Source organism: Prevotella sp. P5-108 (genome assembly GCF_002251385.1).
Classification (GTDB): Bacteria; Bacteroidota; Bacteroidia; order Bacteroidales; family Bacteroidaceae; genus Prevotella.
The window spans coordinates 1-57,671 of record NZ_NPJJ01000018.1; the positions used below are offsets into that span (position 1 = coordinate 1).

Here is a 57,671-nt window from a genome sequence, read left to right on the forward strand (position 1 = left end):
CCCCCCCGCCCCCCGCCGCCCGCCCCCCCCCCCCGCCCCCGCCCCCCGCCCCCCCCCCAAACCCACACCCCCACCCCAAGCCCGCCCCCGGGGGGACCGTCAAGGCTGTGCCCACATTCACCTGGACCACCCTCCCCGCCACCACCACGCTGACCAGCGTGAAGATATCGGTGGGCATACGCTCAAAGAGCCAGATTACCGCCACACATGTCTATGTCAACGGTCAGATGTATCGTGGCATCAAGGCAGTGACCAACGATGGCTCGGATATGCGCATCGAGCAGACCGTGCCCCTCGTTGAGGGTAGCAACATCATCAAGGTGAGCGCCACCAATGCCGACGGCACCGCCACCTCCGAGCGCACCGTAGTGCGCCAGACCACCAAGCCGGTGACGGCGACCCTGGGCAAGCGCATCGCCCTCGTCATAGGCAACTCGGCATACCCCGCCCAGCGGCTCGCCAACCCGCAGAACGACGCCGCAGATATGGCTGCCAAGCTCAAGACGCTGGGCTTCGAGGTTATCCTGCTCCAGAACGGCACCAAACGGCAGATGGACGACGCCATCAACCAGCTGGGACAGCGCGCACAGGGCTACGACGCCGCCATGTTCTACTACGCCGGTCACGGCATACAGTACAAGGGCGCCAACTACCTCATCCCCATCAACGCCAATATGCACTCGGCGAGCGATGTGGAGTATGAGTGTACCGACTTGGGCCGCGTGCTCGACAAGCTCGACGAGTCGGGCTGCAAGATGAAGATTATCGCTCTCGACGCCTGCCGCAACAACCCCTTTGAGCGCAGCTGGTATCGCGGAAGCGCCGACAGGGGTCTCTCGGCTGTCAATGCGCCCGTGGGAACATTCATCTCCTACGCCACAAGCCCAGGTAGCGTGGCTGCCGACGGCCAGAACCGCAACAGTCCATACACTACAGCACTGCTGCAGACGCTCGACACGCCCGGACTGTCTATCGAGACGGTGTTCAAGCGTGTCGCCGCCAGCGTGTTCACCGCCACCAACCGTCAGCAGACGCCCTGGTACTCCAGCTCGCTGTTCCAGGGAGACTTTATCTTCAACAACAAGTAGACAGACATGAGAATTACATCACTCCTCATAACCCTGCTCTGTGCCACCGGCATGATGGCGCAGAGCGAATATGGCACCGGACTGGTCTTCGACGACGACGCCTACGCCCGCATACCGCGCCAAGCCACCCTGCTTACCCGCGACTACACCGTGCTGCCCAAGGCCTACTCTCTGAGGCGCTTCTGCCCCGTCGCCCGCAACCAGGGACAGTTTGGAACCTGCACCAGCTGGGCCACATCATACGCTGCACGCACAATAGCCGACGCCATACGCAACGGGTGGACATCGCAGATAGTGATAGACCGCGAGGCGTTCTCGCCCATATTCGTCTACAAGCAAATCAAGGGCAGCAACAAGCCCGGATGCAGCGACGGCACATCCATACAGGACGCCCTGGACCTGCTCACCGAGAAGGGCGCGCCCAAGTTCAGAGACTTCAACGTGCTCTGTGCCGACTACATCCCCGCAGCACTCTTCGACAAGGCGCGAAACCACACTATAGACGACTACAACACCCTCTTCTACCCCTTCGACACCTACGATGAGAAGGTGAGGACGGTCAAGAAGGCGCTGTCGCAAGACATGCCGGTCATCATCGGTATGTCGGTGCCCAACTCGTTCTTCAAGTGCAAGGACGTGTGGGTCAAGACCGAGCCCAACAATGACGGCGGCGGCCACGCCATGTGTGTGGTGGCTTACGACGACTACAAGTACGGCGGCGCTTTCCTCATCCTCAACAGCTGGGGCACCACATGGGGCAACAACGGTTATACCTGGGTGAAGTATCGTGACTTTGCCGACAACACCCGTTATGCCTTTGAGATGTATGTGGCCAAGAGGCCCAAGCCGCAGCCACAACCCAAACCGCAGCCTCAACCCCAGCCCAAGCCGCAGCCACAGCCCAAACCGCAGCCACGCCCCCAGCCGGTCGTACCCACCTACAAGCTGGCAGGCTCTCTGCGCTTCCAGCTCTCCACCGGCGAGACTATGGCAGCCACGCTCAACGCTGGCATCTACCGCATGAAGTCGGCATACATCTCCGGTACCCGCTACCGCCTGTATGTCACCAACAGCGCCCCCGCCTATGTCTACATCATCGGCTCGGACATCACCAACAAGGTGACGCGTGTGTTCCCGCCGACCGACAATATCAGCCCCGCCCTACTCTACAGCTCGAGCAACATAGCCATACCCGACGAGAAGTGGTATATCGAGATGGACGACACCCGAGGCACCGACCACGTGTGCGTCATCTACTCGGCCAAGCCCATAGACATCAAGGCGCTGATGGCACAGGCAGAGAGGTCGGCAGGCACCTTCAGCCAGCGCGTGCGACAGGCTCTGGGCTCGCGCGCCGTAGCAGCCTCGGCCATCACCTACACCCCCGGGCAGATAGGGTTCAAGGCTGAGAGCACCGCCACCGTAGTTCCCGTATTCATAGATATCCAACACCAATAAGCAACAACCACTTACAAGAAATGAAGAGAATAATAGCAATGGGCGCCATGCTCCTGATGGTACTCACAGCCATGGCCCAAATGGAAGACCCCGTAAAGTTTACCGCCGAAATCAAGACCGGAAAGACCGCAGAGGCAGAGATAGTGTTCAGCGGGCGCATCGAGTCCGGCTGGCATATCTACTCGACCGACCTGGGCAGCAGCGGTCCCACCGAGGCTTCGTTCCATGTCAACAAGGCCGACGGTATAGAACTCGTGGGCAAGCTCATGCCCCGCGGCAAGGAGAAGAGCCACTTCGACCAGATGTTTGGCATGAACGTGCGCTACTTTGAAGGCACCGCACAGTTTGTCCAGAAGATACGGTTTACCAGGCCGACCTACACCATCGACGCCTACCTGGAGTATGGCGTGTGCAGCGACGAGAGCTGTCTGCCGCCGGGTGAGGTAGCGCTCAAGAAGAGTGGCAAGTCGCCCGCCGTGGCTGCTGCCACCGAGCCCGCAGCTGCCGAAGTGGCCGAGGCGGCAGCCCCAGTCGTGGCCGACAGCACTGTGGCTCCTGCCGACAGCGCCGTGGCTCCCGTCACCGCCAGCACCGAGACCCTCTGGTGGCAGCCCGTGACCGAGCAGCTCGAGGCGTTAGACAGCGAGGCCAACATAGCCAACCACTCGCTGTGGTACATCTTCATCGTAGGATTTATCGGCGGACTCCTCGCCCTCGTCATGCCCTGCATCTGGCCTATCATCCCGATGACCATCAGCTTCTTCCTCAAGCGTGCCAAGGACGACCGCCGCAAGGGCATCAAGGACGCCATGACCTACGGTCTGTCTATCGTCGTCATCTATCTGGGTCTGGGCCTGCTCATCACCGCCATCTTCGGCCCGAGCAAGCTCAACGAGCTCAGCACCAGCGCCGTGTTCAACGTCATTCTGTTTCTGCTGCTGCTCGTCTTCGCCTTCTCCTTCTTCGGCTGGTTTGAAATCAAGCTGCCCGACCGTTGGGCCAACGCCGTAGACAGCAAGGCCAGCAGCACCACAGGTCTCATCTCGATATTCCTCATGGCATTCACGCTCGTGTTGGTATCATTCTCCTGCACCGCGCCCATCATAGGTCTGCTGCTGGTGCAGACTGTCACCACCGGCGACTGGCTGGCACCCACCATAGGCATGCTGGGCTTCGCCTTGGCATTGGCTCTGCCCTTCACACTCTTTGCGCTGTTCCCCTCGTGGCTCAAATCGGCACCAAGGTCGGGCTCGTGGATGACCACCATCAAGGTGGTGCTGGGATTTGTCGAACTCGCCTTCTCGCTGAAGTTCCTCTCCGTCGCCGACCTGGCCTACGGCTGGCATCTGCTCGACCGCGAGGTGTTTCTCTCGCTGTGGATTGTCATCTTCGGAGCCATGGGCCTCTACCTCATCGGCAAGCTGAAGTTCCAGGAAGACGCTGTGGGCGGCGAGATAGACAAGCCCATGCCCGTGCCCTGCATCATGGCAGGACTCTGCGCCATAGCCTTCGCCATCTATATGGTGCCCGGACTCTGGGGAGCGCCCTGCAAGGCCATCAGCGCCTTTGCGCCACCCATCAACACCCAGGACTTCAACCTCAACACCAAGACCGTAGAAGCCCATTACCACTCCTATGAAGAGGGAATGGCGGCTGCCAAGGCACAGGGCAAGCCGGTGCTCATAGACTTTACCGGCTTCGGCTGCGTAAACTGCCGCAAGATGGAGGCTGCCGTATGGACTGACCCCACCGTGGCAGATATGCTCAACAACCAGTACGTGCTCATCTCGCTCTATGTAGATGACAAGACGCCGTTGGCAGAACCCGTCGAGGTGAGCCTCAACGGACAGCAGCAAACCCTGCGCACCGTCGGCGACAAGTGGAGCTATCTGCAGGCAAGCAAGTTTGGCGCCAACGCCCAGCCCTACTACATCGCCATCGACAACGACGGCCGTCCGCTCAACCATGCCTATGGTTTCAAGGAGGATGTGGCCGCCTATATCGACTATCTGCAGCAGGGTCTGAACACCTATCGCCGATAGGTCCAACCCCCCACCACGCATAGAGGCCCACGCCGACAGCCCCGCAATGAGGAGCATCGGCGTGGGCCTTTTATTGATATTTAACATACATCATCCCCACGAGTTGGGGATTTATATCTATCTTTGTCAAAATAACTATTTCCTACCTTATTATATATATGAGCACTTCCGACTTTACCAACCCCTACAACGAGACCAATGCCGACGCCGCCAAGCGACTCTACACCAGTGCTACCCAGAAGTACGACCTCAAGGACTATGCCGAGGCCGTAAGGCTCTATGAGCAGGCGTGGCAGAAAGACCCCTATGTGGGCACTTTCCACAATCTTGCACTCTGCTACTACCACGGTTGGGGCACGGCGAAGAACGCTATGCGGTGTCACGACCTGACGTTCCACGCCGCGCGGATGAACGATGCGCAGTCCATGTACAACCTGGCTTCGTTCTACAGCTCGGGCTTCGGGTGTGAAGCCAACCCGAAGGATGCCCGCTACTGGCTGGAGCAGGCTGCCAACAAGGGCTACATCCCTGCCCGCTACACCCTCGCCGTCAAGCAGCACGCCGAGGCGCAAGCCAATCCCCCGCTGCTCCATTTCTGCTACCGCAACCTCAAGGCAGCAGCCGACAACGGCCACGAGAAGGCGCAGCGGCTGATGGCCGAATGGTTCGGACCGATGACCGAAGAAGAGTGGCAGGGCATGACGACCATAGATATGTTCAACAGAGGCTGCAACTGGACCAACGGCACCAACGGCTACAACCAGAACTATGTACTGGCGCTGCGCTGCTACTATGCCGCCGCCAGCCGCGACTACGATGGCGCCTGGTGCAACATCGGTTGGATACTGGCAGAGCAAGACCGGATGAGCGAGGCCAATGAGGCGTATCTCAAGGCTGCCAACCTGGGCAACAAGATAGCTATGGTAAACCTCGCCAACAACCTCTTCTACGGCAGAGGATGGGCAAAGGACGAAGCCGGAGCCCGACAGTTTCTGCTCATGGCAAAGAGCCATGGCTACGAGGGCATCGACGAGATAATGGCTGGCTACTTCCCCGAAGACGAGGTGGATCGACAGGCCGAGGGCATGACTCCCTACCAGATGGTAAGAAGGGGATGGACGCTCATGGAGGGACGCGACGGTGAGGCGCGCAACCTCAGGGTGGCTGCGCTGTGGTTCGACCGCGCCGCCCGCAATGGCTACGACGACGCATGGGTCTACCGAGGCAGGGCACTGACTCTGCAGGGGCTCCACGACCAGGCTTTCGCCGCCTATCGTGAAGGTGCCGACCAGGGCAATATCGACTGCATGGGCATCCTTGGACGATGCTACGCCAAAGGCCTGGGATGCGAGCAGGACAAGGAGCGTGCCATGGACTGGTGGGATAAGGCGTACCACAGATTCCACCCCAGGGCGGGCAAGATGATGACCAAACTCTGTCCCGTAGCGGCTCGCAAGAGGATGGCGCAGTACATGATAGACAACATGAAGATGTGTATCGACCTGGACTTCCGCTTCGACGATGTCAATGTCAGGAAACTGGCCGACGAGCTGATAGACAACGAGGAGTATGACACTGCGCGCACGCTGCTCAGGCGCTGCGTCTCGACCATAGCCAACAACGTGGGCGGCAGCGACCTCTACGAAGACGTGCTCGTGCAGCTGGCGTGGGTTTACTTCATGGACGGTAAAGGCGACGACAACTACAACGCGCCTTATTACAACACCCGCGCAGCCCACGACATCGCGATACTCATCGGCAATGACTACAGGGGCAGCGACAGGGGCAAGGCTGAGTTCAGGCTTGCTAATATCTTCGACGAGTGCTTCGCCAACTACGAGGACTATGAGATTGGACAGCTGGAAGAGCACTTCAGCCAAGATTGGTACAACCGACGGGCATACCACTATTTTGCCATAGCGGCAGAGCATGGGTATTACTATGCCATGTTCCGCCAGGCGGTGGCGCTCATCTATGGCTTGCCGGTGGCGGAGGATTACGACAAGGCCTACGAGCTACTCTGCCGGTGTCAGGAATATCAGCCCAGGGCGCTCGCCTTATTGGGTCTGATGCATTTTGACCCAAAATACGGCCGCCAAGACTATCAACAGGCACGCGAATACTATGAAGACATGGTCGAAGAACTCGATATAGAGGGTAACGGCTCCCTCACGGTCAGGACGTCCATGGCCTGTGTCAATCTGGCAGACATCTACATCGGGCTAAACTCGTATGCCTACGACCGCAAGGCGCAACAGCTGCTCGAGATAGTGCGCGACTACCGCGGCTATCCACACTTTGACGCCGACGCTCTCTATGGCTACATGATAGTCCAGGGCCGATGCGACAACAGGAGATACTCCTACGACGACGGCGTCGAAATGATGCGCAGAGCCTATCGCCAGCACGACGACCGCGCAGCCAAACTGCTGCGTAAGTGTGGATTATAGGCGCGTTTTAGTTAACAATTGTTATAGCAAGATAACATTTAACTAACAAAGTTGTGCTTTTGAACCTTTTGTGCAAACTATTGCAATACTTTTGCGTGTAGAAACAACACCTAAAGCATTACAATATGAAAAGAGAAATGGTTATCTCCTCGGCACAGCCAGCAGTTGAGTTCAAGAGCATCAGCAGTAGAATCGCAGCAGCGGTACGCATGCCGCTGGTGGCACTGAGTCGCTATTATTCGATGGTTCTGGAGCGCGAAATCAACATCCGCCAGACCCTCATGCTTCTCAATGCGCAGACAGCCTTTGTCTTCGCCGTTTTTCCCGTCGACGGCCCGCTCGTCCTTCGTGCCCTCTGCGCCGCATGGCTATGGCATGCCGTCAAGAAATGTCGCAACATACTTACCAACTAATCTATGATATACCTCGTAGGGCTATCCCGCCATTCTCATCTTGTCACAATAGAAGCGGGATAACCCTATACGTAGCAATTATCTTTATCTCTCCCAATCCATAATGGCATCCCAGTCAGACAGGATGCCCATAATCTAATACAATGAACACCGAGGGGGCCTCGCCAGCAGTCCACACCAAGTAGGAGGAAAGCGGCGGGTGGCCCCTCGCTTTGTGTAGTGGGACAGGAGATAGAACGCCGAAGCCCCTCTCCAACTCTCCCCAAGGGGAGAGGGCAACCGCAGCTCTGGACTATGTAAACGCAACTCCGTTAGAGTTGTCGGGGGTGCGTACCAGCCAACATAGAAGCCCCATCCCAGCCTTCCCCAAGGGGAAGGAGCCACATCAAACGCCCTTAAACACAGCAAGTAGGGACTCCCGCCCCTTGGGGAGGGTTGGGGAGAGGCTTCCCTTGGCTATCAATCTCCTTCCCCTTGGGAGGGCACTGAAAAAGTCCACCATCCCCTGCAAATAGCTGGATAATAGATGGGTAAATAGTTGCATATGTCAATATTTTTTCGTATCTTTACATAAAATAAAGGCATATGTTACAGCAGCAAAAGCAAATAAAATTCAGCAATTATTCGGAGTTGTATGACCTGTTAGTCCCGCAGGACCATCTTCTGCGTTCAATTACTGAACTCGTGGATTTCAGTTTCGTCTATGACGAGCTCAAGGACAAGTATTGTTCCTACAACGGCCGTATGGCAGAGGACCCGATACGCATGTTCAAGTATCTCCTCCTGAAGACCATCTACAGTATCTCGGATGTGGATGTGGTAAAGCGCACGTTGACCGACCTTTCATTCAAGTATTTCCTCGGCCTATGCCCCGAAGAGACGAACCTGATAGACCCGAGCCTGCTGTCGAAGTTCCGCAGGCAGCGGCTGAAGGATACGAAGATAATGGACATGCTGATCAAGAAGACCGTATGCGTCGCGCTGGAGAAGGGCATCATACAGTCGAAGCGCTTCTTCGTAGATGCCACCCATTCGCTGTCAAGGTCAAATTCCGTCAACGCCACCGACTATCTGACATACCAGATGGAACAGACCACACGGATTGTACACTCCATCAATGAAAGTTTCAAGCTGCCTGAATTGCCTGACTTGCACGGATTGTCCGAAAAGAAGAAGTTCCCGGTGGTACTGTCCACGGCGGTCGACTATGTGGCCGCCGTCGAGGCTGCCCCTCCGCTGGTCGCCATGCCGGCCGTGTCGGAGCGTCTGAACCTGCTCAAGGAGATCATCGCCGACGCCAAAATCCGGTACGTAACATCCAAGGATCCCGACGCCCGTATCGGGCACAAGACCAAGTCGCGCAGCTTCTTCGGTTACAAGACCCATCTGGTCATGAGCGAAGAGCGTATCATCGTGGCGGCAGATGTCACCTCCGGCGAGGCTGATGACGGAAAGATGCTGGAACGGCTCGTCGAGAAGACCGAGGAAAACGGAGTCGAGATAGACACCATCATCGGCGACACAGCCTACTCGTCAAAGGCAAATCTGGATATGATAAATGATAAAAACGAAAATGAAAACAAGGATATAAAACTCTGTTCACCACTCAACCCTGTCATCAGCAACGGTACAAGGAAGGGCGCTACCTTCGACTATAACAAGGATGCCGGAATGTTCGTCTGTCCGGCCGGACACATGGCCGTTTCCAGGTCAAAACCGCAGCAGAAGACCAATGTCCCAGGAAAATACCATAACCCCGTTATCGTCTTCAGTTTCGATGTGGAGAGGTGCAAGGTCTGTCCGCTAAGGGAAGGGTGCTACAAACCGGGAGCCAAGAAGAAGACCTATAGCGTCAGGGTGTTGGCAAATACGCATAAGAAGCAGATGGAATACGAGAAGACCAGCGAGTTTGTTTACCTGCAACGTAAGCGGTACATGATAGAAGCCAAAAACGCAGAGCTAAAGAATGTCTTCGGGTACGACAGAGCCATGTCGTACGGACTCGCCAGTATGGAACTGCAGGGCGCAATGGCCATATTTGCCGCAAATCTGAAGCGAATAATCAGAATAATGTAAGAAAAACGTAGGGAAACCTACATATCAGCCAAAACGTCCCCGAGAAAGCCGTTTGGAAGCGTTCCAAGCCCTTCTCGGGGACGATTTTTGCTTTTTACTCTCACCACACATCGTAGCCAGAACGCCTCGTAAACGCCCGATAATGACGCCTGACCACGCCGATAAAATGGAAATAATGGTAGTTTTTCAGTGCCCTCGGGAGGGATGGGGAGGGGCCTCCCTTGGCAACTCTGTAGGAGTTGCGATTACATAGCCCAGGGTTGCGGGCATGGCCCGCTACCCTGGGTAATGTCCCCACTAATATGGCTACTCTGTAAGAGTTGCGTTTAGCCGTAGGCGTTATACTCAATCTTGTTATTTCCACCAACCCATTCCTGCCTATTATCCTGCTGCGGGTAACGCCTTCGGCTAATCGCAACACTTACAGCGTTGCATTTCTTTTATGTATGCTTACCCAGGGTAGAGGCGCTGCGCACCTCAACCCTGGGCTGGGAAATCGCAACTCCTACAGAGTTGCCAAGGACAAACGAGCTGGGAAATCCACCGATGCCGGCACGCACTCGACGGCAACATACAGCAAATCCATCGTGGATGGCACGCCCACAACGGCAACTCTAAAAGAACATTAAACAAGCATTTTTCCGTAAAATGTGGATTAAAATTCCGTAAAATATGGATTTTAATTCCGTGGTTTGTGAATTTTATGAGAGGAAGCAACAAACACGGCAAGGCTGGTGTCATGAGGATAAGAACGATAATACCCCATGGCATGCCATGAGGTATTATTATAAGGTTCTCCGTATGAAGCTTTAACCCAAAGTACATCGTTGACGGTACGCACCCAATGGCAATATGTGGGAAATCCATCGTGGATGGTACGCACCCAACTGCAACTCTGTAAGAGTTGCGATTCCACAGCCCAGGATTGCGGGCATGGCCCGCTACCCTGGGTAAGACACCCGCTAACATAGCAACGCTGTAAGTGTTGCGTTTAGCCGTAGGCGTTACCCACAGCAGGATATAATATAGGATGATATAAACACAAAAAGCCATGACGGCTGTTGTCGGCTTCGCCTTTTTGGTGACGGTAGCGACGCCAGTCGGAAAACGAGTTTTCCTCCTTGTCATCACCACCATCCCCAACGCCATGCGCTGCATGGCGACAACAGCAGCCACGGTAAAAAAAAGCGGCCGTTGGCCGTTCAAAAAGTCCGCCGTTGGCGGTAAAAAAACAGTTGCTTGTGTTATTCCATCTGATTGACACCTGCCGATAGGAAAAAAAGCTAATCACTTTTTGTACCGGCGCAAGCCGGACTTTTTTTTACCGCCAACGGCGGACTTTTTGTATTTGCGGCTTTTCAGCCTGCCATCAGGCAGGCGCGGCTGGGGGTGGCGGGGAATATCCGAGAGCTCGCTCTCGAGATATTACACGACACACACGGACGCACAGGGCGAAGCCCTGAAAAGCCACAAATCTTTTTGTAGCTTCTTATGCGAGTATATCCAGAGAATATCGAAGCGCATGAGACACATAACGCCTACGGCTAAACGCAACACTTACAGCGTTGCATTTTGGCTATGTATTTAGAAGCGTAGAACAACCAAAAACAATCAGAAATATCCAAACATAAACATTTAATTATCAGTACATTCTAAAAATTAACACTTTTCGGCTGCTTTTTGATGCTTCCCAAATTTCCACATATTTTTGAGACGTATTTCTGACGTGGAGAATTTGCGGGGCTTGTTTTTTGTCACACCGTGCAGACAGTTGACAAGGGTTTACAACCGTTTACGACAAGCGACAATATCCGCCCCGACATTCAGTGACGGTCACATCGTGTAGAAAGGCGACAACCGTTGACTGCCGTTTACATCCGTTCACCACTTCAGGAATATAGGATTGAAGAAATGAACCAGTAAACGATAAAGCAGTATGAAAGCAACCCGAAAATGCAGTTTTTGCGGCAAGTCCTTTGTAACCTGCAGCGGAATGCAAAGGTATTGCAGCGAGGCTTGTCAGGCGGAAGCCCGGCGAGCCAGAATGACACAGAAGAACAACCTCTTCAAAGCCGTCCGGCCAATCATGGAGATACAGCATCAGGAGTATCTCACCTTTTCCAAAGTAGCCATACTCATGGGCTGTTCCCGACAGTACATCTATAAACTTGTAGCCATGGGCAAGCTGAAAGCCTCACGCATCAGCAACCGCATGGCATTCATCCGCAGAGCCGACATCGAGCGGATGCTGGAGAGCAATCCCTACCACCGCATCCTGCCCGGCAGCACTTCCACACCGAAAAAATCCGCTTCATCTTCCTTCCCGGCGAAAAAAGAAAAAAGGGAAAAGGTAACCGATGAAGTGCCGGACTTCTATTCCGGTGAAGAGGTGATGTCCCTTTATAAGGTCAAACAGTCATGGCTCTATACCACCGCCAAACGCAATCGCATTTCCATCTGCCGTATCGCTGGAAAGAACTATTACAGCAAGAAGCATGTTGACGAGTTCTTCGGTACGGCTGTTGATATGGACAGTATCACCGACTGGCTCCTGACCGAAGAAGCGGAAGAGCAGTTCGGCATGAAGCCTGCCGCACTCCGGGCATACGCCTACCGGCACAGGATACCGACCAAAAGAGAATACGGCCGCACCTATTACTCCAAGTCCCATCTGGACGAACTCCGCAGAACCGACCTTGTGAACGACGAGCGTTATTACACCGTGGAACAGGTCCGGCAGATTTACGGACTTTCCTCAGCCAACATCTGCCATATCGTCAAGGTTAGGCACATCGAAAAGATAAAGGTCGGCGTGAAGAACCTGCTTCTACGCTCCGACGTGGAGCGTGTCATGGCTGAAAGGAACAAATAACCGCAAGCAACCGCCATTACTCGAAAATTATTTTAAAATGATTGTCGTGGAGATATTCACGGCTGTTTCACGTTGTTCCTTTGCCACCGTGAACACGGAGACACCTCCGGAAATGTACAACCAGTTAAAACATCATCAATATGAGTAAATGCAAGACAGTAACCTTGCGCAAGCGCAAGATCAAGAACGGTACACAGTATTCGCTGTGTCTGGACTATTATCCCGGCTACCGTGACAACACCACCATGAAAGTGATAACACGTGAAGCTCTGGGTATTTACATTTTTGCCAAACCTGCCAACCAGCAGGAGCGTGACTTCAACGCACGCATGATGAAGAAGGCAGAGATACTCCGCAACAGGCGTTACGAAGCCATCTTCAACGAGAACAACGGCTTCTTTGACAAGGCCAGGATGAAAGGGGATTTCCTCGCCTACTTCAAGGAACTGGCAGACAGAAGGAATATCAAGTGGCAGCACGTCTACAAACACTTTGAACGGTTTGTAAATGGCAAATGCACCTTTGAAGAGGTGGACGTGGACTTGTGCCGCAAGTTCATGGAGTACCTGCTGAACGCTCCCCAGACCATACATACCAACCAAAAGCTGCATATCAATTCTGCGGCGGGCTACTGGTCGGCTTTCCGTGCCGTCCTGCACACGGCCTACCGTGACAGGAAGATAAAGGAGAATCCCAACGGCTTTCTGGACCGTATCGAGAGTATTCCCACCATGAGAGAGCATCTGAGCCAGGAGGAACTGATACGGCTTGCCGAAACGCCATGCGAGGAAGAGGTTCTGAAAAGAGCTTTCCTTTTCGCCTGCCTGACGGGATTGCGGAAGAGCGACATCAGGCAGCTTACCTGGCAGCAGATACAGCCGTATACCAACGGCAAGATGTTCGTGACCACCCGTATGCAGAAGACGAAGCAGATTGTACACAACCCCATCAGTGATGAAGCCTACGGACTGCTCGGGGAACGGCATGAAGGACTTATCTTTGAGGGCTTCAAGGACAAGATGCTGCAGGGGCCCCTGAAGCGTTGGCTGTCGGCGGCAGGCATAACCAAGAAGATAACCTTCCATTGTACCCGGCATTCATTCGGAAGCCTGCACGTGGAAATGGGCACGGACATGGCTGTCATACAAGCCTGTCTGGGACACAAGAACATTACCACCACACAAATCTATTCCAAGATGGCTGCACAACAGATGTGCGAGGTGGTGGACAAGATAACCCTGAAACACAAGGAAGCATAGGCCTTGTTTCAGGATATTCAGGGGGAGCGGTTATTGCGTGCAGGCTTTAACCGCTCCCTCAGTTTCTGATGGCACCATTCCTTAAAAAGTCATTATAGTATGATATTTTGGTATGATTCCGGACTTTTGGTGAAAAACATTGAAAAAGAAACCGCCAACCAAGGCTAATGAGCAATAATTGGAAGAATACCATTAAATTTGCAAAGACCTGACAGTTACAAGTAATAACCGAAAAAAACGATATGGAACCAACGATAAAGGACAAATACATCATTCTGGGATTCATCGGCGTTGCCATCTGCCTGATTTCCTTTTTTATCACGCTGATTGTCTCCGCAAGTTTCAATCAGGACAATTTTGTAAGGCTGATAGTCTTTGTATGCAGCAACATTCTCGGTTGGCTGCTCTATCTCTCTTTCCAGACGGTCATTTTCGACTCATACGAGATCTGGAAACTCAAGTCCAGCAAGAAAAAGGCATCTGCCGGAATCATAAGGGCTCAGGAAGAACAGCTACAGGATGCAAATGAACCTGCAGCTCCGACACCAATGCCGACAAACAGGGAAGCAACCCCGGATATAAAACCGGTAGAGATTGCCATTGCCCCGGAACTGCACGAAAAGAATCGTGCCAGCTATGAGGACAGACAGAAGCAGGAAGAGGCGGAACGGATCCGCATGGTCATGGAGTACATCCACTTCGTCATGCCCCGTATTGCCGACAAGGAGACCGTCAACCATATCTGTGCCGAGGTCAACAAGTGGATGTGCCTTCACAGCTACAAGCCCAAGCCGATAACAGGACGGCTGACCAGGGAGATTACCAACATTCCGCTCCGCCATTTCGTGTGGAACATCTCCGAGCGTTTCATGTACAAGAAATACTACAACGGGGACAACCGTGCCAATTTTATCAAGACCCTTTTTCCACGTGAGTTTGCCGACACGGATATAGCGACCATAAAGAACTTCAAGGTCGATCCGTCAAAGACGCTTATTCCCATTGACGAACCCGAAAACGGCAGTCTGGACTTCCATTATCCCGAAGATTATGCACGGAAAGTGAACAGTTGACCGTTTCCCGGGGATATAACAACAATAACGACAAGTATCAGGCAACACGTAACAGCCTGTATCTCATTGTTTCCCGAATAGCTTTGCCCGTCATTCACGGTTGGGCATCGTTATTTGGGAATTATTTTGCAATGACATCCCGTGAATATCTTCACGGCCATATCATTGCGGTCCTTTGCGCCAAGCCTTACAAAAGAGGCGAGTACGCAAATGGAAAAAACAGTGATTACATTCAACGACCTACCGGAGGTCGTAGCCCAGCTTCGGGACGAAGTGATGAGCTTGAGAAGCCTGCTTACCGAGCAGCGCAGTGTGAACAATGCAAAGGCGGTGGACACCCATGTCCCCATGTCCGTGGATGAAGCGGCGGAATATCTCGGTATTCCCAAGGGAACGCTCTACATGAAACTGTCGGACGGAAGCATTCCGGCCACCAAGCCCGGCAAACGCTATTGCCTTTACCGTGACGAACTGGACAGATGGCTGGAATCCTCCCGCAAGAATCCCGTACCCCTGTCCGATGAGGAACTCAGCGAGTCCATGTCCTCCTCCCATCGCCGCAAGCCCGGCCAACGTAACTGGTAAAAGCCATGGAAGAGGACAAGAACTATATCAGCATGATCCATGGCGACCTGACAAGGGCAGCCCAGATGCAGAACGGTATGCCGGAAAATATCGGCGTGATGAGCATAAAGACCGCCAACCGGACCATACTCGAAGCATCGCAGCTGCCCACGCCCCGTGCGTTGTGGGACAGTTTCTGGTACGAGGGGGAACTGTCCTGCCTCTTTGCGGATTCCAACGTGGGGAAATCCATCCTTGCCGTGCAGATAGCCGACCGTATCGCCCGGACTGACAACGTGCTTTATCTGGACTTTGAACTCTCTGAAAAGCAGTTCCAGCTCCGCTATACCGACGAGTACGGAAAGCCTTACACCTTTCCCGAAAGGCTGTACCGGGTATCGCTTGACAGCGACGCCCTTCTGGATGCCGACTTTGAAGGGACAATCATCGGCAGCATCGAACAGATGGCACAGCAGACCCGCTGCAGGATCTTCATCGTTGACAACCTTACTTACCTGTGCTGTGCCATGGAGAAAGGCGATGCGGCGGGACGGCTGATGATACAGCTCAACAATCTCAAAAAGAGATACGGGCTTTCCATCCTTGTCCTGGCACACACCCCAAAGCGTTCACTGGACTGTCCCATCACGTCCAACGACCTTGCCGGAAGCAAGCGGCTCTACAATTTCTTTGACAGCGTGTTTGTCATCGGGAAAAGCGCACTGGACGGGGGACTCCGCTATGTGAAGCAGCTTAAGGTCCGTTACGGGACATTCTCGTATGATGCCGACAATGTGATTGTCTATGAGATTGAGAAAACGGATGCCTTCCTGCAATTCGTGTTCAGGGGCTATTCAACCGAAAAGGAACACCTGAAGAAACCGGGTGACAACGAATCGGGACAAAGGGATTGCCTTATCCTGCAACTGTCCCAATCCGGGAAGTCAGTCCGGGAGATAGCCTCGCAGGTCAATTGCGGCAAGTCCACCGTCAGCCGGATAATCCAGCGCAGCAAGGAGGACAGGAACGCAGCTGTCCCTGCTGTCCCGCTGTCCCGTCCCAAGGAGAACGGGACAATGGGACAGGTGGGACAGCATGGGACAGATGGGACAAGCGGGACAGCAGGAGAAGCAAGGCAGGCGGAGCTGTTTGCAGGACATGAAAAGGAGGACAAACCATGAAAAAGCAGCCTGCACACGGCTGTATGCCAGCCGACCGTATCATTTGCAGAACATGGGAGCATACAAACCGGGCCCTGATTTTCCAGAGTGTCCCGGGGTGTCCCAAGTGTCCCACTGTCCCAGCCTTTAGGGGACGGGACAGCGGGACAACAGTAGAAAACCAAACATCAAAAAAAGTCATGAGCAACTATTCATTACAGAAATATAAAGGAACGTCAACACGGCATACCTGTCCGAATTGCGGGGACAGACGTTCCTTTGCCTACTATGTGGACGAAAGCGGTACGCCCCTTCACCCGTCAGTCGGCAGATGCAACCACGAAAGCGGTTGCGGGTATCATTATACGCCCAGACAGTATTTTCACGACCACCCCGAATGCCGGACCACCGGTGATTTCTCTTCCGGCAGACAATGTATGGCGCAGAAGCCCAAGCAACCGCTGCAACAGACAGCCATCGGTTACATACCGCCGCACTATGTGGAGAAATCGCAGAGCGTGCATAGCAACTTCTGCCGTTTCCTTTCAGTACTGCTTGATTCCTATTACGGCAGCAAGGCAAAGGAAGTGCTGGAACGGTTGATGGAGGATTACCGTCTGGGAGCTACCCGTGACGGTGCGGTCATCTTCTGGCAGATTGACCGGGAGAACAAGGTGCGGACTGGCAAGGTGATGCAGTACAATCCCGGGGACGGACACCGTGTAAAGGACGGACATGCATCGGCAGTGAACTGGATACACAGCATACTGAAAAGGCAGCGGGTGCTGGCGGAGGAATGGCAGCTTTCCCAATGCCTTTTCGGGGAACACCTGCTGAGTGTCTATCCTGACAAGGTGGCGGTTCTGGTGGAATCCGAGAAGAGTGCCGTTATCGGTTCCGCCCTCTTCCCCGATTATGTATGGCTGGCGGCAGGAGGCAAAAGCCAGTTGCGGGAGGAAAAGCTCCGTGTACTGAGCGGACGGACCCTACTTCTCTTTCCAGATGCCGATGCCTATGCCGAATGGAAAGAGCGTGCCGACGGCATGACCTTCTGCAAGGTGATGGTGTCTGACCTCATAGAGAAGAACGCAACGCCGGAGCAGAAGGCGGCACATATCGACATAGCCGACTGGATAATTTACCAGATACGGGACAGCAGGATAAATTGTACAGCTGACCATCTGGTGGAAGCGGAAAGAATCCTGCTAAGAATGACAGGAAAGAACCCCGCCCTTCAAAAGCTGATAGATGATCTGGGGCTTGTGCTGGTCAGTGCATCCCTAATCGGCAGCGGTGACGGAAACCCTCCTTAACGGAGGAGAGCGGAAACCGGAGGTTGTAGTGTCGGACAATGGCTTGCCATTGATATAGCCCACTATAACTACACGCTTCGCTTACGTAGTTGTGGGCTCTCCCGAGAGGATTAGGGTTTTACCCTAATAACCCACTCAGGGCGTTTCTCCCCTGAGAACCCAGAGCAAAGAGTGACCCTCTCTTTGCAATCTCCGCTTATGGGTTGCACCCCTAAGAACCCCATGCGTTTACGGACAGCGGAAAAGCTAACAATAAAGTACAAACCAAAAAACAAGTATCTATGGCAACAAAATCAAGCATACATATCAAGCCCTGCAACATCGCATCGAGCGAGGCTCACAACAGGAGGACTGCCGAATACATGCGCCACATCGGAGAGTCCAGAATCTATGTCGTTCCTGAACTATCCACCGATAACGAACAGTGGATAAATCCCGACTTCGGCAGTCCGGATTTGCGGACGCATTATGACAATATCAGACAGATGGTAAAGGAAAAGACCGGACGTGCCATGCAGGAAAAGGAGCGTGAACGCAAAAGCAAGAACGGTAAAATAGTCAAGATTGCGGGATGCTCCCCCATACGTGAAGGAGTGCTGCTTGTCAGGTCGGACACCACACTGGCAGACGTGCGTAAATTCGGTGAGGAGTGTCAAAGACGCTGGGGAATCACACCGCTGCAAATCTTCCTGCACAAGGATGAAGGGCATTGGCTGAACGGTCAGCCGGAAGCGGAAGACAGGGAAAGCTTCAAAGTCGGGGACAGATGGTTCAAGCCGAACTATCATGCCCATATCGTTTTCGACTGGATGAACCACGAAACAGGAAAGAGCCGAAAGCTCAATGACGATGACATGATGCAGATGCAGACCCTTGCATCCGACATCCTGCTGATGGAACGCGGGCAGTCAAAGGTTGTCACTGGTAAGGAGCATCTGGAACGGAACGACTTTATCATTGAGAAGCAGAAAGCTGAACTGCAACGCATGGATGCAGCCAAACGGCACAAAGAAGAACAGATAAATCTTGCCGAGCAGGAACTGAAACAGGTGAAATCAGAAATACGCACTGACAAGTTAAAGAAGACAGCCACCACGGCAGCGACAGCCATAACTAGTGGAGTTGCTTCTCTTTTCGGGAGTGGAAAACTGAAAGAACTGGAACGTGCCAACGAAAAACTGCAAGACGAGGTTTCAAAACGGAACACCAATATTGAAAAATTGCAGAGCCAAGTACAGCAGATGCAGAAACAGCATGATACGCAAATCCACAATCTCAGAGAAATGCACAGGCAGGAACTTGACATGAAAGAAAAAGAACTGTCACGGCTCGCCAGAATCATAGACAAGGCTTTTAGGTGGTTTCCGATGTTCAGGGAAATGCTGCGCATGGAAAAGTTTTGTGCCATGCTGGGATTCTCTAAAGAAATGACTGAAAGTCTTATAGTCAAAAAAGAAGCCCTGAAATGTAGCGGTAAAATCTATTCCGAGCAACACAGGCGGAACTTTGATATAAAGGATGATATTTTAAGGGTGGAAAATGACCCTGACGATGAAAGCAGGCTGAACCTGACAATAAACAGGAAGCCGATTGCCGACTGGTTCAGGGAGCAATGGCACAGGCTTAGATATGGAGCAAGAGTGCCGCAACAGGAAGAAAGAAAAAGTAGAGGATTCAAATTATAATAGAAGCAATTTGATTAGTAATCTAAAAGCACTCCGATAACGATTAGAGTGCTTTTAGATTACTAATCATTAATTATCAAAGCAAGTGCAGTTTAAGATTTTACTGAAGTTTGCATTAATAAAGAATATACTACAGCTGATATATGCGCAACATATTGTGACGCTTGTGATTCATTTCCCTTGAAATCCTTAACAAATACCGCTAAGGTATAACTGATATTATTAGGCAGACATATATAGGCAACATCATTGTGAGCTGCAAGAACACCATTTTCATTAACATAACCTGAACCTGTCTTATGCGCTATAACAACCCCTTCTTTATCAAGAAGTGGAGCTGCTATCCTATCTACACCTGTTTTGCATTCTTTTAACGTATTCTTAATGAAACTTTGTTTCTCATCATCGATAAGACCTTCAGTAAACAAACGATTCATCAACATTGCAGCACCAAGAGGAGATGTATAGTTAGAGTAAGCCTTGTTATGGTCAGCCGACATTTCCTCTTCCGTATAAGCTATCTGAAAACTTGAACGAGGAATGAGTGTGGCTATAAAACTATCTGTTTGAGCGACATTAACCATATCCTTAAACATAAGGTTGCTTGCATTGTTGTCACTCTGAGTAAGAGTATAACGCAGCAAATCTCTCACTGTCAATGATATGACTGGCCCTGAATAATCTTTCAGCATAGGACTCCAAGTCTTTGGGTCAAGTTTATCCCTATTTATATTTACTAAGGTATCAAGTGAAATTCCTTTATTGTCAAAGTCATTACAAAGAGCTAATGCCTGATGAACCTTAAACACACTCATCATAGGATAAACACTCTTATTATTGACCTTAACCGTATCTTTTTTATTAACAATAACCGCCACACCAATTTCGCCAGGACAAGCTGAGACAATTTGAGAAATGCTATCAGTCAAAACATTTGTTAAAGGAGGATTTGCGCTATCTTTTGTCGCTGATTTATGGAACAATGAAAATACCAAGATGAAAATGCAAACTAAAGCTATACACAAAACTACGATTTGTTTTTTTCTGTTTTTTCCCATGTTTATATTATTTATATTTGTTTGACGAGAATATCTTTATTTGCCGACAAAGGTACATAACTTTACGGAAAAATATGTTTCTAAAATATATAAATAGACAGCTGTGGGGAAAAATTAGATAATTAAAAAGGCTAAATGACTGAAAATAATCACTTAGCCTTTTAATCCGTACCCAGACCCGTACTTCGTAATTGCTGCGCCCATCATTCAAGACTGTCAAATCGGGTCTTTCCTGTCAAGCCAATGATGCCTATGCGTATGCCAAACACATGGATTACGGATTTCTCGTTCCGTGAACAAACACTTTATCCGCAACTCTGCTATGTGGTGTATTGGCTTAACTCCATTTCTATGGGCAACACTTTTGTTGCAGATTTCAAGCAGCTTTTATCGAAATACCCATCAGTAAGAACCCGTTTATTAGGCTTTCCTCATAATTGGGAACAAGAGCCTTTGTGGAGATAAAATAATTGCCCTGTTTCTTAAAAAGCACTGGGGCAAACCAGCTCCGTCTTTAATTGTTTCCAATAAATGGATTGTTTCAAGCCCCTATAGAAAGAGAACAAAAATTCCTGTGTGAAAATTAATCTACGACAAGGAGCAAGCAAGGAGCAATATCAAACAAAAATCAATACCTTTGCAGTACATATGAGATAGACCAAAACAAAAGTGGAATATCGGAAACGAATAGCAAGGAAAAGAGAAGAAACGACCCAAGTTGATGTCCTTTTTGAGTTAATAATCAATAAAAGCGTTAAATCTTCACCTTTTAGAATGTGCAATTAAAAATAACAACCATATTTCTGACTTATTATCTATAAAATATTGAGTAATAATCGGTTGTAAATACTGGCTATGTATACATAGGGTAGAGACGCTGCGCATCTTAACACTGGGGGAGGTACAATATCAATTGTCGGCGTGGGCCTTGAGCCACTCGAGGCGACGCTGGTCGGGCAGGTGCTTTACCTGGAAGCCTTCAAACTTGGCCTTGAATCCTTCGCCGTCGGGGCAGGCGGTGGCAAGACCCACCTGTACCGGCGTGTTGTCCTGCATCCAGCAGTTGCGCATCATGGTGTAGGTCTTGTCGTCAAAGGAATAGAATATCTCAATGGCGTCGAGACGGCGCACGGCCTTGATCCACACGTGGTCGACGGAGCGGTCGAGGGCGATGACGCTCCAGTCGCTGGTGTGATGGGTGACGACAGTGCTGAGATTGTACTTGCCGTCGACATACTCGATACCGGCCTTGAGCCAGTTTTCCTTGTCGATGCGAATCATCAGACCAGCCTGGTCAAAGCGTACCTTGTAGTCGCCGGATATCTTGACCTTGGCCTCAAACTCACCCCCATAGGTGGCATAATAGAACGGTGCGTCATCGACGGTGAATCCATAATGCGAAATGCGCCAATAGTCGCAATGACCGGGTACATCCATGACCAGGGTGTTGCCCTTGATGTCATAACTTGCTAGTTCGTTGAACCATGTCATCTTGTTCAGACTCTGTGCGCCAGCTGTCATAGCCATAACAGCAAACGCGGTGATTGCCAATAGTTTTTTCATATCATTTGTTGTTGTATCAATCCAGTAATCCCAGTTGTTTGGCCTTGTGGCAAGCCTCGACCATATTAGATGCCTGCAGCTTGTTGATGATGTTCTGGCGGTGACGGTCTACCGTGTTCTTGCTGATATCCAGACAGGCGCTGATGGCCTTGCTCGAGCGTCCCTCATTGACCAGATGCATGATGGTAATCTCTCTCTCGCTGAGCAGTTGCTTCTCGTCGATGTCTATCTGCCGTTCCTCGCCGCTGAGAGAGTTGCGCATCAGGGCAAGATGGCTGGTCTTGGGGGCAAGGTTGAAGAGACAGATGGCATAGCACACGCCACGCTGACCATGGCCCTTGAAGTAGAATATGCGGTGGCGGGTGGGGAGATATCTGCCGTGACTGTCGCACATGCGCATGGTGTTTTCGAGATACCAGTCGAAGGCCCGGTCCGAGTGAGAGGTGCTCACAAACTGATAGTAGACCAGTTCCTGCAGATGGCGGCGGCACTGGTCGTCGGGGTGAATGCGGCTCAGTATCTTCTCTTCCCAGATGGTGTCTATCTTCTCATAGCTGCCCGCCGGCTCGAAGCCCAGGATATCGCTGGTCTTGCCATAGTATATATGGCTCTTGTCGGTGCGGAGATTGCTCAATACGGCAATCGAGTTTTCGCACATCGCATACGATTTGGCGATGAAGCGGAACTGCAGTTCCTCATCTTCATCCAGACAGCCGTCCATCTGTTGGCGCAGCCGTTCGTCGAGCTTGTCATTGATAGCTATCATTGTCTCTGGCTTTTGCCTACAAAATTAGAATATAACAAGGATAACAACAAATGACAATCAGAAAAAGTGACTGCCAATGGTCATTTATCAGTAGCAGAGGGCTGCTGCCGACCACGGAAGGCAGCCAAGGCGAAAACCGACATGGGGCTTCTGTCACACCGACAGCCACCATTACATCTCTACTGCCACCTTAAAAGACAGTTTGTGCTTTGCATTACTTGTGGCCAACTCTGCATTGTCTATGGGCAACTCTGCTACATGTATATCCAACTCTGCAATATTGATGACTGCCATGGTAATGATTATGACGCGTTCGGGAAACGGCATGACCGTATTGGGGGTTGGCGTGACCGTCTTGGGGGTTGGCGTGACCGTCTTGGGGGTTGGCGTGACCACTTTGGCTGCTGTGGCGATGGTCATGGCGGGCTCGTAACGGTTGAAACGGGAGCGCGCGTCGGTCGGCACGAGAGCACGTTTCGTACGATACGTGGGCACGTGACTTACGATACGCGGCGGCAATGATGGTCGGCGCATGGGCAACGACGGTCTGCGCGGCGGCGGAGGGGACTAATGGGAGAACAGAGAGGACTCGCGGCTGCTGAGAGGACTAATGGGGACGGCGGCTGGGACTCGCGGGGCGGCAATGAGGACTCGCGGGACGGCGATGGGCAAGAAACGGCAGAGCCACGGACCCAGCAGGACGCGTAGGGTGCTGCTGGGCCCGTGGCTCTGCCATGAGGGGGCGGGGATTAGAACATGCGCGCGACGCGCTCGATGCTCTCTGCCAGACGGTCTATCTCTTCACAGGTGTTGTAGAGGCCGAAGGAGGCGCGCACGGTGCCGAGGATGCCCAGGTGGTCGATGAGAGGCTGGGCGCAGTGGTGGCCGGTGCGCACGGCGATGCCCAGGCGGTCGAGCAGGGTGCCCATGTCCATGGGGTGGATGTCGCCGACGAGGAAACTGATGACGGCGTCCTTGCGGTCGGAGGTTCCGAAGATGCGCATGCCGGGTATGGCACCGAGACGGTCCATGGCATAGCTGGTGAGTCGGTGCTCGTGGGCGCTGATGTTGTCCATGCCCAGCCGCTCGATGTAGTCGATGGCTGTGGCCAGACCGTGGGTGGCGATATAGTCGGGGGTGCCTGCCTCAAACTTGAGGGGCGGGCGCTCGAAGGTGGTATGCTCGAAGCTGACGTGCTCTATCATCTCGCCACCGCCCTGATAGGGAGGCAGGCGGTCGAGCCACTCTTCCTTGCCATAGAGCACGCCGACGCCGGTGGGGCCGTACATCTTGTGGCCGCTGAAGGCGAAGAAGTCGCAGTCTATCTGCTGCACATCGACGGGGATGTGGGGTGCGCTCTGGGCGCCGTCGACCATCACGGGCACGTTGTGGGCGTGGGCGATGCTTACCATCTGCTCTACGGGATTGACGGTGCCCAGCACATTGCTGACATGGCAGATGCTGACGATGCGTGTGCGCGGGGTGAAGAGGCGCTCATACTCATCGAGGAGCAGCTCGCCGCGCTCGTTGATGGGTATCACCTTGACCACGATGCCGCGCTTGCGTGCCTGGAGCTGCCAGGGCACGATGTTGGAGTGGTGCTCCATGACGGAGACGATGACCTCGTCGCCCTCGGTCATGCAGGCATCGGCGAAGGATGATGCCACGAGATTGAGGCCCTCGGTGGTGCCTCGGGTGAAGACTATCTCTGAGGTGGAGCGGGCGTTGATGAAGCGGCGCACGGTCTCGCGGGCTGCCTCGTGGAGCTCGGTGGCCTGCTGGGAGAGCCAGTGTACGCCTCGATGTACGTTGGAATTGACATTGAGATACTCGTCGCGCATGGCGTCGAGCACGCACAGCGGCTTCTGGGTGGTGGCGCCGTTGTCGAGATAAATCAGGGGTTTGTCGTAGATGGTGCGCGAGAGGATGGGGAAATCGGCGCGCACCTGATGGATATCATACATAGGCTTAATGACAAAGTTTACATCCCTCACACTTGTTGAGTTCGCCGCGGAAGCGCTTCTCTACGAGGTAGTGCAGCCGGTCCTTGAGGGGTTCGAGGCGGATGGTGTCGATAACCTCATTGATAAAGGCAAACTCGAGCAACAGCCGTGCCTCGTCGAGGCTGATGCCGCGCTGGCGCATATAGAAGAGGGCTGCATCGTTGAGCTGGCCGACGGTGCTGCCATGGGCGCACTTGACATCGTCGGCATAGATTTCGAGCATGGGCTGGGTGTACATGCGGGCGGTACGCGAGGCGCAGAGGTTCTGGTTGGTTTCCTGCGAGGAGGTCTTCTGGGCTCCGTGGCGCACGAGCACGCGTCCGGCGAAGGCTCCCACGGCGTTGTCGTCGAGCACATACTTGTAGAGCTCGTTGCTGGTGCAGTGGGGCACCTGGTGGTCTATGAGCGTATTGTTGTCTACGCGCTGTGTCTTGTCGGCGATAACGCATCCGTTGCAGCAGCACTCGGCTCCCTCGCCTCTGAAGGTGAGGTCGAGGCGGTTGACGGTAGTGCCGTTGTGCAGGGTGATGACATTGTGGTTGACGCGGCTGTTGGCCTGCTGCTCGATGACGACGTTGCTGGTGCGGGTATTGCGTATGTGGGTCTCTTCCATGCAGTAGAGGTCGAGGCTGGCGTTGTCGCCCACGTATGCCTCGATGACCTGGGTGGCGAGGAAGCGGCGGTCGTCGGCTGCGTGGTCGCAGAAGAGGAACCGTGCCTCGGCGCCCTGCTCTACGACGATGAGCACGCGGCGGTTGACCATGAGGTCGACATCGGAACGCAGGATGTTGATAATCTGCACGGTGCGGTCCATGCGCACATGGCGTGGCACGTAGATGAAGAGTCCGTCCTGGGCGAGCATGGTGTTGAGCGCCACGAGGGCGTCGGCTCCGGTCTGGGCGAGGCGTCCGTAGTAGGGCTCTACGAGCTGGGGCTGCGTGGCTGCCACCCGGCAGAGGCTGTCGACGATGACTCCCTCGGGCAGATGGGCCTGGGGCAGCTGGCGGGTGTAGAAGCTGTCGTTGACCACGAAGTAGAGCGAGGTGCTGAGATTGGGCACATCGCAGCGGAAGGCGTCGTAGGGGTTGACGGGGATGTCGAGGCGGTTGAGGTTGAGCCCGTAGTCGGGCTCGAAGAGCTTGGCCACGTCGGTATACTTATATCGCTCTACCTTGCGCGTGGGGAAGCCCATACGCCTGAAGTCGGCGAAGGCCTGCTCGCGCAATGCGTTCATCACCGGCGCCGAGTGGGCGTTGATGATACCCGAGCTCTGGGTATAGAGATCGATATACTGTTGTTCGCTGTTCATATCTATATATATAATAAGGTGATGGGAGAGGCTTACTCGCCGGCCTCAGCCTTGATCCAGTCGTAGCCGCGCTGCTCTATCTCCTTGGCGAGTTCGGGTCCGGCGGTCTTGACGATGCGTCCGCGGTAGAGCACATGGACCACGCTGGGCTTGATCATATCGAGCAGACGCTCGTAGTGGGTGATGACGATGGCTGAGGTCTCGGGGGTGTGCATCTTGTTGACACCGTCGGCCACGATGCGCATGGCGTCGACATCCAGACCGGAGTCGGTCTCGTCGAGGATGCTCAGCCGTGGCTCGAGCATAGCCATCTGGAAGATCTCGTTGCGCTTCTTCTCGCCGCCGGAGAAGCCCTCGTTGACGCTGCGGTGGGAGAGCTTGCTGTCGAGCTCTACTATCTGTCGCTTCTCGCGCATGAGCTTGATAAACTCGCTGGCGTTGAGTGGCTCCAGACCCTGGTACTCGCGCTTGGCATTGACGGCGGCCTTCATGAAGTTGGTCATCGACACGCCGGGTATCTCGACGGGATACTGGAAGGAGAGGAAGAGTCCCTCGCGGGCGCGGTCTTCGGGCTTCATGTCCAGGAGGTTCTTGCCGTTGAAGATGGCTTCGCCCTCGGTAACGGTGTAGAGCGGGTTGCCGGTAAGGACGGCGCTGAGCGTGGACTTGCCCGAACCGTTGGGGCCCATGATGGCATGGATCTCACCGTCGCCGATGGTGAGATTGATGCCTCTTAATATCTCTTTGCCTGCTATGGTAGCATGCAGATTTCTTACCTCTAACATATATGTAATGGTTTATGGTGAATTAATACAAATCTAACAGCCCCTGCAACAGTCCGCGCACATCGTCGCTGTCGAAACGGAAGGGGAAGTCTATCTTGAGTCCCACGGTCAACACGTGACGATGGGGCTGTCCATGACAGTAGGCTGAAACGGTGTGGGAACGGCTGTCGGAGTAATCGACATGATAATGGGAGCCAAGTCCCAGGCGGTAGCTGTACTCTGCCTGGAGAGCTATGTGGGAAAAAAGATAGATGTCGGCGCCTACGACGGGGCCCATGCTGAATCGGGGCATGCGCACCACGCCTCGGGCGCGGTAGGAATAGTTGAGAGAGCCGATCCGGGTCTCCATATCCATGCCGCCGCGCTCTGCCGACGGTGCCCAGAGCACATCGAAGCCGGCATAGGGCTGCACGTGCCACAGGGGCGAAGCCGGGCGCCAGCGGGCACCAAGGGAGAGCTGGCTGAGGTCGTAGGAGGCGTCGCCCTTGAGCATCGTAATCTCTTCGTGCTCATATCCGGCCTTGACGCTGAGGGGAAAATAGATGGGCAGAAGGTACTCGACATGAAGCCGGGTGACCAGACCCGACTGGGAAGTGGAGCCCGAACGATAGAGGGGCACATCGCCGCCCGAGGCGGAGCCACTGACAAGGGCGTTGCCACCAATGTGGGCGTCGACAGACCAACGGGGGCTGTCGTCGTCCTGGGCCTGCACCGAGGCAGCCATGACCAGCATCAATAGGGTAACAATCTGTCGCATAACGGTCTAACCTACGGTTCCTTCGAGTGATACACTGAGTAGTTTCTGAGCCTCAACGGCAAACTCCATGGGCAGCTTGTTGAGCACCTCCTTGGCATAGCCGTTGACGATGAGACCTACGGCCTGCTCGGTGGGTATGCCTCGCTGATTGCAGTAGAACAACTGGTCTTCCGAAATCTTGGAGGTGGTAGCCTCGTGCTCCACGATGGCTGTGTCGTTGTGGATATCCATATAGGGGAAGGTGTGGGCTCCGCAGTCGGAACCCAGCAGCAACGAGTCGCAGGAACTGTAGTTGCGGGCGTTGTCTGCATTGCTGGTGGCGCGCACCAGTCCGCGGTAGGAGTTCTGGCTGTGTCCGGCAGAGATACCCTTGGAGATGATGGTGCTCTTGGTGTTCTTGCCCATGTGTATCATCTTGGTACCGGTGTCGGCCTCCTGATAGTGGTTGGTGACGGCAACCGAATAGAACTCGGTCTGAGAACCGTCGCCACGGAGGACGCAGGAAGGATATTTCCATGTGATGGCCGAGCCAGTCTCGACCTGGGTCCAGCTGAGCTTGGAGTTGTTGCCCCGCAGGTCGCCTCGCTTGGTCACAAGGTTGAGCACGCCGCCCTTGCCGTGCTCGTCGCCGGGATACCAGTTCTGCACGGTGGAGTATTTGACCTCGGCGTTGTCCTTGACGATGATCTCGACGATGGCAGCATGGAGCTGGTTCTCGTCGCGCATGGGTGCGGTGCAGCCCTCGAGGTAGGACACGTAGCTGTCGTCTTCGGCTACGATGAGCGTGCGCTCAAACTGGCCCGTGTTGCGGGCGTTGATGCGGAAGTAGCTGCTCAGCTCCATCGGGCAGCGCACGCCCTTGGGGATATAGACGAACGAGCCGTCGCTGAAGACGGCACTGTTGAGTGCTGCAAAGAAATTGTCGCGGTAGGGAACGACCGAGCCCAGGTACTCGCGCACCAACTGGGGATGCTCCTTGACGGCTTCGCCGATGCTGCAGAAGATGACTCCCTTCTCGCGGAGCTGCTCCTTGAAGGTGGTCTTCACCGACACGGAGTCCATGATGGCGTCGACAGCGGTGCCGCTGAGCGCGAGCCGCTCTTCGAGGGGTATGCCGAGCTTGTCGAAGGTCTTCTCGAGCTCGGGGTCTATCTTGTTGTCCTTGGGCTTCTTGGCGAGCGGGTCGGCATAATAGGAGATGGCCTGGTAGTCTATCTCCGGCAAATGCACGTGGCCCCACGTGGGCTGGGGCTGGGTGAGCCAGTAGCGGAATGCCTTCAGGCGGAAGTCGAGCAGCCACTCGGGCTCTCCCTTCTTCTGCGAGATAAGGCGCACCACATCCTCGTTGAGTCCCTTATCGATAATATCTGTATGCACATTGGTGGTAAACCCGAACTCGTACTTCTGGTCGGCCACCTGTCTTACAAACTCATTTTTCTCTTTGTCTGCCATTGATTTAATGTGTCATGACATATGAGCGAACGGGCTGGATACACATCTCCCCGATACACTCTGTCGTATTAACCATGATAGTGACACCCTCTTCTACGAACAGGATGCCACTACCTATATTTCCGCTTATAGCCTTATTAAGTCAATAGTATGGCTATCCTGCCGGACTTAGAGCTTCTGCTCTACCTCTATCTCGGTGAAGGTCTCGAGGATGTCGCCCTCGAGGATGTCGTTGTAGTTGACCAGACTGATACCACACTCCATACCTGTGGGTACCTCCTTCACATCGTCCTTATAGCGCTTGAGCGAGTCGATAGGAGCGGTCTTGACCACGATACCGTCGCGGATGACGCGCGCCTTGTCCTTGCTGTGTACCTTGCCTTCGGTAACGAGACATCCGGCAACGGCACCCACCTTGGAAATCTTGTAGACCTGGCGCACCTCTACCTGTCCAGTGATGATTTCCTTCTTCACCTTGTCGAGCATACCCTCCATGGCAGAGGTTACGTCGTCGATGGCGTCGTAGATGACGGAGTAGGTATTGATTTCTACGCCTTCCTGGTCGGCGAGTTTGCGCGCGGCAGCCGAAGGACGTACCTGGAAGCCCACGATGATGGCGTCGGATGCGTCGGCGAGGGTAACATCGCTCTCCGAAATCTGGCCCACAGCCTTGTGGATGACGTTGACATTGATCTTCTCTGTAGAGAGCTTGATGAACGAGTCGCTGAGAGCCTCGATACTACCGTCGGTATCACCCTTGACGATGATGTTGAGCTCCTTGAACGAGCCGAGGGCGATGCGGTGGGAGATGTCATCGAGGGAGAGTCGCTTCTGGGTGCGCAGACCCTGCTCGCGCTGCAGCTGCTCGCGCTTGTTGGCTATCTCGCGCACCTCCTGCTCGGTATCGAGCACGTGGAAGGCATCGCCGGCAGTAGGAGCGCCGTTGAGACCCAGGATGATGGCGGGCTCGGCGGGCTTGGCACTGTCGATGCGCTGGTTGCGCTCATTGAACATGGCCTTGATGCGTCCCCAGCTGGTACCGGCTATCACGTAGTCGCCCACCTTGAGGGTACCGTTGCCAATCAGCACGGTGCTGACATAGCCGCGGCCCTTGTCGAGCGACGACTCGATGATGGTGCCCACAGCCTTGCGGTTGGGGTTGGCCTTGAGGTCGAGCATGTCGGCCTCGAGCAGCACCTTCTCCATCAGTTCGTCGACACCGATGCCCTTCTTGGCACTGATCTCCTGGCACTGATACTTGCCACCCCACTCTTCGACCAGCAGGTTCATGTTGGCGAGGTCCTCGCGTATCTTGTCGGGGTTGGCTCCGGGCTTGTCTATCTTGTTGATGGCAAACACCATGGGCACGCCGGCAGCCTGGGCATGGGCGATGGCCTCCTTGGTGGTGGGCATCACAGAGTCGTCGGCAGCGATGATGATGATGGCGATATCGGTAACCTGGGCACCACGGGCACGCATGGCGGTAAACGCCTCGTGGCCAGGGGTATCGAGGAAGGTCACCTTGCGGCCGTTCTTCATCGTCACGCTATAGGCGCCGATGTGCTGGGTGATACCTCCGGCCTCGCCGGCTATCACGTTGGTATTGCGGATATGGTCGAGCAGCGAGGTCTTACCGTGGTCTACGTGGCCCATCACGGTAACGATTGGCGCACGCGACACGAGGTCGGCTTCGTCGTCTTCCTCTACGCTCACGGCTTCCTGAACCTCAGCACTCACATACTCGGTCTTGAAGCCGAACTCTTCGGCCACCAGGTTGATGGTCTCGGCGTCGAGGCGCTGGTTGATAGACACCATGATGCCTACGCCCATGAGGGTAGAGATGACCTGGGTGACGCTCACGTCCATCATCGTGGCGAGCTCGCTCACGGTAACAAACTCGGTGAGCTTGAGCGTCTTGCTCTCCTTGCGCTCGGCCTTTGCCTCCTGGGAGAGCTTCTCCTGGACGGCCTCTCGCTTCTCCTTGCGGTACTTGGCGCCCTTCTTGTTCTGGTTCTTGTTGGTAAGGCGGGCAAGCGTCTCTTTCACCTGGCGTGCTACGGCTTCGTCGTCTACCTCGAGAGGCTTCTGGTTGCGCTTGCGGTTCTTGCCATTCTTGCCGTTGCCACCGTTGTTGGCACTGTTGGCGTTGTTGGCATTGGGGTTATTGTTGTTGCCGTTACCGTTTTTCTTCTTGTTGCGGCCGTTGTTGCTCTCAGCCTCGGCGTTGATGTCCACGCGCTCCTTTCCTATGCGCTGGCGCTTCTTCTTCTCGCCGTTCTTGGCCTGTGCCTTTTCCTCACGCTCCTTTCGCTTTTCCTCCTTGGTCTTCTTCTTGGGTCGGGTGCTCTGGTTGATGGCATCAAGGTCTATCTTGCCCAGCACATTGACCTTGAGGGCATTGGGGTTCTTGGCTTCGGTGGGGAGCTTGAAGACTCCGGCTGTAGCAGGAGCCTTCTCGGCGGGAGCCTTCTCCTGGGCAGGGGCCTCGGGAGCCTTCTCGGCCACGGGGGCTGCGGCGGGATTCTCTTCCTTCTTCTCTGCCACGGGTGCAGCCACAGGCTTCTCGGCCTTGGGGGTCTCCTTGGCTACGGGCTTTTCCTCCTTGGGTGCTTCCACCTTGGGTTCGGCTTTCTTCTCTTCCGGTTTCTGACTTACGGCAGCGGTCTTACTCTCGGTATTGTCGGAGGCAGGAGTAGCAGCTGGCGCGGGTGACTTTGGCTTCTTATTGAGGCTGTCAAGGTCTATCTTGCCAATCACATTAAAGGTCTGCGACTTGGTCTTCGGCTGTGCTTCGGCGGTCTGCTTCTTGTCCTCGGCAGCCTGCTTCTTCTCTTCGGCAGCCTGCTTCTTGTCCTGTTGCTTCTTGTGGGACATCAGCTCTGCCTTGTTTCTTACATCAGCATCTTGCTTGAACGCTTCGAGAAGAGCATTGTACTGCTCGTCGTTCAGCTTGAAGCTGGGCTCTGACTTCACTTCGCCCAGTTCTTTTCTCTTCTCCAAGAACTCCACTGCCGTCTGGAGTCCGATGTTCAGTTCTCTTAATGCTTTATTTAATCTGATACTCATTAATTACCTCTTCCTTTCTCTTAATTGTTTTCTATTATTGTTCAAATTCAGCACGCAGCACATCGAGCATGTGGTCGACGGTCTCTTCTTCGAGGTCGGCCTTCTCGATAAGCATCTCGCGTGGAGCCGAGATTACCTGCTTGGCTGTGTCGAGTCCGAGCGCCTTGACAGCGTCGATAACCCACTGGTCGATTTCGTCGGAGAACTCGTCCAGATAGATGTCTTCCTCGACCTCGTTGCCTGTAACGTCACGGAATACGTCGATGGTGTACTCGGTGAGCAGCGAAGCCAGCTTGATGTTCATACCGCCACGACCGATAGCCAGACTGACCTCCTCGGGCTGGAGATAGACCTCGGCCTTGTGCTCTTCCTCGTTCACGCTGATGCTGTTGATACGTGCAGGACTCAGCGCACGCTGGATATAGAGCTTGGTATTGGCGGTCCAGTTGATGACGTCGATATTCTCGTTGCCCAACTCATGCACGATGCCATGCACGCGGCTTCCCTTGACTCCCACGCAGGCTCCTACGGGGTCGATGCGGTCGTCGAAGCTCTCAACGGCAACCTTGGCGCGCTCGCCGGGCATGCGGGCAATCTTCTTGATGACAATCAGACCATCGGCTATCTCGGGCACCTCGGCCTCGAGCAATCGCTCCAGGAACTTGGGGCTGGTACGGCTCAGGATGATCTTGGGGTTGTTGTTGTCATTGGTCACGCGCTCTATCACGGCACGAATGGTCTCGCCCTTGCGGTACACATCGGAGGGTATCTGCTCTGCTTTGGGCAGGATGAGCTCGTTGTTCTCGTCATCGACAAGAAGTACCTCACGCTTCCATATCTGGTATACTTCGGCAGAGATAACCTGGCCCTCACGGTCCTTATATTTATTATAGAGCGAGTCGTGCTCCAGCTCCAGGATCTTGGACGCCAGGGTCTGGCGGAGGGTAAGGATGGCGCGGCGGCCGAACTTGGCAAAGTTCACGCTCTCCGAAACGTCCTCGCCCACCTCGTAGTCGGGCTCAATCTTACGGGCATCGGTCAGGCTGATTTCCTTATTCTCGTCCTGCACCTCACCGTCGTTAACGACCACGCGGTTGCGATAGATTTCGAAGTCGCCCTTGTCGGGGTTGACAATCACGTCGAAGTTCTCGTCGCTGCCGTAAATCTTGGCCAACACGTTGCGGAAGCTCTCTTCAAGCACGCTCACCAGTGTGGTGCGGTCTATGTTCTTAGTATCCTTAAACTCCTTGAAGGTATCAATCATACTGATTGTCACCTCGTTTGTTTTCTTTGCTGCCATAGCTTATTTGAAACTTATTAAGTATTTAGTATATTTCACCTTATCCATCTGATAGTGGTGGTCGACATCCATGAGCTGGGGGCGCTTCTTGCCCTCTACCTTTACCTTCTCGCTCACGCTGACCACAAAGTCGTTGCCGTCAACGCTCTTCAACGTGCCACGCACCTTGATACCGTCGGCATCGAGCACCTCGACCTCTTCGCCAATGAAGTTGATGTATTGCTGGGGAACCTTGAAAGGCTGGCCCAGGCCGGCTGAACCCACCTCAAGCTCGTAATCTTCTTCATCACGGCTCAGATGGTCTTCGATAAACCTGCTCAGCTCTACGCAGTCTTCAATCCACACGCCATCGGCATGGTCGATTTCAACTACGATACGGTTGTCTGTACTAATCTCTACATCCACGAGGAAATACTCCTTATCCTTAAGCCATTCCTCTACTACGCTTTTTACAACGTTTTTATCTATCATACGGTTATTATTAAAAAATGAGGAACTCCGGTTGGAGTCCCTCATTCCACTGAACGATGCAAAGTTACGCATATTTTCCCAACTCTGCAAATGTTTTCGCTTGTTTTTCACCAAGATGCCTTATATTTCACCATCTCGGGGCCGAAGGAGAGTATCTCGGCACCGGCGGCGGTAAGGGTGGATGGTGCGGGGATGACGTTGCTACTTCACCTCCCAGATGTCGTTGGTCTCAAGCAGTTCCTCAAAGTTGTGGTAAGGCTTCTGGGCCTTGACTTCTTCCACCTGCTGGTTGACGCAGCTGTCGTAGGTAGGTGCCTCGACATCGCGTATCACGCCGAGAGCCACGGGGAAACCGTGCTCATTGTCCATCATGGCGAGCTTGAGCTGCAGGGTGTTGTCCTCGCAGTGGCTGTCGTGTACGAGGATGTCGTCGAGGGTATATCCGTCGCGTCCAATCTCGACCACCTTGAGTCCGAAGCCTTCCTGCACGAGTCCATATTCATGGTTTTCGCCGAAAACCAGCGGCTTGCCGTCTTCCACGTAGATGGCATTGCGGCTACGACCTTCGCGGGTATAGATGGGAGCATAGCAACCATTGTTGAATATCATGCAGTTCTGCAGAATCTCGCACACCGAGGCTCCCTTGTGCTGGTAGGCACGCTTGAGGATTTCCACAGTGCCGGCACCGTCGTTGGCCACAGCTCGGGCGAAGAAGCGTCCGCGGGCGCCAAAGCAGAGTTCGGCGGGGCGGAAGGGGTCTTCCACCGTACCATAGGGCGAAGACTTGGAGACGAAACCGCGTGGCGATGTAGGACTATACTGACCCTTGGTGAGTCCGTAGATACGGTTGTTGAGCAGTATCATATTGAGGTCGATATTGCGGCGCATGGCGTGGATGAAGTGGTTGCCTCCGATGGCCAGTCCGTCGCCGTCGCCGCTAATCTGCCATACGGCGAGGTCGGGGTTCACTATCTTGGTACCGGTGGCAATGGCTGCCGCACGTCCGTGGATGGTCTGCATGGCATAGGTGTTGACGTAATAGGGCAGACGGCTGGAGCAGCCTATGCCGCTGATTACTGCCGTCTGATAGGGAGGAACGCCCAGTTCGGCCATGGCTTTGTGCAGACTGGACAGGAAGAAATGGTCGCCACATCCAGGGCACCATCGTGGCTGCCCTTTCTTGTAATCGTTGGCTGTATATTCGTTCATAATGACTTCTGTTAAGGGTTAAGCGATGATGTTGTCCTCATAGGTGAGGCCGGTCTTGGTGCGGTTGGGCGCAAGCAGTATCTTCTCAAACTCTTCGGTGAGCTCGCTGACCACAAAGGGCTGGCCTTTCACCTTATTATATTGGTAGGGCGAGAAGTTGTTGATGCGTATACGCAGCAGCGCAGCCAGCTGACCCAGATTCTGTTCGGCCACCACTACCTTGGGATAGCGGTTGAGCACCTCGACGGTATTGTGAGGCAGCGGGTTGACATACTTGAACTGTGCCAGTGCCACCTTGTAACCCTTGCCACGCAGTTCCTTGAGCGTGGAGAGCAGATGGCCGTAGGTCGAACCAAATCCCACGATGAGCAGTTCGGCGTCGTCCTTGTCGCCCAGCACTTCGAGGTCGGGCACTTCGATGCGAGCCACCTTGCGCGAGCGCAGATGGTCCATCAGATCGTGGTTCTCGGGCTCGGTCGATATGCTGCCGGTCTTGCCGTCCTTCTCCAGTCCGCCCAGAATGTGTGTATAGCCTTCCTGTCCGGGTATAGCCCAATAGCGCACACAGGTTTCGGGGTCGCGCTGATAGGGGGTATACCTGTAGCGCTGGTCGCTGGTGGCATAGTGGGGATGTATCTCGGGCAGGTCGTCCATCTTGGGCAGACGCCATGCCGCCGAACCGTTGGCGATGAAGGCGTCGGTGAGCAGCACCACGGGGGTGAGATGCTCCAGGGCTATCTTGGCTGCCATGTAGGCTGCCGAGAAGCAGTCGGTGGGGCTGGTGGCAGCGATTACGGGCATGGGACTCTCGCCGTTGCGGCCGTAGAGCACCTGCAGCAGGTCGGTCTGCTCGCTCTTGGTGGGCAGACCGGTCGAGGGACCGCCACGCTGAACGTCGATGATGACCAGCGGCAACTCGTCGATGACAGCCAGGTTGATGGCCTCGCTCTTCAGACAGATGCCGGGACCCGAGGTAGAGGTGGCTGCCAGTGCTCCGGCAAACGAGGCTCCTATGGCGCTGGCGCAAGCCGATATCTCGTCTTCACACTGCACCGTGATGACGCCACACGACTTGTGCTTGGACAGTTCGTGCAGTATGTCGGTGGCGGGAGTGATGGGGTATGAGCCCAGATACAGCTTCAGTCCTGCCTTCTCGGCGGCGGCTATCAGTCCGTAGGCGGTAGCCTTGTTGCCGGTGATGTCCATATAGCGTCCGGACACCTTGGAGTGGGTCTCTATGCGATAGGTGGCGGGCACGCCGGCATGGGTGTTATGGGCATAGTCGTAGCCGGCATGCACCACGCGTATGTTGGCCTCAGCCACCTGGGGCTTCTTGCCAAACTTATGGTGCAAGAACTCTTCGGCGAGTTCAAGGTTGCGGTCAAACAACCAGCACACCATTCCCAGGGCAAACATGTTGCGACACTTGAGAATGCTCTTGTTGTCCATACCCGAGTCTTCCAGACAGTGTTTCACCATCGTGGTGATGGGGCAAGCCACCACGCAGTCGGGGTCTATGCCCAGTTCGCCCAGATAGTCGTCGGTGAGGAAATCGGCCTTGCGCAGGTCGTTGGGACCGAAGCTGTCGGTGTCGATGATGATGGTGGCCTGGGGTCTCGTATACTTGTACTGGGTCTTCAGCGCAGCGGCATTCATCGCCACCAGCACGTCACAACGGTCACCGGGAGTATATACCGTGCCGTCGCCGATGTGCACCTGGAATCCGGAAACACCCGTAAGCGAGCCTTGCGGGGCACGGATGTCGGCAGGATAATCGGGGAAGGTACTGATGTCGTTGCCCACGGTGGCAGAAATGGTAGAAAAGATGTTGCCGGCCAATTGCATGCCGTCACCGGAGTCGCCAGAGAATCTTACTACAACCTGATCCAACTCTTTGATTACGATGTCTTCTTCCATAACAGGATGTCAAGGTAAAATGAATAACTGTTTTAGTTTTAGTATTTGAATGAACTACCGCCAAGGAACTCGCGCAGCAGACTGGTGGGAGCCAGTTGACGGTAAGAGATAGCATGGAAATAGCGCAGGAACTTGAGCAGGCGGTGTGCCTCGGCATATTCCTCGCAGTTTTCGGGCACCTGCTCGAGCAGCGGTTCAGCCTGCTGTTTGATGACGGCCAGTTCGTAGAGCATGGCACTGTTGAACATGGCGTCGGCATTCTCCTGGTAGGGGAATATCCACCGTTCCTCGCCGGCGCGCACGCTGGGCCAGCGGTGTATGCTCTCCTGGGCGCTTACGCCACGATACTTGTAGTCGCGTATGATGCGGCGCAGCAACCGGTTGTCGGTCGTGGGGATATAGTTGTGCTCGTCGAGCAGGATGGTGGTGAGTGCCGACACATACACGCGGAACTTCTGCTGCTCGGGAATCTGGGCGGTGAGCTCGGGGTTGAGGGCGTGTATGCCTTCGACCACCACTATGTCGTTGGGGCCCAGCTTCAGCCGCTTGCCGCTCTTCTCGCTCTTGCCCGCCTGGAAGTTGTATCTGGGCAACTCTATCTCCTCGCCCTTGAAGAGGGCATTAAACTGCTCGTTGATGAGGTCTATGTTGAGGGCGTGTATGCTCTCATAGTCATACTCGCCATTGGCGTCGAGCGGAGTCTTGTCGCGGTCTATGAAGTAGTCGTCGAGCGATATCTGGAGTGGCTTGAGCCCACAGGTGAGCAGCTGTATGCTCAGTCGCTTGCAGGTTGTGGTCTTTCCCGACGACGACGGACCGGCCAGCAGTACCAGTTTCACATCGTGGCGCGCAGCTATCTGGTCGGCGATGCGGGCTATCTTCTTCTCCTGCAGCGCCTCGTTCACATTGATGATGTCTGTGGCAAACCCCTTGTCCACGGCGTCGTTGAGGTCGCCCACGGTGCGCAGGCCGATGATGTTCTGCCACTCGTGGTGCTCCTTGAACACATCAAACATCTTCTGCTGGCGGGGCATTGGGCACAACTGGCCGGGATCTTCGCGCGAGGGGACACGCAGCAGCATACCATCGCTGTAGGCCACGAGGTCAAAGAGATAGACCTCACTGGTGCTGGTCAGCAGGGCACCATAGAAATAGTCGATGAAGTCGTCTATCTGGTAGTACACCGTATAGAGCTTGCCCTGGCCTTTGAGCAGCTTCACCTTCGACATGTCGCCCTTCTCGCTGAAGAGGCGTATGGCTTCCTCGGCAGTCACCATGCGGCGGCGTATGGGCGTGTCGGCGTCTATTATCTCCTGCATGCGGCAGCGTATACGTGCCACATCGTCGGCGGTAATGTCTCTTCCCAGCTTGACGTGTACATAGTAACCCTTCGATACCGGTATATCTATACGCACCTCCACATTGCCGTAGAGGTCGTTGATGGCCTTGCAACATATAAAAAATAAGGTACGCGTGTACGTGCGTGACCCCGAGCCCGACCGCATATCCAGAAACTCCACATCCTTGTCGTTGTAGAGCCGGTAGTGCATGCCTTGCACCTTATTGTTTACCCTTGCGCACACCGGACCATGGTCCATTTTAAGCTCCGAAGCAGAAAAAACTTCAGAAAGTGTACTTCCAACGTTGACTTTTAAAACTTTTTTATTATTTTTGCAACGTATAAGTAGCATCTGTTTCATCATTGGATAGATTCTTTTGATTGACAGGGCTAAATTAGTAATTATTATCGACTTCTTACAAACTTTTTATCAAAAATATGTCGATTTGGATTTTTTTTAAGCTTATCGGTTCATTAGCCTTGCTTATGTTTGGTATGAAAACGATGAGCGACAGCCTGCAGAAGATGGCAGGACCACAGCTGCGCCATATCCTTGGCGCCATGACAACCAACCGTTTAATGGGCATCCTTACCGGTACGTTTATTACAGCCGCGGTACAGTCGTCTACCGCCACTACCGTAATGACGGTATCGTTTGTCAATGCCGGTTTGCTCACTTTGGCCCAAGCCATCTCCGTCATCATGGGAGCCAATATCGGCACCACGCTTACGGCATGGATTATGAGCGCGGGTTTCTCTTTCAACATTACCGACTTCGTATGGCCGGCTTTCTTCATCGCTATCATCTTGATTTATTCCAAGAAGCGGAAGATGGTCGGCGATTTCATTTTCGGTATCTCCTTCATGTTCCTCGGACTGGGCACCCTGCGCCAGACGGGTATCGACATGGACCTCTCCCACAACCAGGCTGTACTCGACTTCTTCCAGAGCTTCGACCCCAACAGCCTGCTCACCACCGTGACCTTCCTCATCATCGGCAGTCTGCTCACCATGTGTGTGCAGAGCTCGGCAGCCATCATGGCCATCACCATGATACTCTGCTCTACCGGCGTGCTGCCCATCTATCAGGGTATAGCCTTGGTGATGGGTGAGAATATCGGTACCACTGTCACCTCCAATGTGGCTGCGCTCACCGCCAACGCCCAAGCCCGCCGTGCCGCCCTTGCACACATGGTGTTCAACCTCTTCGGCGTGTGCTGGATACTGCTCGTGTTCCGCCCGTTTGTCGACATGGTCTGCGGATTTGTGGGCTACGACGAGTCGCTCCATCAGGGCGACCCCGGCTTCCTCGCCAACGCCGCCAAGCTCAGTTTCGTGCTCGCTGCCTTCCACACCACCTTCAACCTTGCCAACACCTCTATCCTCGTGTGGTTCATCCCGCAGATAGAGCGACTCGTGTGCCGACTCATCAAGCCGAAACCCAATGCCGAGGACGAAGACTTCCGACTGCGGTTCATCCAGAGCGGTATCATGAAGACCCCCGAGCTCTCAGTGCTTGAGGCGCAGAAAGAAATACAGAGCTACTCGGAGCGTATACAGCGCATGTTTGGCATGGTCAATGAGTTGCTCTACGAGAAGGATAGCGATAAGTTCATCAAGCTCTTCTCGCGCATCGAGAAGTATGAAGGCATATCAGACCACATGGAGATTGAGATAGGCAACTACCTCGACAACGTCAGCGACTCGCACCTCAGCGACGAGACCAAGGCCAAGATACGCGCCATGCTGCGCGAGATAAGCGAAATAGAGTCTATCGGCGACAGCTGTTACAACATTGCGCGCACCCTCAACCGCAAGTTCAAGAGCAAGGAAGACTTCACCGAGAAGCAGTACGACCACACACATCAGATGTTTGGACTCATCGACTCGGCACTTACCCAGATGAACACCATGTTCAAGCGCCACAAGGAGAACTTCGACCCCAACACCTCGTTCAACCTTGAGACCGAAATCAACAACTATCGCGGACAGCTCAAGACCCAGAACATCAACGATGTCAACGAACACGCCTACTCCTACGCTTGTGGTACCATGTATATGGATATCATCCAGGAGTGCGAGAAGCTGGGCGACTACATCGTCAACGTAGTCGAAGCCCGCATGGGCGTACGCCAGCACGGCGCATGATGCGGCCCAAAACTCCGCAACCGTCACGGCTCTCATAGAGCCAGTTATCACATACCGCCCACATTCCTACAGCAACCCTGTAGGATGTGCGATTTCCAAGCCCAGGGCAGAGGTGCAACGCGCCTCTACCTTGGGTATATTTATAATAAGGTATAGCAACTCTGTAGTAGTGGCGATTAGCCGAATGCGTTACCCCAACGCAAACCCATCACTACCTATATGTAGGGGAATTATCCAACTGAGTATAACGCCTACGGCTAAGCGCAACTCTTACAGAGTAGCTATATTAGTGGGGGCATTACCCAGGGTTGCGGGCATGGCCCGCAACCCTGGGCTATGTAATCGCAACTCCGTCAGAGTTGCCGGGGGTGCGTACCAGCCACAATGGACTAACCATACATGCCCCATCGGTTCGCACCATCCACAATGGACTAATCATACATGACCCATCGGTTCGCACCATCCACAATGTGCTAACCATACATGACGCATAGGTGCGTACTATCTATAATAAATGGAGGCCCGTCAGCAGCGGCAACTCTGTAGGAGTTGCGATTTCCCAGCCCAGGGTTGAGGGGCGAAGCACCTCTACCCTGGGTTAGGATATAAAAAAAAGATAGCAACTCTGTAGGAGTTGCGATTAGCCGAAGGCGTTACCCCGACGCAAACCCATCGCTACCTATATGTAGGGGAATTATCCAACTGAGTATAACGCCTACGGCTAAGCGCAACTCTTACAGAGTAGCAATATTAGTGGGTGCATTACCCAGGGTAGCGGGCCATGCCCGCAACCCTGGGCTATGTAATCGCAACTCCGTCAGAGTTGCCGGGGGTGCGTACCATCCAAATGCGGCCCCATCAACCGATTTGCATTTACATTTGAACACCGTGGGAAAATGTGTATCAAACCTTGAAACACTTATTGGCTGCTCTGCATTATTTATGGCCAACGCTGCAATCCTTATATCCAACTCTGCAAAAATAATGACTGTCATGGTAATGATTATGATGGCCTCGGGGAACGGCGCGACCGTCCTTAGGGTTGTCGCGACCACATTGGCTGCCGTGGCGATGGTCATGGCGTGCTCGTGACGGTTGATACGTGGGCACGTGACGGTTGATACGTGGGCTCGTTTCGTACGACACGAGGGCTCGTAACTTACGGTGCGCGCCGGCCATGGTAGTCTGCACGGCGCGTAGGGTCATCCCACTACGAGTATGTCTCTGATATCCGTGAGGTAGTTGGGGCTGCGGTGCTCGCATTTCACCTTCCAGGGCTGCTGCTCGTCGCCTTCGGCTGCCAGTCTGATGGTCTTCAGCCCGTAGCGCTGGTTGATGTTGTCGGTGGCTGCCATGAGCTGTGCCCGCTCAGCCCTGTTGGTGATGGGGTCGAAGAGGTCGGCTGTGGCGGCGTGGGCAGCGATGATGTCGCTCACCGTCACCCCTGCCCTCTTGTACATCACCCCGTGGTGGTAGATGTGCGCCAACGCCTGGAGAGCGGCGGCGGTTATCTCCATGGTGTCGGCCGTGTGGGTGAGCAGCGTCACGGTGGCGGCATTGGCATACTGCGCCAGGTCGTCGCGGAAGGCGTTGCTGGCGATAAACACCGTGACCTGTCGCGCCACGGCCTGCTGACCTCTCAGCTTGTTGGCGCACGACGCGGCAAAGGTGGCTACCGCCGACTTGAGCTGCTCCATGCTCTCGACCATGCTGCCGAAGCTGCGCGAGGTGGTCACCGTCTGGTTGCGCCTCACCTCGGTGGTGTCTATACAGGGCTGTCCGTTGAGTTCCATCCATGTCTGCACTCCCGGTTTGGCGAGATGGCTCTTCACCCACGCCTCGCTCTTGTCTGCCAGTTGCAGCGGCGAGTGTATGCCGTAATAGTTGAGCCGCTCCAGCGTACGGCGTCCTATCCCCCACACGTCGGCGAGGTCGAAGAGCTGCAGTGCGCGGCGCCGCTTGTCGTCGCTGTCTATGCAGCACACGCCGTGGTAGCCGCGATACTGCTTGGCAAACTTGCTGCCCATCTTGGCGAGGGTCTTGGAGGGGGCTATGCCCACGCTCACGGGTATGTCGGTCCACAGGCGTATGCGCCCGGCTATGTCGCGCATCATCTCCGTCAGGTTGTGGTGGCGCTCATATCCTCCGAGGTCGCAGAAGCTCTCGTCGATGCTGTAGTTCTCGACGCGCATGATGCTCTGCCGCAGTATGTTGGTCACCCGCTTGCTCATGGCGGCGTAGAGTTGCATATTGGTCGAGAACACCCTGACCTGGTGGCGCTCCACGATGTCGCTCACCTTGAAGAGCGGGTCGCCGCGGCGCAGTCCCACGGCCTTGGCTTCGGGCGTGAGCGCCACGATGCAGCCGTCGTTGCTCGACAGCACGCACACGGGTCGTCCCTGGAGTCCCGGGTGGAACACCTTCTCTACCGAACAGAAGAAGCTATTGCAATCTACCAGTGCCCACATATCGTCAGTCTCTGGGCCGGTGGATGATATACGTCACCGTACCCCATACGCTGAAGGAGTCGGCGGGCGTCACGCGTATCTCGGGGAAGTCGGGGTTGGCGGGAACGAGCCATCCCTCGTCGCCCCGCCGTACAAAGCGCTTGAGGGTGTACTCTCCATTGAGCTCGCATACCGCCACCTCGCTCTCCGAGGGGTTGCGGCGGCTCTTGTCTACGATGACGATGTCGCCCGAGTGGATGTCGGCGTCTATCATCGAGTTGCCCTCGACGCGTATGAGATACGATGCTTCGGGGTTGGGGCAGAGCATGCGCAGGAGGCTGATGTCCTGGCTGCGCTCGTCGTTGTCGAGCGGTATGGGGAAGCCCGCCACCAGCCCTATGTCGAAGTAGGGCAGCGCGAGGTCGTCCAGTTCGGTGGCGCTCACCACGGTGCCCATCCGCCCGAGCGCTGTGGTGGCGCTGGCAGCCTGTCGGATGCATCGGGTGATAAACTCGCTCTTGTTGGGTTGGCTGTCTATCAGCGTCGCCACCTGTCGTGGTGCCCTGAAGGTAAAGAGTTTGCTGTCTGTCGATGGTCGTCCGGCGCCCTCGCGTCGTCCTCCCCGTCGGCTGTTGTGGTTGTCATTCATATCGCGTATATTGTTTTCACAGACAAAGTTACGCATATTTTTGAATATGTATTACAGAAATCAAACATTTTTTATGATTATCTGCGTTGGGGGTGGTCTGATAATATGTGAAGTGGAATGGGGGTGCGTCGGGGGTAACGCCTTCGGCTAATCGCAACTCCTACAGAGTTGCCATCTCTTTTTATATCCTTACCCAGGGTAGAGGTGCTTCGCCCCTCAACCCTGGGCTGGGAAATCGCAACTCCTACAGAGTAGCTGCTGCTGACGGGCCTCCATTTATTATAGATAGTACGCACCTATGCGTCATGTATGGTTAGCACATTGTGGATGGTGCGAACCGATGGGGCATGTATGGTTAGTCCGTTGTGGATGGTACGCACCCCTGGCAACTCTGTAGGAGTTGCCGCTGCTGACGGGCCTCCATTTATTATAGATAGTCCGCACCTATGCGTCATGTATGGTTAGCACATTGTGGATGGTGCGAACCGATGGGGCATGTATGGTTAGTCCGTTGTGGATGGTACGCATCCCCCGGCAACTCTGTAGGAGTTGCGATTACATAGCCCAGGGTTGCGGGCATGGCCCGCTACCCTGGGTAATGCACCCACTAATATTGCTACTCTGTAAGAGTTGCGCTTAGCCGTAGGCGTTATACTCAGTTGGATAATTCCCCTACATATAGGTAGCGATGGGTTTGCGTCGGGGTAACGCCTTCGGCTAAACGCAATACTTACAGCATTGCTATACCTTATTGTATATATACCCAGGGTAGCGTGCTTCGCCCGCAACCCTGGGCTGGGGAAACGCAACTCCTACAGAGTTGCTGCTGGAATGGACCTGCTATGCCTTGGGGACGATGCCCATAAAATCAGGCCTGTCACCCAACCCTATATTCTTCACAAGCATCAACCCCAAACCTGTCTCCCAACCCTACATCCATCACAATTATCAACCACAAACCAATCACCCGCCCCCACATCCATCACAAGCATCAACCCCTAAACCAATCGGAAACCCCACATCCATCACAAGCATCAACTACAAACCAATCACCCAACCCCACATCCATCACAAGCATCAACTACAAACCAATCACCCAACCCCACATCCATCACAAGCATCAACCACAAACCAATCACCCGCCCCCGCATCCATCACAAGTATCAACCCCTAAACCAATCACCGCATCTATATCTGCTCCTACAAAACGAAGACGGATATCGCTGATTTGTCTGATATTCTTGGCAAATGCTATCAGGCAAATCAGCGATATCCGTATTTCCATCAGTATCGGCCTCGGGGCAATCGGGCAAACCCGTATGCTACGCCCGAGGCTCTGTATCGGGGCATTCCGCCGTGGCGGAGATAGTGGCGCTCTCCTACTCTACCGCCATGACAAATCCACCGCCGGGGGCGAGGTGCACCTTGAGCTTGCCGTCCTCGGGGATGGTAATCTGGCAGCGCTTGTAGTCTTCTGCCGAACGGTCGGCATTGATGCCGTCGTAGAACGCGTCGGCCTGGCGACCGGCGATGTTGAGCGGCGAGAGGTCGAGGGTGAGGTCGCGCGCGGTCCAGTTGGTGAGCGCACCCACAAACCATTTGCCGTCCTTGCGGCGTGCCACTGCCACATACTCACCTATCTCGCTCTTGAGTGGGATGGTCTCGTCCCAGACAGTGGGCACCGACACGATAAATCGGGTGCACTCCTCTTCCTGGTTGTAGTGGGTGGGCGAGTCGCAGAGCATATTGAGGGGCGAGAGGAAGACCACATACTGCGCCAGCTGGTGGGTGCGGGTGCCCTGGCTCATAGGCCGTGAGTTGTTGGGGGCATAGGTGGTCTGGGTGCCGTTGATCATGGCTCCCTGGGTGTAGTCCATAGGTCCGGCGAGCATGCGGGCAAAGGGTACGGTGACATCGTAGAGAGGCTGGTTGTACTCCTTGATGGTGCACCACTTGGTCTGCTCCTGTCCGTTGACGCCCTCAAAGTTGATGACATTGGGATAGGTGCGGTTGAGTCCGGTGGGCTTGTAGGTGCCGTGGAAGTCGATGAGCAGGTGGTACTTGGCGGTCATCTCGGCGGCACGGTAGTGGAAGTCTACGATGCGCGCGTCGTCGCTGTTGATGAAGTCGACCTTGAAGCCCTTGACGCCCATCTCCGAGTAGTGCTTGCACACGCGCTCCATGTCCTTGTCGAAGGGATAGTAGCCGGCCCAGAGGATCACGCCGACGCCCTTGGCCTTGCCATAGTCTACGATGGCCTTGATGTCTATGCCCGGCACGATGGCGAAGAGGTCGTTGCGGCGGCGCTTGGCCCATCCCTCGTCCAGCAGGATGTACTCTATGCCGTGGCGGTGGGCAAAGTCGATGTAGTACTTATAGGTTTCGGTGTTGATACCGGCCCGGAAGTCTACCTTGTATACTCCCCAGTCGTTCCACCAGTCCCAAGCCACCTTGCCGGGGCGTATCCATGAGGTGTCGGCGAGGCGAGAGGGTGAGGCGAGGCGGTATACCATGTCGTTGTCGAGCAACTGCTCGTCGGCAGTGGCATAGCAGATGATGCGCCAGGGGAACTGCTGCTGTGCATGGGCCTTGACGAGATAGTTCTCGCGACCTGTGGGCAGCTGCTCGAGCAGTCGGTAGCCTCCAATCTTGATGCCGCTGGGATAGGGGGCACACACGCCGGTGAGCTCGGGCGTCTTGCCGTTGCCCAGCCAGAAGAGCCCGGGATAGTGCTCGACATCGCTCTCTGCCACGCAGAGCCGCACGCCCTTGTCGGCCTCGACGATGAGCGGGGTGAAGATGAGGCGGGTGTCCATGAGCTGTGACAGCGCAGTGTGGGTATAGTTGTTCTCAAACGAGTTGTGGAGCTGGTCTTCGCGGTCGCCACTGTCGCGCACATAGGGTATCTGCGCTTTCCAGTCGCGGGCAAAACGCATCTGCGCCTGCTCGTCGTTGATGGTAACCTCGCTCTTAAGGGTCGAGGCGAAACGGTAGGCCATGCCCTCGTCGTAGAGGCGGAAGATGAGGTCAAATCCCTCCTTGAACTGGAGGCGCAACTGGTTGTAGCAGTCGCTCACCTCGTTGCGCTTGTAGGCAAAGGCGGCTATCTGGCCACGGTGGGTTGTCTTCACAGCACGGCGCAGATGGGAGTTCTCGCCCCATGTGCCTCTGTCGGTCTTGAGGGCTATGGCCGAGGGCAGCACGAGCTGCTGGCTGGCGTCCTTGAGACTGTACTTGATGACTGTGCCTACCTCTACCTGGGCGGTAAGCTGCCCGTTGGGCGATGTGACGGTATAGCTCTTGGCCATCATGACCAGCGCCACCATCAGAAGCCACAATGTGGTAATTCCTCTTTTTTTCATGAATTAGTTGTGCTCTGTAAAAGTGGTTATAAATATTCGTATGGGACAAAGTTAGATAAAAAACTTGAATTGCGCGATGCTTTCTGCCAAGAAATTGACTGAGGGAGTGACGATTATGTGCATTTTCCTGATTTCGGCGCGCGTCGGGAGGCTGGCGACGCCATCAGAGGGACTTGCCGCCACCGTAGGGGCAAGGGCAAGGGGCAAGGGGACGGCCTACACCTTATTAATATATATGGCGGAGGGCGGCATCGTCGTCGCCATAACGGCGGGGCTGACGAGGGTGTAACCGAAATTTATCAACTTTTTCTTCGTTATATCATTTTTTTTCCCTTAATTTGCAATATAATTCTAAAACACTACCATTATGGGAAAAGCAAAGAAAGGCGGGAAGCGCATCACCAAACGGCAGCTGTCCGAGATGCTGGTTAATTTCTTCTCCGCAAATCCGGAACGAGTCTATACATTCAAAGAGATATTCAGAGCCCTACACCTGGACACCCATCCTGCCAAGATGCTGGCGGTAGACACGATGGAAGAGATGGCGTGGGACGACTTCCTCGTGCGCACGTCCATCAACTCGTATCAGCTCAACACCAAGGGCCAGGTACAGGAAGGCGTATTCAGACGGAAGTCTAACGGCAAGAACTCATTCGTACCCTCCGACGGCGAGCAGCCCATCTTCGTGTCGGAGCGCAACTCCATGGGCGCGCTCGACGGCGACAAGGTGAGAGTATCGGTGATGGCGCGTCGCCAGAACCATATCAAGGAGGCCAAGGTGATAGAGATACTGGAGCGCAAGAAAGACACCTTCGTGGGCAAGCTGGTGGTAGGCAAGGACATCGCCTTCCTGAAGACCAACGACAATCTGGCGCGCGACATACTCATCCCCAAGAAGAGGCTGAAGAAAGGTCAGACCGACGACAAGGCGGTGGTAAAGATTGTGAGCTGGCCCGACGAGGAGCACACCAACATGATAGGCGAAGTGGTGGACATCCTGGGCAAGTGTGGCGACAACGATGTGGAGATGAACACCATCCTCGCCCAATACGGACTGCCCTACCGCTACCCCAAGGCTGTGGAAGACGCCGCCGACAAGATCACGGGCGAAATCACGAAGCAGGACGAGGCCGAGCGCGAGGACTTCCGCAACACCTGGACCTGTACCATAGACCCCAAGGACGCCAAGGACTTTGACGACGCGCTGTCTATCAAGCGCCTCGCCAACGGACTCTGGGAGGTAGGCGTGCATATCGCCGACGTGTCTCACTATGTGCACGAGGGCGACATCATAGACCGCGAGGCCGAGCGTCGCGCCACGTCTATCTATCTGGTAGACCGCACCATCCCCATGCTGCCCGAGCGGCTGTGCAACTTCGTCTGCTCGCTGCGCCCCGACGAAGACAAGCTCTGCTACAGCGTGGTCTTCAACCTCGACGAAGACGCCATGGTAAGAGACTACCGCATCGTGCATACCATCATCCGGTCTAACCGCAGATATGCTTATGAAGACGCGCAGAAGATACTGGAAGACAACGGAGTGGTGGATGGCACCGGCGAACCGGCTCCCAAGCCCAAGGACGGCAAATACCGTGGCGAGAACGCCGAACAGATAGTGACTCTCGACAGACTGGCCAAGAGGCTGCGCGCTGCCCGCTTCAAGAACGGTGCAGTGAAATTTGACTCAGAGGAACTGCGCTTCGACATCGACGAAAAGGGCAAACCCATACGCTGCTACTTCAAGCGCTCAAAGGACGCCAACAAACTGATAGAGGAATTCATGCTGCTCGCCAACAGGACTGTGGCTGAGAGCGTGGGCAAGACCGCGAAAGGCAGGAAGGCCAAAACGCTGCCTTACCGCGTACACGACAACCCCGACCCACAAAAGATGGAGACGCTGCGTGAGTTTATAGCCAAGTTCGGATACAGGGTAAAGACCGACGGCACCAAGAAAGCCATGGCAAAGAGCATCAACCGACTCATGGAGGAATGTGAGGGACATCCCGAGCAGAACCTGATACAGAAGGTGGCGCTGAGAGCCATGATGAAGGCCAAATACACCACCAAGAACATAGGCCACTTCGGTCTGGCGTTCGAATACTACACCCACTTCACCAGTCCCATCCGCCGCTATCCCGACACCATGGTCCACCGCCTGCTCACCCGCTACGCTGAGGGCGGCCGTTCGGCCAACGCCAAGCACTATGAGGAGCTCTGCGAGCACTGCTCTGACATGGAACTGGTGGCGCAGAACGCCGAGCGCGACTCCATCAAGTACAAGATGGTGGAATTTATGGGCGACCACCTGGGCGAGCAGTTCGACGCCCACATCAGCGGCATCACAGCCTATGGCATCTATGCCGAGATAGACGAGAACCACTGTGAAGGCATGATACCCATGCGCGACCTGGACGACGACTACTACGAGTTTGACGAGCGCAACTTCTGCCTCGTGGGCCGTCGTCGCCACCACAAGTACCAGCTGGGCGACGCCGTGCGCATCCAGGTGGCCAAGACCAATCTCGAAAAGAAACAACTCGACTTCACGCTTGTCGGCAATGACAAGCCCGTGGTCAAGATGCGCCATAGGAGATGAAGATAAAGTACACGCACACAGAGGAACTCTGGAACTCGTGGAGCCACGCCGGCGGCATCATGCTCGGCGTGGTGATAGGCACCATCTTTCTGGTATGGTGCGCCCAGGCCCACAACGGCTGGGCCACGGCGGGCGTGATACTCTACCTCTTTGGCATGCTCTGCTCCTATACGGCATCCACCGTCTACCACGCCCTCAGCGCCAAGTCTGTATGGAAAGAGCGGCTGCGCCGATGGGACCATGCTGCCATCTACTGGCACATAGCCGGCTCCTATTCGCCCATCACCCTCGTGGCTCTGCGCGATGAGGGCTACTGGGGATGGGGATTGTTTGTCTTCGTGTGGCTCTGCGCCATCACCGGCACCATCATGGCATTTCGCAAGCTCAAGGCCCACAGCAACCTCGAAACTCTGTGCTTCGTGCTGATGGGCCTGTCGGTGCTGGCAGCCTTCAAGCCGCTGATGGACGCCGTGAGTACCTCGGCAGTGGTATGGCTTATCGCCGAGGGAGTGGCCTATATCACCGGCGCGCTTTTCTATACGCTACACAAGCGGCAGTACAACCATACCATCTTCCACTTCTTCGTGCTCCTCGGTTCGGTGTGCCATATCATCTGTGTATGGGATGTGCTGATGCAGTATATCTAACCCTGTAAAATATAGCTTATGCCCACAATCTCCATTCAACGCAGCCTGCTCATTGCCCTTCTGGGTCTGTCGACAGTAGTCTCCAGCGCACAGTCGCGGTTCGACAAGTGGAAGTTTCCTACCTGCACCACCAAGAAAGGCCCCAATGGCCTGCAGGGTATCGTCGACAGCTCTGGCCAATGGGTTGTCCAGCCTTACTTCGATTTCCTCTTCTTCCCCTATCGATGCTATTTAGGCGAGGCACGGTACAAGGGGAGCAACGACTATTATATTATAGACCGCGACTTTAACATTGTGGGAAACGGCCCTTATCCCTTTGCCGATATTACGCCCTACTACATTATCATCAATGACCACCCCAACTGCTATGTTATCAATGCCCGAGGCCAACGCATCAGCGACATTTATAGTGAGATAAAGATATGGGACTATGGCACCGACTGGGAGGGCGAACTGCTCTTCTGCCGACGCAAGGACAATGGCAAATGGGACATACTGGGTGCCGACATGCAGCGCATAGGCAACGGCCCTGTAGATGGAGACCGACAGTATGGTGACCGTATGTACGATGTATGGCCATACCCTCTGCGCAACAACGCTGACGGTCACAACGAGAATATAATAGGACTGATACGCTTTGTAAAGGACCGCCACTACGGCCTAATGAACATGGCTGGCGAGGTCATAGTGCCTCCCATATACGCCGATATAGACAACCTGTATCTGGATGATAACATATACACCCAAACCAAGTACAAAGGCACTCAGTGTACACCCGAACAGATTGAGCGGACGGCTCTCTTCACCTGCAAGACCGACCGGGGCACCATCGTGGTAATCGATGCCATGGGGCAGACGGTCATCCCAGAGCAGAAGAGGCCCTCGCACATGGTCAAGCACATGGCTAAGAACATGGCCAAGTACCTGGGACCCTATCTGGCACGTGCCAACGACAACGACAAGCTGTGGAAGACTCGGATAACGGTTCCCTTCTACGAGTTCATCGCCCGTGTAGACAAGTGTTTTATCACCGAGATACCCAAGACGGCCAAGACGCAGAACCTGCTGGCCATGGCACAGGCCGACCAGGCTCAGAAAGACCGATTGCTGGCTCGGCAACAGCGCAAGGAGACTGCCAATAGGCAACGACAGCAGGCACAGGCGCGGAATGGAAATCGCTCTACTTCCACGCAGACTCCACGCAGTGCGGCCACGCAGTCGCAGGCTAAACGTCACGTGGCGCAGACATCGGCAGGCATCGTCCATCCCGCCTTCGGAACCTTACCCGCTTCCAACACCACTTACTTCTATGCCAAATCGGGCGGCAAGGCTGGCGAGGTGAGCCTCAACATCACGGGCCACGCCAATGGTGGCTGCTGGATACAGCTCCGAGCCTACAACCTGGGTATCCTTGCCCGCGATTTCGGCCCCGACAACGTGAAGTATGAGAGCGACTACATCGTCGTGGGTGGACGTTTCTACCAACCGGGATTCCTTAGTTATAGCCAGGGCGCCTACATCGATGCGCCGACCATAAAGATAGCCAAAGACTGGAGCCACATTATCTATATCCCGCTCAAAGGGCAGCAACAACTGTACGACCGCCCCATTGCCGAGTCGGTATACAGGCAACATGAAGCCAACATCAACCGATACAATGCCCAGCATGGTCTGTTCGAGTATGACGCTAACCACCAGCGACAGGAAGCTGAGTACAATAACCGCCGCGCCCAGGAGATGCGAAGCAACAGCCCGTCGAGCAGTGGGCAGCAGCGGAAAAATACCCGCAAGCCGGCTGGAAAGAAGATGGACGTGCGCGTGGACGAGCCCAACTATACCGGCAATACCGAGCGCGCCTGGTGCGAGCAGTGCCAGAAGTGGGACATTCCCCATCGTCATATCAAGAAGTAGCCACTATCGCCACCACCGCCAAGACGCCACCCACAGGCATGGAAGACAGGGAGCGCAAGCCCCCAAATGTGGTGGCGAATGGGGCAAAAACCAACAAAATGGTGCAATTATTTTGTAATACGCTTATTTTCATGTAATTTTGCATACTGATTACATAATTCACCATTAATGAACATACTTATAACGGGTGCGAGCGGCTTTATAGGCAGCTTTATCGTTGAGGAGGCATTGCGCCAAGGCATGGAGACCTGGGCAGCCGTGCGCCCATCGAGTTCGCGTAAGTATCTCGCCGACCCACGTATCCACTTTATCGAGCTGGACTTCTCGTCGCAAGAGCGATTGGAAGAGGCGTTGCGCCCCCATTCCTTCGACTATATCATCCATGCCGCCGGAGCCACGAAGTGCCTCAACGAGGACACGTTCTACGAGGTCAACACCGAGGGAACCAAGCGGCTGGTCAAGGCGATACTCAACCTGCAGATGCCCATCCACCGCTTTGTTTATCTCAGTTCGCTCAGCGTGATGGGAGCCATCCGCGAAGAGCAGCCCTATCAGGAGATAACCGAGCACGACTACCCCCGCCCCAATACTGCTTACGGCAAGAGCAAACTCAAGGCCGAAAGGTTCCTCGAGTCCGTAGGCAACAACTTTCCATACGTCATTCTCCGACCCACGGGCGTCTATGGCCCTCGGGAGAAAGACTACTTCATGATGGCGAAATCCATCAGCAACCACATCGACTTCGCCGTAGGCTTCCAGCGTCAGGACATCACCTTTGTTTATGTCAAAGACGTGGTGCAAGCCATATTCCTCACCCTCGACCACGGCATGAACGGTCGCAAATACTTCCTCAGCGACGGCAATGTCTATCGTTCGTCCGATTTCAGCAACCTTATCCGTAAGGCATTGGGCAACCCCTGGTGGATACGCATCACTGCGCCGGTTTGGGTGCTGAGGATTGTGACATCCATAGGCGAACTCGTGGCGCGTTCCACCGGACGCATCTCAGCCCTCAACCACGACAAGTTCAACATCCTGCGCCAGCGCAACTGGCGTTGTGACATCGAGCCCACTATGGACGAACTGGGCTACCACCCCCACTACGACCTCGCCCGCGGCGTGGCCGAAACCATAGACTGGTACAAGAATGAGGGATGGCTCTGATGCCATCGGCTTGCATATCATAATACATACAAGAAGTGAAAAAACTGTTAGATTATTTCCGCATAGAGAAACAGCCGCGCCGCGGACTCCTGGCGATGGAGTGGGTGGTGCTGGGCTATCTGGTGTTTACCCTGCTCTTTATCCTGTTTACCTATACCAAGCTCGCCAACCCCGACTCGATGATTTGGGGCCGCATGCGCGTGGTGGCGATGATGGCTGCCCTGTGGACAGTCTATCGCATCGTGCCCTGCCGTGCCACTATATTTGCCCGAGTTGTGGGACAGATGGCGCTGCTGGCATGGTGGTATCCCGATACCTATGAGCTCAACCGCGTGCTGCCCAATCTGGACCACGTCTTTGCCCAGTGGGAGCAGGCGCTGTTTGGTTTCCAGCCCGCGCTGGTGTTTGCCGAGAAGTTCTCCTCGCCCGTCATCTCCGAGCTGATGAGCATGGGCTACGCCGCCTATTACCCCATGATAGCCTGCGTGGCTCTGGTCTATTTCCTCCGCCACTATGCCGAGTTCCAGCGTTGCATATTCGTCATCATGGCGTCGTTTATGGCCTTTTATGTCATCTTCGACCTGGTGCCGGTCGTGGGCCCCACCTTTTATTATAAGGCGGCAGGTCTGCGCCATATCGCCGAAGGCGTGTTCCCCAACCTGGGGCACTACTTCAGCACCCACACCGACTGCCTCGCCACTCCGGGCTATACCGACGGCATCTTCTACCAGATGGTCGAAGACGCCAAAGCCGCCGGAGAACGCCCCACGGCAGCCTTCCCCAGCTCCCATGTGGGCATATCCACCGTGTGCATGCTCCTGTTGTGGCATGTGCGCAGCCGCAAGCTCCTGATATGCCTGCTGCCGCTCTACGTGTTCCTCTGCATGGCCACGGTCTACATCCAGGCCCACTACGCCATCGACGCACTGGCAGGTCTGGCCACGGGAGCCCTCTTCTTCGCCCTGTTCATGGCTGTTTCGCGCGGCATGGTCGAGCGCAGACACAGATAGAAAACCTATAGAAAACTCAAGATAATGAAACAACTGTATATAGAGACCTACGGATGCCAGATGAACGTGGCAGACTCTGAGGTGGTGGCTTCCATCATGAAGATGGCGGGCTATGACCTGTGTGACAATGAGGCCGACGCCGACGCCATTTTCCTCAACACCTGTAGCATACGCGAGAACGCTGAAAACAAGATATACAACCGGCTCGAGACCCTCCATGCCGAGCAGAAGAAGGGCCGCAGCCTCATCCTGGGTGTACTGGGATGTATGGCAGAGCGCGTCAAGGACGAACTCATTGACCACCACCACGCCAATCTGGTATGCGGGCCCGACAGCTATCTCAATCTGCCCGACATGATGGCGCAGTGCGAGACCGGCCACAATGCCATCGACATCGCCCTGAGCAAGACCGAGACCTACCGGGATGTAATCCCGCAGCGTATAGGCCTCGCCCACATCAGCGGATTTGTCAGCATCATGCGCGGATGCAACAACTTCTGCCACTACTGCATCGTGCCCTACACCCGAGGCCGCGAGCGCTCACGCGATGTCGACAGCATCCTGCGCGAGGTGGCCGACCTGCGCGACCGGGGCTTCCGCGAGGTGACGCTGCTTGGCCAGAACGTCAATTCCTATGGACTCTCGCCCGCCGGCAAGCGCGAGGAGGGCTCCACATCCTTCGCCCAGCTGCTGCGGCTTGTGGCGCGCTCGGTGCCCGATATGCGCGTTCGCTTTACCACCTCCAACCCCGAGGATATGACCGACGACATACTCTACGCCATTGCCGAGGAGCCCAATCTCTGCCACCACATACATTTCCCGGCACAGAGCGGCTCCAACAAGATACTCCATCTGATGAACCGCAAGTACACCCGCGAGGACTATCTGGAGCGCATAGCCGCCATACGGCGCATCATACCCGACTGCGGCATATCTACCGACCTCTTTGTGGGCTACCACGACGAGACCGAGGAAGACCACGAGCTCACCCTCTCGCTCGTACGCGAGGTGGGCTTCGACAGCGCCTTCATGTTCAAGTACTCCGAGCGCCCCGGCACCTACGCCTCCAAGCATCTGCCCGACAATGTGCCCGAGGAGGTCAAGATTGCCCGACTCAACCAGCTCATACAGCTCCAGACCGAGGTCAGCGCCGAGCAGAACCGCAAGGATGTGGGCCGCGAGTTCGACGTGCTGCTCGAGAGCGTGAGCAAGCGCAGCCGCGAACAGCTCATGGGACGCACCCCGCAAAACAAGGCGGTAGTTGTGGACAAGGGCACCCACCACGTGGGCGAAACCATACGCGTACGCATCACCGGCAGCACCAGCGCCACACTCTTCGGCGAAGAAATACACGCCGAGGCGTAAAAAACATTACCCCTTTTGTTGTTTTATATTCATAAATGACATACCTTTGTAATTATGAAAGAGTTTTTACAAATTATCAGACGGTTCGTACCGCCCTATAAGCGTTATCTGGTAGGCTCGGTGATATTCAATATCCTGGCAGCCATACTCAACATCTTCTCGTTTGCAGCCATCATCCCCATCCTGCAGATACTCTTCGACGTCAAGGGACATGCCACAGCCACCCACCTCATGGATTGGGGCAGCGGCAACATCAAGGACGTGCTGTCCAACAATGCCGACTACTACGTGCGCGAACTGATCAGCATCACCAACCCCGTGACCACTCTGCTGCTGATAGGTCTGATTCTCACCTTCATGACCTTCCTCAAGACGGCCGCCTACTTCCTGTCCTCGGCAGCCATCATCCCTATGCGTACAGGCGTGGTGCGCGACATCCGCAACTCGCTGTACAAGAAGATTACCTCTCTGTCGCTCGGCTTCTTCAGCGAAGAGCGTAAGGGCGACATCATCGCCCGCATGAGCGGCGACGTGCAGGAGATTGAGAACAGCATCATGGCCTGGATAGACATGCTCATCAAGAACCCCATCCTTATACTCTTCTACTTCTGCGCCCTGCTCTTCATCTCGTGGAAGCTCACCCTCTTCACCCTCTGCTTCGTGCCCCTCTTCGGATGGTTTATGGGCGTGGTGGGACGCAAGCTCAAGGCCAGCAGCATCAAAGTCCAGGCGCTATGGAGCGACACCATGAGCCAGGTCGAGGAGACCCTCGGCGGACTGCGCATCATCAAGGCCTTCTGCGCCGAGGAGAAGATGAACCAGCGTTTCGACCGCACCAACTCCAGCTACCGTGACAACCTCGCCCGCGTGCAGGTGCGCCAGCAGGCCGCCCACCCCATGAGCGAGTTCCTGGGCACACTCATGATAGTCATCGTGCTGTGGTTTGGCGGCATCATGGTGCTGCGCAGCCACGTCATGACGGGCCCCACATTCATCTACTACCTCGTCATCCTCTACTCCATCATCAACCCGCTCAAGGAGTTCTCGCGCGCCAGCTACAACATCCCCAAGGGTCTGGCCAGCATGGAGCGCATCGACCGCATACTCAATGCCGAGATAGACATCCGCGAGAAGAGCGACCCCGTACACATCAGCGGGCTGGAGCACCAGATTGAGTTCCGCCACGTGTCCTTCCGCTACGACCAGCAGTGGGTGCTGCGCGACATCAACCTCGTCATACCCAAGGGCAAGACCATCGCGATCGTGGGACAGAGCGGCTCGGGCAAGTCTACCCTGCTCGACCTCATCCCCCGTTACTACGATGTGCAGGAGGGCGAGGTGCTCATCGACGGCATCAATGTCAAGGACCTGGGCATACACGACCTGCGACAGCTCATCGGCAATGTCAACCAGGAGGCCATCCTCTTCAACGACTCGTTCTACAACAACATCACCTTCGGCGTGAGCAACGCCACCAAGGAAGAGGTAGAGCGCGCCGCACGCATAGCCAATGCCTATGAGTTCATCACCGAGTCAGAGCACGGCTTCGATACCAACATCGGCGACCGCGGCGGACGACTCAGCGGCGGACAGCGACAGCGCGTCAGCATAGCCCGCGCCATACTCAAGAACCCGCCCATACTCATCCTCGACGAGGCCACCTCGGCACTCGACACCGAGAGCGAGCGACTGGTTCAGGAGGCGCTGGAGCGACTCATGAAGACGCGCACAACCATCGCCGTAGCCCACCGACTCTCTACCATCAAGAGCAGCGACGAAATCTGCGTGCTCCACGAGGGCCGTATCGTAGAGCGGGGTACCCACGACGAGCTGCTCCAGATAGACGGCTATTACAAGAAGCTGCACGACATGCAGCAGGTTTAACCCCACGACTACCACTATGATGCGTATCTTATACAAGTTC

42 protein-coding genes (1 of these 42 running past the window's edge) are annotated in these 57,671 nt (G+C 54.9%); 24 read left to right on the forward strand and 18 right to left on the reverse strand.

The window, feature by feature from the left end; translation table 11 throughout:
- The first annotated feature begins 107 nt into the window (after nt 1-107).
- From CIK95_RS02230 to CIK95_RS02295, 14 genes are all read left to right on the forward strand, one after another.
- Nucleotides 108-1,088, forward strand: coding sequence for a caspase family protein (locus tag CIK95_RS02230; protein WP_144007692.1), 981 nt, complete (start codon nt 108-110; stop codon nt 1,086-1,088).
- Between the two features lie 6 nt (nt 1,089-1,094).
- Nucleotides 1,095-2,546: a C1 family peptidase gene (locus CIK95_RS02235; RefSeq protein ID WP_094466151.1), complete on the forward strand. Its 1,452-nt coding sequence runs from the start codon at nt 1,095-1,097 to the stop codon at nt 2,544-2,546.
- Nucleotides 2,547-2,566: 20 nt separating this feature from the next.
- Nucleotides 2,567-4,588, forward strand: a complete 2,022-nt coding sequence (locus CIK95_RS02240) for a cytochrome c biogenesis protein CcdA (protein WP_094466152.1) — start codon at nt 2,567-2,569, stop codon at nt 4,586-4,588.
- Between the two features lie 158 nt (nt 4,589-4,746).
- The gene (locus CIK95_RS02245; protein ID WP_094466153.1) at nt 4,747-7,038 is read left to right on the forward strand and encodes an SEL1-like repeat protein; all 2,292 of its coding nucleotides are present in this window, start codon (nt 4,747-4,749) and stop codon (nt 7,036-7,038) included.
- Between the two features lie 125 nt (nt 7,039-7,163).
- Nucleotides 7,164-7,451 (forward strand): ATP-binding protein, encoded by a 288-nt coding sequence (locus CIK95_RS02250; RefSeq protein WP_254046061.1) that lies wholly within the window; start codon nt 7,164-7,166, stop codon nt 7,449-7,451.
- 585 nt (nt 7,452-8,036) lie between these two features.
- On the forward strand, nt 8,037-9,527 hold the full coding sequence (locus tag CIK95_RS02255; protein ID WP_094466154.1) for an IS1182 family transposase: 1,491 nt from the start codon (nt 8,037-8,039) through the stop codon (nt 9,525-9,527).
- Between the two features lie 1,051 nt (nt 9,528-10,578).
- Nucleotides 10,579-10,788, forward strand: a complete 210-nt coding sequence (locus CIK95_RS12690; protein WP_144007693.1) for a hypothetical protein — start codon at nt 10,579-10,581, stop codon at nt 10,786-10,788.
- Between the two features lie 675 nt (nt 10,789-11,463).
- Nucleotides 11,464-12,399 carry a helix-turn-helix domain-containing protein gene (locus CIK95_RS02265; RefSeq protein ID WP_094389028.1) on the forward strand — a complete coding sequence of 312 codons (936 nt, stop codon included), beginning with the start codon at nt 11,464-11,466 and terminating at the stop codon, nt 12,397-12,399.
- A gap of 140 nt (nt 12,400-12,539) precedes the next feature.
- Nucleotides 12,540-13,658: a site-specific integrase gene (locus CIK95_RS02270; protein ID WP_057259280.1), complete on the forward strand. Its 1,119-nt coding sequence runs from the start codon at nt 12,540-12,542 to the stop codon at nt 13,656-13,658.
- A 242-nt stretch (nt 13,659-13,900) separates the two neighbouring features.
- A complete protein-coding gene (locus tag CIK95_RS02275) occupies nt 13,901-14,731 on the forward strand; it encodes a hypothetical protein (RefSeq protein ID WP_057259282.1) in 831 nt (276 codons plus the stop codon).
- Nucleotides 14,732-14,941: 210 nt separating this feature from the next.
- Nucleotides 14,942-15,316 (forward strand): helix-turn-helix domain-containing protein, encoded by a 375-nt coding sequence (locus CIK95_RS02280; protein ID WP_007758558.1) that lies wholly within the window; start codon nt 14,942-14,944, stop codon nt 15,314-15,316.
- Between the two features lie 5 nt (nt 15,317-15,321).
- A complete protein-coding gene (locus CIK95_RS02285; protein ID WP_057259283.1) occupies nt 15,322-16,476 on the forward strand; it encodes an AAA family ATPase in 1,155 nt (384 codons plus the stop codon).
- 179 nt (nt 16,477-16,655) lie between these two features.
- The gene (locus tag CIK95_RS02290; protein WP_094389041.1) at nt 16,656-17,768 is read left to right on the forward strand and encodes a DUF6371 domain-containing protein; all 1,113 of its coding nucleotides are present in this window, start codon (nt 16,656-16,658) and stop codon (nt 17,766-17,768) included.
- 281 nt (nt 17,769-18,049) lie between these two features.
- A complete protein-coding gene (locus CIK95_RS02295) occupies nt 18,050-19,453 on the forward strand; it encodes a mobilization protein (RefSeq protein ID WP_094421562.1) in 1,404 nt (467 codons plus the stop codon).
- Between the two features lie 92 nt (nt 19,454-19,545).
- Here CIK95_RS02295 and CIK95_RS02300 read toward each other — a convergent pair whose 3' ends face one another.
- The 15 genes from CIK95_RS02300 to CIK95_RS02375 all read right to left on the reverse strand — a co-directional run bounded on the left by CIK95_RS02300 (nt 19,546) and on the right by CIK95_RS02375 (nt 38,809).
- On the reverse strand, nt 19,546-20,511 hold the full coding sequence (locus CIK95_RS02300; protein ID WP_094466155.1) for a CfxA family broad-spectrum class A beta-lactamase: 966 nt from the start codon (nt 20,509-20,511) through the stop codon (nt 19,546-19,548).
- A 909-nt stretch (nt 20,512-21,420) separates the two neighbouring features.
- Nucleotides 21,421-22,074, reverse strand: a complete 654-nt coding sequence (locus CIK95_RS02310; protein WP_022309627.1) for a DUF1349 domain-containing protein — start codon at nt 22,072-22,074, stop codon at nt 21,421-21,423.
- A gap of 16 nt (nt 22,075-22,090) precedes the next feature.
- Nucleotides 22,091-22,840, reverse strand: a complete 750-nt coding sequence (locus CIK95_RS02315) for a response regulator transcription factor (protein ID WP_022309628.1) — start codon at nt 22,838-22,840, stop codon at nt 22,091-22,093.
- Between the two features lie 171 nt (nt 22,841-23,011).
- Entirely contained in the window at nt 23,012-23,305 is a 294-nt protein-coding gene (locus CIK95_RS02320; protein ID WP_144007695.1) for a hypothetical protein, read from the reverse strand.
- Nucleotides 23,306-23,589: 284 nt separating this feature from the next.
- Nucleotides 23,590-24,804: an aminotransferase class V-fold PLP-dependent enzyme gene (locus tag CIK95_RS02325; protein ID WP_094389024.1), complete on the reverse strand. Its 1,215-nt coding sequence runs from the start codon at nt 24,802-24,804 to the stop codon at nt 23,590-23,592.
- 4 nt (nt 24,805-24,808) lie between these two features.
- Nucleotides 24,809-26,152: a Fe-S cluster assembly protein SufD gene (gene sufD, locus CIK95_RS02330; RefSeq protein ID WP_094466156.1), complete on the reverse strand. Its 1,344-nt coding sequence runs from the start codon at nt 26,150-26,152 to the stop codon at nt 24,809-24,811.
- A 32-nt stretch (nt 26,153-26,184) separates the two neighbouring features.
- Complete coding sequence (gene sufC, locus CIK95_RS02335; RefSeq protein WP_022309875.1) at nt 26,185-26,937, reverse strand: Fe-S cluster assembly ATPase SufC; 753 nt, start codon at nt 26,935-26,937, stop codon at nt 26,185-26,187.
- A 22-nt stretch (nt 26,938-26,959) separates the two neighbouring features.
- Nucleotides 26,960-27,694, reverse strand: a complete 735-nt coding sequence (locus CIK95_RS02340; protein ID WP_094389022.1) for an outer membrane beta-barrel protein — start codon at nt 27,692-27,694, stop codon at nt 26,960-26,962.
- Nucleotides 27,695-27,700: 6 nt separating this feature from the next.
- Nucleotides 27,701-29,146 (reverse strand): Fe-S cluster assembly protein SufB, encoded by a 1,446-nt coding sequence (sufB, locus tag CIK95_RS02345; RefSeq protein WP_094466157.1) that lies wholly within the window; start codon nt 29,144-29,146, stop codon nt 27,701-27,703.
- A 168-nt stretch (nt 29,147-29,314) separates the two neighbouring features.
- A complete protein-coding gene (infB, locus tag CIK95_RS02350) occupies nt 29,315-32,212 on the reverse strand; it encodes a translation initiation factor IF-2 (protein ID WP_094466158.1) in 2,898 nt (965 codons plus the stop codon).
- A gap of 34 nt (nt 32,213-32,246) precedes the next feature.
- Nucleotides 32,247-33,512: a transcription termination factor NusA gene (gene nusA, locus CIK95_RS02355; protein ID WP_022309871.1), complete on the reverse strand. Its 1,266-nt coding sequence runs from the start codon at nt 33,510-33,512 to the stop codon at nt 32,247-32,249.
- Between the two features lie 3 nt (nt 33,513-33,515).
- Complete coding sequence (gene rimP, locus CIK95_RS02360; protein WP_094386757.1) at nt 33,516-33,983, reverse strand: ribosome assembly cofactor RimP; 468 nt, start codon at nt 33,981-33,983, stop codon at nt 33,516-33,518.
- A gap of 201 nt (nt 33,984-34,184) precedes the next feature.
- The gene (locus CIK95_RS02365; protein WP_022309869.1) at nt 34,185-35,192 is read right to left on the reverse strand and encodes a 2-oxoacid:ferredoxin oxidoreductase subunit beta; all 1,008 of its coding nucleotides are present in this window, start codon (nt 35,190-35,192) and stop codon (nt 34,185-34,187) included.
- Nucleotides 35,193-35,210: 18 nt separating this feature from the next.
- Nucleotides 35,211-37,109, reverse strand: coding sequence for a 2-oxoacid:acceptor oxidoreductase subunit alpha (locus tag CIK95_RS02370; protein WP_094466159.1), 1,899 nt, complete (start codon nt 37,107-37,109; stop codon nt 35,211-35,213).
- A gap of 38 nt (nt 37,110-37,147) precedes the next feature.
- Nucleotides 37,148-38,809, reverse strand: a complete 1,662-nt coding sequence (locus CIK95_RS02375; RefSeq protein WP_094466265.1) for a nucleoside kinase — start codon at nt 38,807-38,809, stop codon at nt 37,148-37,150.
- Nucleotides 38,810-38,886: 77 nt separating this feature from the next.
- On the opposite strand from CIK95_RS02375, the gene CIK95_RS02380 reads away from it, so the two are divergent.
- Nucleotides 38,887-40,596 carry a Na/Pi cotransporter family protein gene (locus CIK95_RS02380; protein WP_022309866.1) on the forward strand — a complete coding sequence of 570 codons (1,710 nt, stop codon included), beginning with the start codon at nt 38,887-38,889 and terminating at the stop codon, nt 40,594-40,596.
- A gap of 1,202 nt (nt 40,597-41,798) precedes the next feature.
- Here CIK95_RS02380 and CIK95_RS02385 read toward each other — a convergent pair.
- From CIK95_RS02385 to CIK95_RS02395, 3 genes are all read right to left on the reverse strand, one after another.
- On the reverse strand, nt 41,799-43,064 hold the full coding sequence (locus CIK95_RS02385; RefSeq protein WP_094466160.1) for a Y-family DNA polymerase: 1,266 nt from the start codon (nt 43,062-43,064) through the stop codon (nt 41,799-41,801).
- Nucleotides 43,065-43,068: 4 nt separating this feature from the next.
- Nucleotides 43,069-43,728: a LexA family transcriptional regulator gene (locus tag CIK95_RS02390; protein ID WP_254046396.1), complete on the reverse strand. Its 660-nt coding sequence runs from the start codon at nt 43,726-43,728 to the stop codon at nt 43,069-43,071.
- Between the two features lie 1,343 nt (nt 43,729-45,071).
- Nucleotides 45,072-47,054 carry a glycoside hydrolase family 97 protein gene (locus CIK95_RS02395; RefSeq protein WP_094466161.1) on the reverse strand — a complete coding sequence of 661 codons (1,983 nt, stop codon included), beginning with the start codon at nt 47,052-47,054 and terminating at the stop codon, nt 45,072-45,074.
- A gap of 76 nt (nt 47,055-47,130) precedes the next feature.
- On the opposite strand from CIK95_RS02395, the gene CIK95_RS02400 reads away from it, so the two are divergent.
- The 9 genes from CIK95_RS02400 to CIK95_RS02440 all read left to right on the forward strand — a co-directional run.
- A complete protein-coding gene (locus CIK95_RS02400) occupies nt 47,131-47,343 on the forward strand; it encodes a hypothetical protein (RefSeq protein ID WP_094466162.1) in 213 nt (70 codons plus the stop codon).
- 78 nt (nt 47,344-47,421) lie between these two features.
- Nucleotides 47,422-49,650 (forward strand): ribonuclease R, encoded by a 2,229-nt coding sequence (rnr, locus tag CIK95_RS02405; protein WP_022310454.1) that lies wholly within the window; start codon nt 47,422-47,424, stop codon nt 49,648-49,650.
- Nucleotides 49,647-50,297: a hemolysin III family protein gene (locus tag CIK95_RS02410; RefSeq protein WP_022310455.1), complete on the forward strand. Its 651-nt coding sequence runs from the start codon at nt 49,647-49,649 to the stop codon at nt 50,295-50,297. The genes rnr and CIK95_RS02410 overlap by 4 nt, the downstream gene beginning before the upstream one ends.
- An 18-nt stretch (nt 50,298-50,315) precedes the next feature.
- A complete protein-coding gene (locus CIK95_RS02415; protein ID WP_094466163.1) occupies nt 50,316-52,208 on the forward strand; it encodes a hypothetical protein in 1,893 nt (630 codons plus the stop codon).
- A 168-nt stretch (nt 52,209-52,376) separates the two neighbouring features.
- Complete coding sequence (locus tag CIK95_RS02420; protein ID WP_094466164.1) at nt 52,377-53,372, forward strand: NAD(P)-dependent oxidoreductase; 996 nt, start codon at nt 52,377-52,379, stop codon at nt 53,370-53,372.
- 95 nt (nt 53,373-53,467) lie between these two features.
- The gene (locus tag CIK95_RS02425) at nt 53,468-54,382 is read left to right on the forward strand and encodes a phosphatase PAP2 family protein (RefSeq protein ID WP_094466267.1); all 915 of its coding nucleotides are present in this window, start codon (nt 53,468-53,470) and stop codon (nt 54,380-54,382) included.
- Between the two features lie 24 nt (nt 54,383-54,406).
- A complete protein-coding gene (miaB, locus tag CIK95_RS02430; RefSeq protein WP_022310459.1) occupies nt 54,407-55,747 on the forward strand; it encodes a tRNA (N6-isopentenyl adenosine(37)-C2)-methylthiotransferase MiaB in 1,341 nt (446 codons plus the stop codon).
- Nucleotides 55,748-55,801: 54 nt separating this feature from the next.
- Nucleotides 55,802-57,631: an ABC transporter ATP-binding protein gene (locus CIK95_RS02435; RefSeq protein ID WP_094386768.1), complete on the forward strand. Its 1,830-nt coding sequence runs from the start codon at nt 55,802-55,804 to the stop codon at nt 57,629-57,631.
- A 16-nt stretch (nt 57,632-57,647) separates the two neighbouring features.
- A protein-coding gene (locus CIK95_RS02440; RefSeq protein WP_371591356.1) for a lysophospholipid acyltransferase family protein crosses the window boundary here: on the forward strand, nt 57,648-57,671 show its beginning. 966 nt of this gene lie beyond the right edge of the window; the window shows 24 of its 990 coding nt (coding positions 1-24); the start codon lies at nt 57,648-57,650; its stop codon lies off the right edge, out of view.

Excerpts from the sequence above, each read along its gene's own strand:
- CIK95_RS02235 (WP_094466151.1), top strand. The coding sequence starts at position 1,095 with ATGAGAATTACATCACTCCTCATAACCCTGCTCTGTGCCACCGGCATG.
- CIK95_RS02240 (WP_094466152.1), top strand. The coding sequence starts at position 2,567 with ATGAAGAGAATAATAGCAATGGGCGCCATGCTCCTGATGGTACTCACA.
- CIK95_RS02245 (WP_094466153.1), top strand. The coding sequence starts at position 4,747 with ATGAGCACTTCCGACTTTACCAACCCCTACAACGAGACCAATGCCGAC.
- CIK95_RS02250 (WP_254046061.1), top strand. The coding sequence starts at position 7,164 with ATGAAAAGAGAAATGGTTATCTCCTCGGCACAGCCAGCAGTTGAGTTC.
- CIK95_RS02255 (WP_094466154.1), top strand. The coding sequence starts at position 8,037 with ATGTTACAGCAGCAAAAGCAAATAAAATTCAGCAATTATTCGGAGTTG.
- CIK95_RS12690 (WP_144007693.1), top strand. The coding sequence starts at position 10,579 with ATGACGGCTGTTGTCGGCTTCGCCTTTTTGGTGACGGTAGCGACGCCA.
- CIK95_RS02265 (WP_094389028.1), top strand. The coding sequence starts at position 11,464 with ATGAAAGCAACCCGAAAATGCAGTTTTTGCGGCAAGTCCTTTGTAACC.
- CIK95_RS02270 (WP_057259280.1), top strand. The coding sequence starts at position 12,540 with ATGAGTAAATGCAAGACAGTAACCTTGCGCAAGCGCAAGATCAAGAAC.
- CIK95_RS02275 (WP_057259282.1), top strand. The coding sequence starts at position 13,901 with ATGGAACCAACGATAAAGGACAAATACATCATTCTGGGATTCATCGGC.
- CIK95_RS02280 (WP_007758558.1), top strand. The coding sequence starts at position 14,942 with ATGGAAAAAACAGTGATTACATTCAACGACCTACCGGAGGTCGTAGCC.
- CIK95_RS02285 (WP_057259283.1), top strand. The coding sequence starts at position 15,322 with ATGGAAGAGGACAAGAACTATATCAGCATGATCCATGGCGACCTGACA.
- CIK95_RS02290 (WP_094389041.1), top strand. The coding sequence starts at position 16,656 with ATGAGCAACTATTCATTACAGAAATATAAAGGAACGTCAACACGGCAT.
- CIK95_RS02295 (WP_094421562.1), top strand. The coding sequence starts at position 18,050 with ATGGCAACAAAATCAAGCATACATATCAAGCCCTGCAACATCGCATCG.
- CIK95_RS02300 (WP_094466155.1), bottom strand. The coding sequence starts at position 20,511 with ATGGGAAAAAACAGAAAAAAACAAATCGTAGTTTTGTGTATAGCTTTA.
- CIK95_RS02310 (WP_022309627.1), bottom strand. The coding sequence starts at position 22,074 with ATGAAAAAACTATTGGCAATCACCGCGTTTGCTGTTATGGCTATGACA.
- CIK95_RS02315 (WP_022309628.1), bottom strand. The coding sequence starts at position 22,840 with ATGATAGCTATCAATGACAAGCTCGACGAACGGCTGCGCCAACAGATG.
- CIK95_RS02325 (WP_094389024.1), bottom strand. The coding sequence starts at position 24,804 with ATGTATGATATCCATCAGGTGCGCGCCGATTTCCCCATCCTCTCGCGC.
- sufD (WP_094466156.1), bottom strand. The coding sequence starts at position 26,152 with ATGAACAGCGAACAACAGTATATCGATCTCTATACCCAGAGCTCGGGT.
- sufC (WP_022309875.1), bottom strand. The coding sequence starts at position 26,937 with ATGTTAGAGGTAAGAAATCTGCATGCTACCATAGCAGGCAAAGAGATA.
- CIK95_RS02340 (WP_094389022.1), bottom strand. The coding sequence starts at position 27,694 with ATGCGACAGATTGTTACCCTATTGATGCTGGTCATGGCTGCCTCGGTG.
- sufB (WP_094466157.1), bottom strand. The coding sequence starts at position 29,146 with ATGGCAGACAAAGAGAAAAATGAGTTTGTAAGACAGGTGGCCGACCAG.
- infB (WP_094466158.1), bottom strand. The coding sequence starts at position 32,212 with ATGAGTATCAGATTAAATAAAGCATTAAGAGAACTGAACATCGGACTC.
- nusA (WP_022309871.1), bottom strand. The coding sequence starts at position 33,512 with ATGGCAGCAAAGAAAACAAACGAGGTGACAATCAGTATGATTGATACC.
- rimP (WP_094386757.1), bottom strand. The coding sequence starts at position 33,983 with ATGATAGATAAAAACGTTGTAAAAAGCGTAGTAGAGGAATGGCTTAAG.
- CIK95_RS02365 (WP_022309869.1), bottom strand. The coding sequence starts at position 35,192 with ATGAACGAATATACAGCCAACGATTACAAGAAAGGGCAGCCACGATGG.
- CIK95_RS02370 (WP_094466159.1), bottom strand. The coding sequence starts at position 37,109 with ATGGAAGAAGACATCGTAATCAAAGAGTTGGATCAGGTTGTAGTAAGA.
- CIK95_RS02375 (WP_094466265.1), bottom strand. The coding sequence starts at position 38,809 with ATGAAACAGATGCTACTTATACGTTGCAAAAATAATAAAAAAGTTTTA.
- CIK95_RS02380 (WP_022309866.1), top strand. The coding sequence starts at position 38,887 with ATGTCGATTTGGATTTTTTTTAAGCTTATCGGTTCATTAGCCTTGCTT.
- CIK95_RS02385 (WP_094466160.1), bottom strand. The coding sequence starts at position 43,064 with ATGTGGGCACTGGTAGATTGCAATAGCTTCTTCTGTTCGGTAGAGAAG.
- CIK95_RS02390 (WP_254046396.1), bottom strand. The coding sequence starts at position 43,728 with ATGCGTAACTTTGTCTGTGAAAACAATATACGCGATATGAATGACAAC.
- CIK95_RS02395 (WP_094466161.1), bottom strand. The coding sequence starts at position 47,054 with ATGAAAAAAAGAGGAATTACCACATTGTGGCTTCTGATGGTGGCGCTG.
- CIK95_RS02400 (WP_094466162.1), top strand. The coding sequence starts at position 47,131 with ATGCTTTCTGCCAAGAAATTGACTGAGGGAGTGACGATTATGTGCATT.
- rnr (WP_022310454.1), top strand. The coding sequence starts at position 47,422 with ATGGGAAAAGCAAAGAAAGGCGGGAAGCGCATCACCAAACGGCAGCTG.
- CIK95_RS02410 (WP_022310455.1), top strand. The coding sequence starts at position 49,647 with ATGAAGATAAAGTACACGCACACAGAGGAACTCTGGAACTCGTGGAGC.
- CIK95_RS02415 (WP_094466163.1), top strand. The coding sequence starts at position 50,316 with ATGCCCACAATCTCCATTCAACGCAGCCTGCTCATTGCCCTTCTGGGT.
- CIK95_RS02420 (WP_094466164.1), top strand. The coding sequence starts at position 52,377 with ATGAACATACTTATAACGGGTGCGAGCGGCTTTATAGGCAGCTTTATC.
- CIK95_RS02425 (WP_094466267.1), top strand. The coding sequence starts at position 53,468 with ATGGAGTGGGTGGTGCTGGGCTATCTGGTGTTTACCCTGCTCTTTATC.
- miaB (WP_022310459.1), top strand. The coding sequence starts at position 54,407 with ATGAAACAACTGTATATAGAGACCTACGGATGCCAGATGAACGTGGCA.
- CIK95_RS02435 (WP_094386768.1), top strand. The coding sequence starts at position 55,802 with ATGAAAGAGTTTTTACAAATTATCAGACGGTTCGTACCGCCCTATAAG.